This is a genomic window from Nostocoides vanveenii (assembly GCF_039531165.1).
Lineage (GTDB): Bacteria > Actinomycetota > Actinomycetes > Actinomycetales > Dermatophilaceae > Nostocoides_A > Nostocoides_A vanveenii.
On record NZ_BAAAPN010000035.1, the window covers coordinates 57,554 to 103,604 of the forward strand.

General features: G+C 69.9%; 41 protein-coding genes and 1 pseudogene (1 of these 42 only partly in view). 25 read left to right on the plus strand and 17 right to left on the minus strand.

Annotated features, from left to right (window positions below):
- Positions 1 to 807, minus strand: partial view of an MFS transporter gene (locus tag ABD209_RS07385; protein ID WP_344064216.1) — the 5' portion only. Its footprint begins 390 nt before the window's first position; only the first 807 of its 1,197 coding nucleotides appear in the window; the start codon lies at positions 805 to 807; its stop codon lies off the left edge, out of view.
- A 181-nt stretch (positions 808 to 988) separates the two neighbouring features.
- Entirely contained in the window at positions 989 to 1,678 is a 690-nt protein-coding gene (pdxH, locus tag ABD209_RS07390) for a pyridoxamine 5'-phosphate oxidase (protein WP_344064219.1), read from the minus strand.
- A 110-nt stretch (positions 1,679 to 1,788) separates the two neighbouring features.
- Here pdxH and ABD209_RS07395 point away from each other — a divergent pair, with 110 nt between their 5' ends.
- Together ABD209_RS07395 and serC are read left to right on the plus strand one after the other, a co-directional pair.
- Positions 1,789 to 2,892, plus strand: coding sequence for a citrate synthase 2 (locus ABD209_RS07395; RefSeq protein ID WP_344064222.1), 1,104 nt, complete (start codon positions 1,789 to 1,791; stop codon positions 2,890 to 2,892).
- A 524-nt stretch (positions 2,893 to 3,416) separates the two neighbouring features.
- Positions 3,417 to 4,535, plus strand: coding sequence for a phosphoserine transaminase (serC, locus tag ABD209_RS07400; RefSeq protein ID WP_344064314.1), 1,119 nt, complete (start codon positions 3,417 to 3,419; stop codon positions 4,533 to 4,535).
- A gap of 123 nt (positions 4,536 to 4,658) precedes the next feature.
- Here the strand turns inward: serC and ABD209_RS07405 are convergent, their stop codons facing one another.
- The 3 genes from ABD209_RS07405 to ABD209_RS07415 all read right to left on the minus strand — a co-directional run bounded on the left by ABD209_RS07405 (position 4,659) and on the right by ABD209_RS07415 (position 8,159).
- On the minus strand, positions 4,659 to 5,996 hold the full coding sequence (locus tag ABD209_RS07405; protein WP_425564610.1) for an MFS transporter: 1,338 nt from the start codon (positions 5,994 to 5,996) through the stop codon (positions 4,659 to 4,661).
- Entirely contained in the window at positions 5,993 to 6,418 is a 426-nt protein-coding gene (locus tag ABD209_RS07410) for a MarR family winged helix-turn-helix transcriptional regulator (RefSeq protein WP_344064225.1), read from the minus strand. The genes ABD209_RS07405 and ABD209_RS07410 overlap by 4 nt, the downstream gene beginning before the upstream one ends.
- A 241-nt stretch (positions 6,419 to 6,659) precedes the next feature.
- On the minus strand, positions 6,660 to 8,159 hold the full coding sequence (locus ABD209_RS07415; RefSeq protein ID WP_344064228.1) for an NCS2 family permease: 1,500 nt from the start codon (positions 8,157 to 8,159) through the stop codon (positions 6,660 to 6,662).
- 51 nt (positions 8,160 to 8,210) lie between these two features.
- Here ABD209_RS07415 and ABD209_RS07420 point away from each other — a divergent pair, with 51 nt between their 5' ends.
- Together ABD209_RS07420 and ABD209_RS07425 are read left to right on the plus strand one after the other, a co-directional pair.
- Entirely contained in the window at positions 8,211 to 8,495 is a 285-nt protein-coding gene (locus ABD209_RS07420) for a DUF2530 domain-containing protein (protein WP_344064230.1), read from the plus strand.
- A gap of 29 nt (positions 8,496 to 8,524) precedes the next feature.
- Entirely contained in the window at positions 8,525 to 9,025 is a 501-nt protein-coding gene (locus ABD209_RS07425; protein ID WP_344064232.1) for a GNAT family N-acetyltransferase, read from the plus strand.
- Between the two features lie 8 nt (positions 9,026 to 9,033).
- Here ABD209_RS07425 and ABD209_RS07430 read toward each other — a convergent pair whose 3' ends face one another.
- The 4 genes from ABD209_RS07430 to ABD209_RS07445 all read right to left on the minus strand — a co-directional run bounded on the left by ABD209_RS07430 (position 9,034) and on the right by ABD209_RS07445 (position 13,284).
- Complete coding sequence (locus tag ABD209_RS07430; RefSeq protein ID WP_344064235.1) at positions 9,034 to 10,809, minus strand: acyltransferase family protein; 1,776 nt, start codon at positions 10,807 to 10,809, stop codon at positions 9,034 to 9,036.
- Between the two features lie 319 nt (positions 10,810 to 11,128).
- Positions 11,129 to 11,869 carry a DUF3027 domain-containing protein gene (locus tag ABD209_RS07435; RefSeq protein ID WP_344064238.1) on the minus strand — a complete coding sequence of 247 codons (741 nt, stop codon included), beginning with the start codon at positions 11,867 to 11,869 and terminating at the stop codon, positions 11,129 to 11,131.
- Positions 11,869 to 12,264, minus strand: a complete 396-nt coding sequence (locus tag ABD209_RS07440; protein ID WP_324385890.1) for a cold-shock protein — start codon at positions 12,262 to 12,264, stop codon at positions 11,869 to 11,871. Before ABD209_RS07440 ends, ABD209_RS07435 begins: the two co-directional genes overlap by 1 nt.
- 90 nt (positions 12,265 to 12,354) lie before the next feature.
- Entirely contained in the window at positions 12,355 to 13,284 is a 930-nt protein-coding gene (locus ABD209_RS07445; RefSeq protein WP_344064242.1) for an aldose 1-epimerase family protein, read from the minus strand.
- 53 nt (positions 13,285 to 13,337) lie between these two features.
- On the opposite strand from ABD209_RS07445, the gene ABD209_RS07450 reads away from it, so the two are divergent.
- The 5 genes from ABD209_RS07450 to ABD209_RS07470 all read left to right on the plus strand — a co-directional run bounded on the left by ABD209_RS07450 (position 13,338) and on the right by ABD209_RS07470 (position 18,698).
- Entirely contained in the window at positions 13,338 to 13,859 is a 522-nt protein-coding gene (locus ABD209_RS07450) for a hypothetical protein (protein WP_324385892.1), read from the plus strand.
- 111 nt (positions 13,860 to 13,970) lie between these two features.
- Entirely contained in the window at positions 13,971 to 14,894 is a 924-nt protein-coding gene (locus ABD209_RS07455) for a TolB family protein (protein ID WP_324385893.1), read from the plus strand.
- Between the two features lie 169 nt (positions 14,895 to 15,063).
- Positions 15,064 to 15,768 carry a response regulator transcription factor gene (locus tag ABD209_RS07460; protein ID WP_324385894.1) on the plus strand — a complete coding sequence of 235 codons (705 nt, stop codon included), beginning with the start codon at positions 15,064 to 15,066 and terminating at the stop codon, positions 15,766 to 15,768.
- A complete protein-coding gene (locus ABD209_RS07465) occupies positions 15,765 to 17,276 on the plus strand; it encodes a sensor histidine kinase (RefSeq protein ID WP_344064246.1) in 1,512 nt (503 codons plus the stop codon). The genes ABD209_RS07460 and ABD209_RS07465 overlap by 4 nt, the downstream gene beginning before the upstream one ends.
- A gap of 66 nt (positions 17,277 to 17,342) precedes the next feature.
- The gene (locus ABD209_RS07470; RefSeq protein ID WP_344064249.1) at positions 17,343 to 18,698 is read left to right on the plus strand and encodes a S1C family serine protease; all 1,356 of its coding nucleotides are present in this window, start codon (positions 17,343 to 17,345) and stop codon (positions 18,696 to 18,698) included.
- A 244-nt stretch (positions 18,699 to 18,942) separates the two neighbouring features.
- Here the strand turns inward: ABD209_RS07470 and ABD209_RS07475 are convergent, their stop codons facing one another.
- A complete protein-coding gene (locus ABD209_RS07475; protein WP_344064252.1) occupies positions 18,943 to 19,077 on the minus strand; it encodes a hypothetical protein in 135 nt (44 codons plus the stop codon).
- Between the two features lie 310 nt (positions 19,078 to 19,387).
- Here ABD209_RS07475 and ABD209_RS07480 point away from each other — a divergent pair, with 310 nt between their 5' ends.
- The 7 genes from ABD209_RS07480 to ABD209_RS07510 all read left to right on the plus strand — a co-directional run bounded on the left by ABD209_RS07480 (position 19,388) and on the right by ABD209_RS07510 (position 29,532).
- Complete coding sequence (locus ABD209_RS07480) at positions 19,388 to 21,394, plus strand: HelD family protein (protein WP_344064255.1); 2,007 nt, start codon at positions 19,388 to 19,390, stop codon at positions 21,392 to 21,394.
- A 48-nt stretch (positions 21,395 to 21,442) separates the two neighbouring features.
- Positions 21,443 to 22,480, plus strand: coding sequence for a zinc-binding dehydrogenase (locus ABD209_RS07485; protein WP_344064258.1), 1,038 nt, complete (start codon positions 21,443 to 21,445; stop codon positions 22,478 to 22,480).
- Positions 22,481 to 22,544: 64 nt separating this feature from the next.
- Complete coding sequence (locus ABD209_RS07490; RefSeq protein WP_344064261.1) at positions 22,545 to 24,875, plus strand: DUF2339 domain-containing protein; 2,331 nt, start codon at positions 22,545 to 22,547, stop codon at positions 24,873 to 24,875.
- A gap of 134 nt (positions 24,876 to 25,009) precedes the next feature.
- Complete coding sequence (locus ABD209_RS07495; RefSeq protein WP_344064263.1) at positions 25,010 to 26,014, plus strand: NADP-dependent oxidoreductase; 1,005 nt, start codon at positions 25,010 to 25,012, stop codon at positions 26,012 to 26,014.
- Between the two features lie 50 nt (positions 26,015 to 26,064).
- Positions 26,065 to 26,550: a SigE family RNA polymerase sigma factor gene (locus ABD209_RS07500; protein ID WP_324388473.1), complete on the plus strand. Its 486-nt coding sequence runs from the start codon at positions 26,065 to 26,067 to the stop codon at positions 26,548 to 26,550.
- A gap of 236 nt (positions 26,551 to 26,786) precedes the next feature.
- Positions 26,787 to 27,812, plus strand: a complete 1,026-nt coding sequence (locus ABD209_RS07505) for a hypothetical protein (protein WP_344064266.1) — start codon at positions 26,787 to 26,789, stop codon at positions 27,810 to 27,812.
- Between the two features lie 46 nt (positions 27,813 to 27,858).
- On the plus strand, positions 27,859 to 29,532 hold the full coding sequence (locus ABD209_RS07510) for a fatty acid--CoA ligase (RefSeq protein WP_344064269.1): 1,674 nt from the start codon (positions 27,859 to 27,861) through the stop codon (positions 29,530 to 29,532).
- Positions 29,533 to 29,628: 96 nt separating this feature from the next.
- Here the strand turns inward: ABD209_RS07510 and ABD209_RS07515 are convergent, their stop codons facing one another.
- Both ABD209_RS07515 and ABD209_RS07520 read right to left on the minus strand, forming a co-directional pair.
- The gene (locus tag ABD209_RS07515) at positions 29,629 to 32,121 is read right to left on the minus strand and encodes an ABC transporter permease (protein ID WP_344064272.1); all 2,493 of its coding nucleotides are present in this window, start codon (positions 32,119 to 32,121) and stop codon (positions 29,629 to 29,631) included.
- A gap of 55 nt (positions 32,122 to 32,176) precedes the next feature.
- The gene (locus ABD209_RS07520; RefSeq protein WP_344064275.1) at positions 32,177 to 32,968 is read right to left on the minus strand and encodes an ABC transporter ATP-binding protein; all 792 of its coding nucleotides are present in this window, start codon (positions 32,966 to 32,968) and stop codon (positions 32,177 to 32,179) included.
- Positions 32,969 to 33,181: 213 nt separating this feature from the next.
- Between ABD209_RS07520 and ABD209_RS07525 the strand changes: the two genes are divergently transcribed.
- Positions 33,182 to 33,886 carry an HD domain-containing protein gene (locus tag ABD209_RS07525; RefSeq protein WP_344064278.1) on the plus strand — a complete coding sequence of 235 codons (705 nt, stop codon included), beginning with the start codon at positions 33,182 to 33,184 and terminating at the stop codon, positions 33,884 to 33,886.
- Here the strand turns inward: ABD209_RS07525 and ABD209_RS07530 are convergent.
- Positions 33,830 to 34,597 (minus strand): DUF4031 domain-containing protein, encoded by a 768-nt coding sequence (locus ABD209_RS07530; RefSeq protein WP_344064281.1) that lies wholly within the window; start codon positions 34,595 to 34,597, stop codon positions 33,830 to 33,832. The two genes, ABD209_RS07525 and ABD209_RS07530, sit on opposite strands and share 57 nt — an antisense overlap.
- Before the next feature lie 304 nt (positions 34,598 to 34,901).
- On the opposite strand from ABD209_RS07530, the gene ABD209_RS07535 reads away from it, so the two are divergent.
- The gene (locus ABD209_RS07535; RefSeq protein ID WP_344064283.1) at positions 34,902 to 35,630 is read left to right on the plus strand and encodes a hypothetical protein; all 729 of its coding nucleotides are present in this window, start codon (positions 34,902 to 34,904) and stop codon (positions 35,628 to 35,630) included.
- A gap of 87 nt (positions 35,631 to 35,717) precedes the next feature.
- Complete coding sequence (locus ABD209_RS07540) at positions 35,718 to 36,413, plus strand: hypothetical protein (RefSeq protein ID WP_344064286.1); 696 nt, start codon at positions 35,718 to 35,720, stop codon at positions 36,411 to 36,413.
- A gap of 228 nt (positions 36,414 to 36,641) precedes the next feature.
- On the opposite strand, the gene ABD209_RS07545 is transcribed toward ABD209_RS07540, so the two are convergent.
- The 3 genes and pseudogenes from ABD209_RS07545 to groL form a co-directional block, all read right to left on the minus strand.
- Positions 36,642 to 37,043 carry a hypothetical protein gene (locus tag ABD209_RS07545; protein ID WP_344064289.1) on the minus strand — a complete coding sequence of 134 codons (402 nt, stop codon included), beginning with the start codon at positions 37,041 to 37,043 and terminating at the stop codon, positions 36,642 to 36,644.
- A gap of 115 nt (positions 37,044 to 37,158) precedes the next feature.
- Positions 37,159 to 38,016 (minus strand): annotated as a pseudogene (locus tag ABD209_RS07550) (IS256 family transposase); the annotation flags it as partial.
- A gap of 181 nt (positions 38,017 to 38,197) precedes the next feature.
- Positions 38,198 to 39,826: a chaperonin GroEL gene (gene groL / locus ABD209_RS07555; RefSeq protein WP_344064292.1), complete on the minus strand. Its 1,629-nt coding sequence runs from the start codon at positions 39,824 to 39,826 to the stop codon at positions 38,198 to 38,200.
- Positions 39,827 to 40,098: 272 nt separating this feature from the next.
- On the opposite strand from groL, the gene ABD209_RS07560 reads away from it, so the two are divergent.
- From ABD209_RS07560 to ABD209_RS07570, 3 genes are read left to right on the plus strand one after another with little or no spacing between them, the layout of a single operon-like run.
- Entirely contained in the window at positions 40,099 to 41,319 is a 1,221-nt protein-coding gene (locus tag ABD209_RS07560; protein ID WP_344064294.1) for an inorganic phosphate transporter, read from the plus strand.
- An 11-nt stretch (positions 41,320 to 41,330) separates the two neighbouring features.
- Positions 41,331 to 41,627, plus strand: coding sequence for a hypothetical protein (locus ABD209_RS07565; RefSeq protein ID WP_344064298.1), 297 nt, complete (start codon positions 41,331 to 41,333; stop codon positions 41,625 to 41,627).
- Positions 41,624 to 42,367, plus strand: a complete 744-nt coding sequence (locus ABD209_RS07570; RefSeq protein ID WP_344064301.1) for a DUF3349 domain-containing protein — start codon at positions 41,624 to 41,626, stop codon at positions 42,365 to 42,367. Before ABD209_RS07565 ends, ABD209_RS07570 begins: the two co-directional genes overlap by 4 nt.
- 40 nt (positions 42,368 to 42,407) lie before the next feature.
- On the opposite strand, the gene ABD209_RS07575 is transcribed toward ABD209_RS07570, so the two are convergent.
- The gene (locus tag ABD209_RS07575) at positions 42,408 to 43,568 is read right to left on the minus strand and encodes a P1 family peptidase (protein ID WP_344064305.1); all 1,161 of its coding nucleotides are present in this window, start codon (positions 43,566 to 43,568) and stop codon (positions 42,408 to 42,410) included.
- Positions 43,569 to 43,686: 118 nt separating this feature from the next.
- On the opposite strand from ABD209_RS07575, the gene ABD209_RS07580 reads away from it, so the two are divergent.
- From ABD209_RS07580 to ABD209_RS07590, 3 genes are read left to right on the plus strand one after another with little or no spacing between them, the layout of a single operon-like run.
- A complete protein-coding gene (locus ABD209_RS07580; RefSeq protein WP_324386329.1) occupies positions 43,687 to 44,919 on the plus strand; it encodes an inorganic phosphate transporter in 1,233 nt (410 codons plus the stop codon).
- A 19-nt stretch (positions 44,920 to 44,938) separates the two neighbouring features.
- Positions 44,939 to 45,250 carry a hypothetical protein gene (locus ABD209_RS07585; protein WP_324386328.1) on the plus strand — a complete coding sequence of 104 codons (312 nt, stop codon included), beginning with the start codon at positions 44,939 to 44,941 and terminating at the stop codon, positions 45,248 to 45,250.
- A 4-nt stretch (positions 45,251 to 45,254) separates the two neighbouring features.
- Positions 45,255 to 45,869 (plus strand): DUF3349 domain-containing protein, encoded by a 615-nt coding sequence (locus tag ABD209_RS07590; RefSeq protein WP_344064309.1) that lies wholly within the window; start codon positions 45,255 to 45,257, stop codon positions 45,867 to 45,869.
- Positions 45,870 to 46,051 lie beyond the last annotated feature (182 nt).

Below are 46,051 nucleotides of genomic sequence, written 5' to 3' on the forward strand. Positions count from 1 at the left end.
CGGATAGAAGATGGCCACCTCGACCAGAGCCCCGATCGCGAAGACCATCGAGACCTGCGACGCGCTCAGGCCGATGTGCTCTCCCCAGAGCGGCAGCACGCTCAGTCGCACCGCCCGCAGCCCGTTGATCGTCATCGCCGAGGTCCCGAGGGTGGCCAGGACGCGCGTATGCCGGCGCAGCAGCGTCCACGTCGATGCCGGATCCGCGCGCCCCAGTTCGCGGGCCTCGTGACCGAGGTCGTCGACCCGGAGCACGAGCAGGAGCGCCGCCAGGGAGGCCAAGACGCTGGCCACGAAGGCGGCCCGAATCCCCCACTGGTGAATGACCGCCGTCCCGACCAGCGGGCCGATCACCATGCCGATCCGGTGGCTGCCGCCCAGCGTTGAGAGCGCCCGAGCGCGTAGGTGCTCCGGCACCGCGTCGATCATGAAACCCTGACGCGCCAGGAGGAAGACACTCCACGTCATCCCCGTGACGAAGGCCGCGGCCCCAAGGACGAGAACCGAGAGCGCCGACGCCGCGATGGCGGCCGTCAGCGCGCCACCGACCGAGGCGATGACCATCGCCCGCCGCTCGCCGATCCGCGCGATCATCGCCCCCGCGGGAAGGGAGGCGCACAGCTGGCCAACGCCGAGGAGCCCGGCAACCAGCGCGGCCTGCCCGACAGTGGCTCCGAGCTGGCGCGCCAAGAGCGGGACGATCGGGATGGCCGCGCCGTAGCCAATCCCCTCGAGGATCGTCGGCCCGTATGCCGCGACCGCCACCGAGCGCAGCCGGAAGTCCTCCCGGGGCGGGCTGGTGGTCATTCCAGCGAGCCTAGACATCCGCACCGACAACCCGCCGGTTCGCGCTCGGGTCGGCCCCCGCGTGGACAGTCAGGCGATGCGCACCGGCTCAACCGATGCGAACCGGTTCAAGCGCCGCGAACCGGGTGCACCGATGCACCCCTGGGCTCGGCGCTACACACCTGGTGCCTACGCCGCGGGCTCAGGGTTGTCGGCGCGAGATCGCCCAAGCGGCGGCGTCGGCCAGGCTGCCCTCGGCCACACGGGCATACACGATCCGGTCGTGCAGGCGATCGGGGCGCCCGGCCCAGAACTCGACCTCCTCAGGCACGATCCGGTAGCCGCCCCAGCGCGTCGGCACGGGCACATCGTCGGGCGAGCCGGTGTCCGGCCAGCGGGCCGCCAACTCGGCCGAGCGCGCCTCCAACGCGCTGCGCGAGGCGATGGGCGCGGACTGCTCCGACGCCCAGGCCGAGATCCGCGATCCCCAGGGCCGGGTGACGAAATAGTCGCGCACGAGCTCGTCCGGCAACTCCACCGCACGTCCGCGGAAGCGGATCGCCCGGAACATCGCCGGCCAGGTCAAGGTTGCAGCCACACCAGGATTGGCCGCGAGCTGGCGACCCTTGGCCGAATCCAGGTTGGTCACAAAACCCGGACCCTCCGGGGTAAGGAAGCGCATCAACACCGTCCGGACGTCCGGCAGCCCCACAGCGTCCACGGTGGCCACGGCCATCGCGGTCGGTTCGGGCACATCGCCGCGCTCAGCCGCCCGCGCGACGGCAGCGTCGATCCAGGCGGAGGCGACGGCATACGGATTGTCCGCGAGACCGCCGATGTCGACGGCGTCACCGGTGTAGGAGATGCGAGGAGCCAGCGGATCCGGTGCCATGGACCGAGCGTATGCCTGCGCCCCTTGCGGACGTGATGCCGCGAGTGTCGGCGGTGGCGTGCAGAATAGGCACGCCAACAGGCAACGGAACAGTCTGGGATGGGGTAGCCATGAGCGACAGCGACGTCAAGCACGGCCTCGAAGGGGTCATTGCGTTCGAATCCGAGATCGCGGAGCCCGATAAAGAAGGTGGCGCGCTGCGCTATCGCGGAGTCGACCTGAAGGACCTGGTCGGTCGCGTCAGTTTCGGCCAGGTGTGGGGTCTGCTGGTCGACAATGCGATGGATCCGGGGTTGCCGCCGGCCGAGCCCTTCCCGCTGCCCGTCCACACCGGCGACATCCGCGTCGATGTGCAATCGGCCCTGTGCCAGCTCGCGCCGCTGTGGGGCTTCCGCCCGCTTCTCGACATCACCCCCGAGCAGGCACGGGAAGACCTCGCGCGCGCCTCGGTGATGGCGATGTCCTTCATCGCGCAGTCCGCGCACGGCCTCGGCACACCCATGGTGCCGCAGAGCAGGGTCGATGAGGGCAAGACCATCGTCGAGCGGTTCATGATCCGGTGGCGCGGTGAGCCGGACCCCGCCCACGTCGAGGCGATCGACGCCTACTTCATCTCGGCCGCCGAGCACGGTATGAACGCGTCCACCTTCACCGCGCGGGTCATCGCCTCCACCGGTGCCGACGTCGCGGCGTGCCTGTCCGGTGCCGTCGGTGCCCTCTCCGGCCCGCTGCACGGGGGGGCGCCGTCGCGCGCGAAGCACATGATCGAAGGTGTGGAGCGCTCGGGCAACGCCGAGGAATACGTCAAGGGCGTCTTCGACCGCGGTGAGCGGTTGATGGGCTTCGGGCACCGCGTCTATCGCGCCTATGACCCGCGGGCCGCGGTCCTGCGTGACACCTGCAAGCGGCTCGGCGCCCCGCGCTACGAGGTGGCGGTCGAGTTGGAGAAGGCCGCCATCGCGGCCCTCGCCGAGCGCTATCCCGAGCGCAAGATGGAGACCAATGTCGACTACTGGGCGGCCGTGCTGCTCGACTTCGCCGACGTGCCGGGCGAGATGATGACGCCGCTCTTCGTCTCGGCGCGCACCGCGGGCTGGGCGGCGCACATCTTGGAGCAGAAGAGGACCGGCCGCCTGATCCGGCCGTCCTCGAAGTATGTCGGCCCGGGTCCCCGTCCGTTGGAGGACGTCCAAGGCTTCCGCGCGCACAGCTGACTCGAAGGCGATCGCACCGGCCAGGCGATGTGAATATCCCTGCGCCACAATGCCAACCGGCGCCTGCCCCGTTGGGGGCAGGCGCCGATTCGATTCGTTGCGGGGTGCTTCGCCTCGGTCCCCGCGACGTCTCGACGCGTTCGACCCCGCGCTCCGTGCGCGTCGGTCGCAGCTCGTCGAGTCGAGCCTCAGCGGCCGCGGTAGCCGGGCACCGGCGGGTTGAAGACGTCCAGCGTCCAGGCGTCGAACTTCTTCAGCCAGGTTTTGATGTGGGTCATGGCGAACCTCTTTCGGGAGTGATTGGTGTGCGTGTCCTTCGGGCACTTCCTTGTGACTCCTCCTCAATGGTGCGACTTTTGCTTCCATAACTCAAATGTGAAAAACGCAATTGATACATGCGCATGACGCATGCTTTAAGCCTCAGCGCGTTTATGGCATACGGCTGGGTCCGGCCGTCCCGGGTGGCGGGACGTGGCACCGGTCGTGGGGGCGGCTTTGTCAGACTTGAGCACGTGACTGCAGACCTGAGTGACCTCCGCCTTCCCGACGACCTGCGGCCGGCCGACGGCCGTTTCGGGTGCGGCCCGTCGAAGATCCGGCCCGAGCAGATGGCCGCGCTCGCCGAGATCGGGACCACCGTGCTGGGCACCTCCCACCGTCAGGCGCCCGTGAAGAACCTCGTCAAGGCCGTCCGCGAGGGCCTGGCCGAGCTCTTCCAACTCCCCGAGGGCTACGAGGTCGTCCTCGGCAATGGCGGCTCGACCGCGTTCTGGGATATCGCCGCTTTCGGCCTGATCCGCGAACGCAGCCAGCACCTGGCCTTCGGCGAGTTCTCGGCGAAGTTCGGCTCGGTCACCAAGGCCGCGCCCTTCCTCGGTGAGCCGACGATCCTCAAGGCGGACCCGGGGACGCTCGCCACGGCAACCGCCGAGGCGGGTGTGGACGCCTACGCCTGGCCCCACAACGAGACCTCGACGGGCGTCATGGCGCCGGTTCACCGGGTGCCCGGCGCCGACGACGACGCGCTCATCCTCATCGACGCCACCTCCGGCGCCGGCGGCCTGCCCGTCGAGATCGCCGAGACCGACGTCTATTACTTCGCGCCGCAGAAGTGTTTTGCCTCCGACGGTGGCCTGTGGCTCGCGCTCTTCTCCCCCGCCGCCCTGGCCCGGGTCGACGAGATCACCGCGAGCGGCCGCTGGGTGCCCGACTTCTTCAGCCTGCCCACGGCGATCGACAACTCGCGCAAGGAGCAGACCTACAACACGCCGGCCGTCGCGACTCTCGCGCTCATGGCCGAGCAGCTGCGCTGGATGAACGAGAACGGTGGCCTGGCCTTCACCACCGGCCGCACGGCCGACTCCTCCTCGCGCCTGTATGCCTGGGCGGAGGCGTCCGAGGTCGCCACCCCCTTCGTCGCCGAGCCGGCCGCTCGCTCGCAGGTCGTCGGGACCATCGACTTCGTCGACTCGGTGGACGCGGCAGCGATCGCCAAGGTGTTGCGCGCCAACGGAATCGTCGACACCGAGCCCTACCGCAAGCTCGGTCGCAACCAGTTGCGCATCGCGATGTTCCCGGCCGTCGACCCCGACGACATCACCCGGCTGACCGGCGCCATCGACTACATCCTCGAGCGCCTGTGACCCGAGCCGGGGCGAGCCTTCCCCGTCTCGGCTCAGGTCACAAGCCCGAGAGGGCGGAGGCGAGGACCAGGGCGACCATGCCGATCAGCACCACGAGCGTCACGATCCGGCGAAACCGCGGCGTCATCGTGCCGGCTCCGGGACCGGGCGGGTGACGGCCCGGGTCGAGATCTGCAGGTGCGGGCGGGCGGACGCGGTGAAAGTCACCCGGACATTCTCGCGCCGCCACAGGGAGATCGCGACCAGGAAGAGGGTGATCGCCAGCGCCAACGGCCCGATCCCGATCGTCCAACGAGCCCCGAAGGCGTCCCCGATCCACCCGATCAGGGGTGCGCCGAAGGGCGTACCGCCCATGAAGATCGCCATATAGAGCGCCATCACCCGGCCGCGCATCTCCGGCGCGGTCCGCAACTGCACCATCGCGTTCGCCGTCGTCAATGCGGTCAAGGCGGCGAGACCGACGGGGATCAGCGTGAGGGCGAACACGGCATACGTCGGGGCGAGCGAAGCGGCCGCGGCCGAGACGGTGAACAACGCCATGGACACCACGAGGTGCCGCAGTCGGGGGTTCGCGCGCCGCGCCGAAAGCAGGGCGGCGGCGAGCGAACCGATCGCCATGATCGAGCCGAGCAGCCCGAACTCGGTCGGCCCCTTGCCGAAGATCTTGGTCGCCATCAGTGCCATGGTGATCTGGAAGTTCATCCCGAAGGTGCCGAGGACGAACACCAGCCCCATGACCAGCTTCAGATCCGGCCGTCCCCGCACATAGGCCAGCCCCTCCCGGATCGATCCCTTCCCCCGGGTGACGGGTGCGGGGGTCAGGGCCGCCGGGTCGAGGCGTGTCAGAGCAAGGAGGACCGCACCAAAGGTCGCGCTATTGATCAGCAAGCCGACACCGGTGCCCCAGGCCGCGATGACCAGGCCGGCGGCTGCCGGGCCGATCAGGCGGCCGGCGTTGAACGAGGCACTGTTGAGGGCAACGGCATTGGCCAAGCGCGCGGTAGGCACCATCTCCGAGACGAAGGCCTGCCGCGCCGGATTGTCGAAGGCCGTCGCGATGCCCTGCAGCAGCGCAAGCACATAGACCTGCCACAGTTGCGCCCAGCCGAACACCACGAGCAGCCCGGTGACCAGTGAAACCAGCCCGAGCGCGGTCTGGGTGACCATCAGCAGGGCTCGCTTGGGGAAACGGTCGACGACCGCGCCCGCCCACGGCGCGAGCAACAGGAAGGGCAAGAACTGCAGGCCGGTGACGATCCCGAGCGCGCTCGCCGAGTGCCGCGTCAGGTCGACCAGCACCAGCCAGTCCTGCGCGACGCGCGCCATCCAGGTGCCGATATTGGAGACGAGTGCGCCGAAAAAGTAGATCCGGTAGTTGCGGATGGCCAGAGAGTGGAAGGTCGGACTCATCCGGCCCCGCCCGTATGCCGTGCCCGCCGCCCGTTTGGGGCCCGCGCTCACGCCTGGGCCACCTTGTGCAGGATGGCGCTCGCCTGCCGCAGGACCTCGCGCTCCTCGGGCGTCAGATTGCCCACGCGCGAGGACATCCAGCCGTCGCGGGCGGCGCGGATCGTGGCGACCTGGGCAGCGCCCTCGGGGGTGAGCGAGAGGATCACGCAGCGCCCGTCGTCGGGGTCGGCGGCCCGGGCGACCAGGCCGCGCTCGACCAGGCCGTTGGTGGTCCGGGTCATGCTCGGCGCGGAGACCTTCTCGATGTCGGCGAGTTCGCGCGGCGTGCGGGGGTGCTCGCCGAGCCGCACGAGGACCGAGAACTGATGCGGCGCAAGCGAACTGCCGCTCTCGAACCGGACTCGGCGGGAGATACGCATGCACGCCAGGCGGATCTCGGTGGCGAGTTCGGCGATGGCCGCGTCGGTCGGCATGAACCTTAGCTTAGCTCATTACCTTTGCTAACTAAATGCCGCGTTGAGTCAGCCGCCGCGCCCGCTTGCTCGGGTCGCGCGTGCTTGCGCGGGTCGCGCGTGCTTGCGCGGGTCGCGCGTGCTTGCGCGGGTCGCGCGTGCTTGCGCGGGTCGCGCCTGGGCGTAGGGGTCGGCGGTTCGAACCGCCGACCCCTACGCAGAGCGCCGGACCGTGCACGACCCGGCGGCTCAGGGCCCTGGATCAGCCGACCCCGAGCAGCGACTTGACGGGGTCGATCGCGAAGTAGAGAACGAACAACGCAGCCGTGACCCACATCAGCGGGTGGATCTCGGCGATCTTGCCCTTGGCCAGCTTGATCAGCACATAGACCACGAAGCCCGCACCGATACCGACGGTGATCGAGTAGGTGAAGGGCATCAGCACGATCGTCAAGAACGCGGGGATCGCGATCTCCAGGTCGTCCCAGTCGATCTCGCGCACCTGCTGCATCATCAAGAACCCAACGACGACCAGGGCGGGGGTGGCCGCCTCATACGGCACGACCGCAACGAGCGGCGCGAGGAAGGTAGCGAGCAGGAAGAGCACGCCGGTGACCACCGAGGCCAGCCCGGTCCGCGCTCCCTCGCCGACGCCCGACGCCGATTCGATATAGGACGTATTCGACGACACCGCCGCCGCGCCGCCGGCCATGGCCGCCACCGAGTCGACGATCAGGATGCGCTCAGAGTTGGGCGGCACGCCTTCGGCGTCGTTCAGGCCCGCTTCGGCGCCGATGGCGACCATCGTGCCCATGGTGTCGAAGAAGTCCGCGAGCAGGAGCGTGAAGATCAGCAGGACCGCCGAGATCACGCCGATGGCCTTGAAGGATCCCAGCAGGTTGAAGTCGCCCAGCAGTCCGAAGTCCGGGGTGCTCGCGACCGAGCTCGGAAGTTTCGGGACGTTCAAGCCCCAGCCGGTCGGGTTGACCAGTTCGCCCTTGTCGTTCTTCTGCGCGCCGATCTTGCCGATCGACTCCACGATGATCGCCAGCACGGTGGCGGACAGGATGCCGTAGAGGATCGCGCCGCGCACCTTGCGCACCAGCAGGACGACGGTGATGAACAGGCCAAGCACAAAGACGAGCAGCGGCCAGCCGACGAGGAAGCCACCGACGCCGAGCTCACCCAGCGGACCGCCAAAAGACTTGCGCACGAAGCCTGCGTCGACGAAGCCGATGACGGCGATGAACAGGCCGATGCCGACCGAGATCGCCGTCTTCAACTGCGGCGGCACGGCGTGGAAAACCGCCTGCCGGAAGCCGGTCAACACCAGGATCGTGATGATCAGGCCTTCGATGACCACCAGGCCCATGGCGTCCGCCCACGTCATCTCGGGCAGCTTGGCGATGCCGAAGGTGACGAAGGCATTGAGGCCGAGGCCCGTGGCGAGCGCGAGCGGGAAGTTCGCGACCACGCCCATCAAGATGGTCATCACGCCCGCGACCAGGGCCGTCGTCGCCGCCACCATGGCCAAATTGGGGGCCGCGCCGCCGCCGAGGAATTTGCCGGTCGAGTCGGTCTGCGTGCCGATGATCAGCGGGTTGAGGACGACGATGTACGCCATCGTGAAGAAGGTAGCCAGGCCACCACGGAGTTCGCGCGCGACGGTCGACCCGCGCGCAGTGATCTGGAAGAAGCCGTCGAGGCCGCCGGCTGCGGGGGGCGGCGGGGTGCGCCGGTCCCGGACTTGGGGGTTCGCCATGGCGCGCATGGTATTCAACGGTGCAGGTGAGCCGGTCGGTAGGCTCAGGCTGTGAGCACGCTACGCCACGACAACGGCCTCGCCCCGACCGCGCCGGAGCCGATCGCCTTCCGGATGGACCGGATCGTCCTGATCGGGATCGGCGTCTGGGTGCTCGCCCTCGTCGCGACCCTGACCATCCCCGCGCTGCGCGACGGCGACCGCGCGTGGTGGAAGTGGGCGTCCCTCACCGGCATCGCACTGGGCGCGCTCGGCTATATCTACGTGCGCCGCGGCCGCGGGAATGCCGCCGACGCCCATGGCTCCGCCCCCGCCAACCCGCAGGACTACTACTGACCGTCGGCTCGGACCGTAGGCTCGCGTTCGTGGCCGCCCTGACCCTTCTGCCGTATGCCGAGTCCGACCTGCCGGACTTCGCTCCCGTCTTCCGGGCGATCGTCGATGCCGGTGAGACCTACGCCTACCCGACGGGGCTGTCCGACACCGCGATCCAGGCTCTGTGGTGGGAGGCACCGCCCGGGCATACGGTCATCGCCCGCGACGCCGGCGGGCGCTTCCTCGGCAGCGCCAAGATGGGGGCGAACCGCCCGTCCCGGGGTGCGCATATCGGCACCGCGAGCTTCATGGTCGCCGACGCCGCCCGCGGCCTCGGGGTCGGCCGGGCGTTGCTGGACTATGTGATCGACTGGCATCGCCGCGCAGGTTTCGCCGGGATCCAGTTCAACGCCGTTGTCGAGACCAACACCGCGGCGGTGCGCCTGTGGCAGTCGGCCGGCTTCGCGATCATCGGCACGGTGCCGGGTGCCTTCGACTCGCGCGCCCACGGCCGGGTCGGCCTGCACGTGATGTTCCTGAAGCTGACCTGAGCCGCGCGTTAGGGGGTCAGGACCGCCTGCTGGACCAGCGCGGCATACGTCTTGATGCCGGCGGTCGTCATGTGGACGCCGTCGGTGTTGACGTACTCAGGGTGCCCGTCCGAGACGGCCGCCCAATCCGCGAGGTGCACGCGCGGGCGGGCGGCGGCGACGGCCCGCACGGTCGCGACATTGGGAGCCATCCAGGGGCGTGGCACGCGGGGGGTCACCAGCACCACAGTCGCGGCCGCGGGGATCGCGTCGATAGCGGCGATCAGTTGCGACTTGTCGATGATCCCGTTGTTGCCGGTGTGGATGAGCACGACATCCTCTGGCAGCGTGGGCGCCTCGCGCAGCAACTCGGGCAGCAGCGTCCACGACTGCTCACCGATCTGGGCGCGCAGGACCACATCGGCGAAGATCTTGCGCAGCCGGGGCGTGGCCCCCAACGCGACCGAGTCGCCGTAGACCGCCATCGTCAGCGTGCCGGTTGCGCCCGGACGAATCTTCAGCGGCGGCGTGGTCGCGGACCCGGTGGCCGTAGGCGTGGAGGGCGTCACGGAGGGGAGAACGAGATGGGCCGGCGCGGCACTCGTCGTCGGGGTGAATGCGGCGGCGGCCACCGTGAGCACGGTCAGTGAGGCGAGCCCGCCGGTGACCAAGCCGGTCGCGGGCAGGCGCCAGACCTGCCAATCCCGCAGCCGTCGCCAGGCCCCCCGGATGCCGTAGCGCCGGGTCGGCGTCTCGACGAAGCGATAGCACAGCTCGGAGACGACGCCGAGTAGGGCGAGTCGCAGCACCAGATTCGCCGCGCCGGTGAGCGGCACATCGAGAGTCGGCCGGGTGAAGACAAAGACCGGCCAGTGCCACAGATAGAGCCCGTATGACCGCTTCCCCACCGCCGCGAGCGGCGGTGCGTCGAGCAGCCGGCCCAGCGGGCCGGGGCGGCTCGCCGCGGCGACCAGCAGCGCAACCACGGCGGCGAAGGCGACGAATCCGAAGCGGTAGAGCGGCACCGACCAGGAGTCGAGCGCAGCATACGCCCAGATGACGGCGGCGAGCGCGGCGACGCCGGCGAACGTCATACCGGCACGGGCGGGTGAGAGCGGTGGGCGGGCGCGGGTGAAGCCGCGTCCGCCACGCCACACCGCGAGCGCGGAGCCGATCAGGACGGCGCTCGCGTGCGAGTCGGTGCCGAAGTAGTAGCGCGACGGGTCCGCGGTCATCGGTGCGCCGGAGGCGTGGGTGCCCAGGCCCATGACCAGTCCCGACGCGGCGGCCAGCAGCAGGGCGACGGCGAGCAGGCGCGTGCGCCGGGCGGCCACCGTCGCGGCGCTGGCGAGGACCACAGCGACGATGAGCGGCCAGAGCAGATAGAACTGCTCCTCCACGGCCAGGGACCACAGGTGCTGCAGGGCCGGCGGGCGCCCGGAGGCCTCGAAATAGGAGCGCTGGTGCAGGACGTACCACCAGTTGGAGGTATAGGTGGCGGCCGCCGCGAGATCGCCGAGGTAGCTGCGCAGATGGTCCCGGTCGAGGATGAGCTCGGCGATCGTCGTGGCGGCGAGCGTGGCCGCGAGTGCTGGCAGCAAGCGGCGCGCCCGGGCCTGCCAGAAGTGCCGCAGATCGACGCGGCCGTGGAAGGAGCGGGCCCACACCTGCGAGGTGATCAGATAGCCACTGATGACGAAGAAGACGTCGACCCCGAGGAAACCGCCCGGCAGCCAGGGCAGGTCGAGGTGGAAGAGGATGACGGCGATGACCGCGACGGCGCGCAACCCGTCGAGCCCGGCCACCTTGGGCAGCCTGGTCCGCGTGGCTCCAGCGAGGGCCCGTACAGGCGCTAGCGCGCCGACCTGGGTGCGGGCAGCGTCGATGGCGTGATCCCCTCTCGCGCGTGGAACTCGACCACTATGGGGCCGCGGCCGGGCGAAGAGTGGGAAGCCACACCGCTGGCGCAGGGTGAAATATGCACGTCTGACCAGGTCAGGCCCACAGCCAGGCCTTAGGGGAGCCGGCAGCCACGCCGGACGATGATCCCTGCGCCGAGGTCGTCAGAAACTCGGTGGCGCGAGGCGGGACTGTCCGACGAGGTCAGGGATCGCCGGGCGGCGATCAGAGCTCGTCGACAGTGAACTCGTCGACGATCGGCTCGGGGATGCGATCGGGCTCCGGCCGGTCCATGTCGGTCTCCGAGTGCGCCCCGCACCCGTGGTCGCGGCTGACGACGGTGCCGTCGGAGGGCGACCATGCGTTGGCGCAGATCCCGAACACCGCACGGAGCGTGCCGGCCAGGGGCACGTAGTAGCCGCACGACGCGCAGTGCGCGGGCGCCTTGACGGCGACCGGGGCGGCCGGGCCGTGCGCCCCTTCGTACCAGCGCTGAGCGGCCCGGTCGCGCCCCTCGGGCGAGAGCACGCGGGGTCGGCCCAGGCCGAGCTCCCACAGCGCCACCGCGTCGACGTCCTCCTCGCCGGTCGCCTCGAAACCCTGCTCCAGACAGGGATCGTCGGCGACGAAGGGGGTGATATCGCCGGGTCCGATGTCCCCGGGAGCCAGCCGATCGGCATACGGCAACCAGGCGGGGGCCAGCAGGGCACCGTCGGTGGGCAGCAGCGAGGACTCGCAGACGGTCGCGACCTTCGCGCGCGGGGCGCGCGCGACCGAGACCGCCCACTGCCAGCCCGGATAGGCCGCAGCGAGGCAATCGAAGTAGTGCACCGCGAGGCGATCGGCCAGCATCGCGACGCCGCGGTGCTCTCCGATCGTGCCCGGCTCAGCGGCTTCGGTCAGCGCCGCCAGCGCGACGTCGGCAGCACCGACGAGCACGGCATCCGGCTTGACCGCGGCAACCATCAAGGCTCGAGATCCGCCGCGACGGCGCGCAGGACCTGCGCCACCTTGGTCGCGATGCCCTTGTCGGGGTAGTGGCCCTTGCGCAGGCTGGTGGAGACCTTGTCGAGCAACTGCATGACGTCCTCGACGATGACGACCATGTCCTCGGTGGGCTTGCGGTCGCGTTCGCGACGGTTGGCCTGCACGCTGGGAGCGGGCTCCAGGACGTGGACGGCCATCGCCTGGGCACCCTTGCGGCCGGTGGCGACGCCGAACTCGATGCGTGTGCCCGCCTTGATCGTGGTCAGCCCCGCGGGCAGCGCATTGGCGTGAAGGAAGACGTCCTCGCCCTCGTCCGCGTCGATGAAGCCGAAACCCTTGTCGGCGTCATACCACTTGACCTTGCCAGTAGGCACCGTGCACCTCGTGAAGTCGTACTGAACGGGCGCGCCGATGCGCGCCCGCTGTGCTAAGGCTAACGCGCCCCGCGCCCGGCGCGCACCGCGTTATGCCCGCAGGTGGGCGGTGATGCCCCACTCCGCGGCCCAGCTCGAGCCGGGCGCGATCCAGGCCAGGTCGGTTCCGGAGTTGAAGGCGTCGGCCGGGCAGGACATCGGCTCGATGGCGATCCCGGGCGGATAGGGGCCATCGAGCGGCAGCGTGACCTTTTCGTCGAACACCTGCGCCCACGGGAGTTCTTGGCTGCCCCAGACCTCGACCCGGCCGGCGGGGACGCCGTCGACGGTGATCCGCCACCGCTCGCCGTCGCGCGCGAAATCGGTGTATGCCGTGTCCAACCCCACCGCGCCCAGCGCACCGCCCGTCCGGAAGTCGTAGGCCGTTCCCTCCACGGGGACGGAAGCCACCGGAAGCAAGCGTTCGGGATCGACCGTCAGATACGACTCGGCCGGCAGGGTGAGCGTGACGTCGCCGGGCGCGGCGCCGCCGGTCGCGACATACGGGTGGGCGGCGAAGCCGAAGGGCACCGGCTCCTCGCCCGGGTTATGGGCGTGGACGCGGACGGTCAGCCCCTCCGGGCCGAGGCGATAGACCAGGCCGAGGTCGAGATACCAGGGCCAGCCGGGCTGGGGGTGGAGGCGATAGCGGACCTCGACGCTGTCCGCGGTCTGGGCCACGAGTTCCCAATTGACCCAGCGGACGAGGCCGTGGCTGGCATTGTGGCGGGCCACCTCGCTGATCGGCAGTTGCTGGTCGGCCCCGCCGAGGTGATAGCGACCGTCGCGGATGCGGTTGGGCCAGGGCAGGAGCACCTGACCCCGGCCGTGGGCGCACATCTGCTCAGTGACATAGCCGGCGACCACGGGGATCTCGCCGACGTCATAGGTGCGCAGGCCCCCGCCCACCTCGACGACGATTGCGCGCTGGTCGCCGTGGGAGATCAGCCACTGGGCGCCCGATGGGCTCGGTGCGGTCATGCCCTGATCGTGCCAGGTCACTTATCCTGGCGTCACCCACCCAGGAGCCCGCCATGACCGACCCGACCCGCCCGCTGCCCGATCTCGGCGCGCCCCGGTCGCGTGTCCAGGACGCCCCGCCCGGGCGGTATGTCCCGCCGCCGGGCACCCCTGATCCCGCGGCCACGCCCTATCCGTCGAGCCCCTATGGCCCCGCGGGCGGCGCGAACCCGTATGCCGTCGGCTCAGCGAGCGGGCAACCCACCGCCGCGCCGAATCCCTATGCCGTGCATCAGGATCCGTCCGCCCTAGGTGCGTATGCCGCCGGGCACTCGAACGGCTCCGCGATCACCTTGGTTGTGCTCTCGGCACTGTGCATCTTCCCGCTCGCCCTCATCACCCAGATCCCCGCGCTCGTCCTGGGGATCATGTCGCTGGCCGCCGGGCGGGCCGAACCGGCGCGCGCGGCGCGCCTGGCACGGGCCGGCTGGTGGGCCTTCGCCGGTGGCCTCGTGCTGATCGTCGTGCTCGCGCTGGTCATGCTCGCGGCTCTGATCGGCCTGATCACCGCCTTCCTCGGCCTCCTCGCCGGCTGACGCTGGTATTCACCGCTGCCCTCGAGCACATTTCTCCTGGCATTCGGTATCAGGTGGAGGTCGAAGTACTCCCTAGTCGGTGACGCACCCCACGATCGACAGGAGCACACCATGCGCGCGACCTCACTCGCCGTGGCCAGCCTGGCCGCTGGTTGCCTCGCCACCCTGACCGCCCCGGCCCAGGCCGCCTATCCCGGCACCAACGGCCGAATCGCGGTCGAGACCAACTCAGCCATGTTCACCATCGCCGCCAAGGGCGGCAGCATGGTCTCGCTCGGCCCAGGCACCGGCCCGCGCTGGTCGCCGGACGGCGCCAAGCTCGCCTTCGCCTACCGCGGCGCGATCTGGACGATGAACGCCAACGGCACCGGCCGGATCAAGATCACCTCAGGCACCGGCCATGACGTCAACCCGACGTGGTCCCCCGACGGCAAACGCATCGCCTTTTCGCGCTCGGTCACCGGTTCGAAGACCGGGCGGTCACTGGCCGTCGTCACCGTTGCCACCAAGGCCGTTGCCGCCCTCACCGCGAAGAACGACGGGTGCGCCTTCGACCCGACCTGGGCCAAGACCGGACGCTATGTCGTCTACATTGACCAGTGCCCGACCGGTTCGGATTCCACGGACACGATCCGCAAGGTCGACACAACAACCGGTGCCGTCAGCACCATCGTGCCGGTCACGGGGGTGGCGGCCTTCGGCGGCAAGTGGGCGCACTACAGCGGTCGCGCCGACGTCCTGGCCAGCGGGACGAAGATCCTCTGGTACGGGTACGACACCGACACCTACGAGACCTCTCTCGTGACCAGTGACCTAGCCGGCGGCAGCGTGACGTATGTGTCCGGGACGGACGCCGAGTTCGCCTCGGGCGACCCCGCCGCGTCGCCGGACGGGAAGTTGGCCGTCAGTGGCTACGGGTATGACGTTTCCTCAGTCGAGTCTTTCTGTCTGTCCTCGGGCTGCACCGGGACATTCGACTGGGACATCCCCAGCGGCGCCTGGGCGACCTCGGTGGATTGGCAGCCCCTGCACTGAACCGGGCCCCAGCACCGGGCCGGCGGATGACTGCTACCGGCGGTGGTCGCCGGGCCCGGCGCATGGCGCATCGGCATCGCGCCGCGATCGCGCCACGGGGCTGCCGGGTAGGACGGCTCTTGAGCCGGCATACAGCCAACTCCCAGGTTGAGTTGTCAATCTCGAAAGCATGAGCACAGGGGAACCCGAGGCACGGCTGCTCGTCGTCGAGGACGAGCCCAACATCCGCGAGTTGCTGGCGACCTCGCTGCAGTTCGCCGGGTTCGAGGTGGTCACCGCGGGCGACGGCCGGGCTGGCGTCCGCGCGGCCGCGGAGCACGATCCCGACCTCGTCGTTCTCGACGTGATGCTCCCTGACATGGACGGCTTCGAGGTCACCCGCAAGCTGCGCGAGAGCGGCCGGCGGGCACCGATCGTCTTCGTCACCGCCCGCGACAGCGTCGATGACAAGATCAAGGGCCTGACCGTCGGCGGCGACGACTATGTCACCAAGCCCTTCAGCCTCGAGGAGGTCGTCGCCCGCATCCGCGCGGTGCTGCGGCGCACCCGCGGCGAGGTCGACGAGGGCGCCGTGTTGCGCTTCGAGGATCTCGAGATCGACGAGGACACCCACGACGTGCGGCGTGCGGGCCGGCCCATCGACACCTCGCCGACCGAGTACAAGCTGCTGCGCTATCTGATGCTCAATCCCAACCGGGTGCTGTCGAAGGCGCAGATCCTCGACCACGTCTGGGACTACGACTTCCGGGGCGAGTCCGGCATCGTGGAGTCCTATATCTCCTACTTGCGCAAGAAGATCGACACCGACGGCCTGCCGCCCCTGATCCACACCAAGCGTGGGGTCGGTTACGTCCTGCGCAAGCCGCCGGCGTGAGCCAGGACCTCGCGAGCACCGAGCCCGCGCCGGGCGCCCCCTCCGTCCCCGACCGCGCCCAGGCGTGGCTGCGAAGGGTGCCCACGCTCCTGCACCGCACCTCGCTGCGCGCCCGGCTCATCGCGGTCACCCTCTGCCTGCTGGTGGTGGCGCTCGCCTTGTCGAGCTCGGTGATGGGCTATCTCATGCGGCGCGAGCTGATCGCCCGCGTCGATGACAACCTGCGCCGCAGCTCGACCTCGGTGGCCAACCAGGCCCTGAACCAGCTACTCGCCAATCGCGAGACGATCCGGCTGCCCAGCGTGTATGCCGTGGTGATCTTTCCGCAGTCCGGCACCGGGGCGATCAAGATCCCCGCCACCGATGTCGACGCCGTGCCCGCGCTGTCCGCCATGACCCTGGCCGACCCCAGAGTCGACAACGGCGAGGCCTTCACTTTGGGCACGGCAGGGTCAGACCTGTTGTGGCGCGGCGTCGCCCGCGCGCTGGACGACGGCACCGCGGTAGTCGTCGTCGCGCAACCGCTCAAGGACGTCTCGACCACGCTGAAGCGCTTCGCCTTGCTCGCTGCCTTGATCTCGCTGGCGACGCTGGCGGCCTTCGCGCTCGTCGGCTGGCTGGCGGTGCGCCGGGCCTTCCGGCCGCTGACCGAGATCGAGAACACCGCGAGGGCGATCTCCGCCGGCGATCTGAGCCGCCGGATACCGACGACCGATGCTCCAGAAGAGGTGGCGTCCTTGTCCACCTCTCTCAACGCGATGCTGACCCATGTCGAGGAGTCCTTCGCCGTGCGCGAGGCATCGGAAGAACGGATGCGCCAGTTCGTCGCGGACGCCTCCCACGAGTTGCGCACACCCTTGGCGACCGTGCGGGGGTATGCCGAGTTGTATCGCCAGGGTGCTGTGCCCGAGCAGGCGCTCCCCTCGACAATCGGACGGATCGAGGGCGAGGCCTCCCGGATGGCTCACTTGGTCGACGACCTGCTGCTGCTTGCTCGCCTCGATGAGGAGCGGCCATTGGAGAAGACGCCCTTCGATGTGACTGTGGTCGCGGCCGAGGCGGTCCAGGCGGCCCGCGTACGCGACCCGGCCCGGCACATCACGCTCACCGGACTCAGCGGTGCGCTGACACCGCTGGAGTTGCAGGGTGAGGAAGCCGGGATGCACCAAGTGCTCGGCAACCTGCTGACCAATGCGATCAGGCATACGCCCGCGGGGACGCCCATTGACGTGGCGGTGGGACGCAGCGCGTCCGGTGTTGTCATCGAGGTCCGCGATCACGGTCACGGGATCGACGAGGCCGCGAGGTCACGGATCTTCGAGCGCTTCTATCGCGTCGACTCCGCCCGCACCCGCGCGAGCGGTGGCACGGGCCTCGGACTGGCCATCGTCGCGGCGATCGTGGCCCGCCACGGCGGGCGCGTCGGAATCGCGACGACCCCCGGCGGCGGGGCGACCTTCATCGTGGAACTGCCCGCGCCCACATACTCAGGCAACTCCCAGGCGTAGCCCAGCATCGTCCGAAGTTGACCTACTTAACTGGTCATCACCACCAAGGACGACAGGAGCGCCACGATGACGCAACCGGGCACGCCGACGGGATCGACCACCCCTCCGACCACGTCGCCTGCGCCAGCCGAGACCGACCACCCCATCTCCGAACCCACGGCTCCGCTGTGGTTCGGCGACCGGTCCGGCCAGCGCTACCCGGGCGCGACGGCGCCCACTCCCCCGTCCTGGGCCGGTTCCGGCCCGGCGGCGCCCCCGACGACCCCTCCCTCCTCCCAATCGTCGGGGGCCCGCCGCGTCTGGCCGGCCGTGTTGACGGCATCGCTCCTGTCCGCCGCCTTGGCGAGCGGCGGGACGTATGCCACAGTGCGCGCGGCGGACGGCAATGCGACCTCCCCTTCCACAGCGTCGTCCGCCGCCAGCCCCGCCGGCTCGTCCGCGGGCGCCCAGCAGATCCGCCAGGTCAACCCCAATGCGCCTGACTGGACCGCAACCGCAGCCACCGTGACCCCGAGCGTGGTCGCGATCAGCCTGCAGGTGCAGGGCGGTTCGGCGCAGGGTTCGGGCGTCGTCATCGACTCCTCGGGCCACATCCTGACCAACAACCACGTCGTCGACGGCGCGGTCGAAGGCACCATCGAGGTCACGCTGGCCGATGGCCGCAAGTACCCCGCGACAGTCGCTGGCACCGACCCGTCGACGGATCTGGCAGTCATCACCGTCAAGAACCCGCCGAGCGACATGAAAGCGATCGCCATGGGCGACTCCGACGCCCTTAAGGTCGGCGACCCAGTGATGGCTGTCGGCAACCCGCTGGGCCTGGCCTCCACCGTCACGACGGGCATCGTCAGCGCCCTCAACCGGCCGGTGACGACGGGTGACTCGCAGGCGCAGTACGGGCAGCAGCAGACCGAGCCGGTCTATACCAACGCCATTCAGACTTCGGCCGCAATCAACCCCGGCAACTCCGGTGGGGCGCTCGTCGACGCCAACGGCAAGCTCATCGGCATCAATTCATCCATCGCCAGCACCGGCTCGAACTCGGGCAATATCGGTATCGGCTTCGCCATCCCGGTGGTGGAGGCGCAGGCGATCGCCACGCAGCTGATCGCGAGCGGCAAGGCCCAGCACGCCTACCTCGGCGTCACGCTGCGCGATGGCGAGGCGACCGACGGCTCCTCGACGCGGGCCGGCGCCCAGGTCGGCGAGGTCTCGCCCAACACTCCGGCGCAGGCGGCCGGACTCCGGGCCGGCGATGTGGTCATCGCGGTCGACGGCACCCCGGTGGAGTCGCGCGACTCGCTGATCGCCAAGATTCGCGCCGAGCAAGTCGGCAGCACGGTCAAGCTGACGGTCATCCGCGGCGGCGCTCGCCAGGACGTGTCGGTCACCCTGGCCGTTCGCCCCGCGACGGCCGGCTGACCCCCGAAGCGTTTTTTCCCTCCCACGGCGGGGGCACCTCGAAGGCGGTCGAGGTGCCCCCGCCCCTTCATGGTTGGCGCTGGGCGGCTTTCCCGCCCGATGCCGCAATCCCCTTGTTCGCACGGGGAAGGGCTTCCGTTGCGGACAAGGGGTTTGTCGTGCGCATGGGTGGCCAGGTCGGTCAGGACGCCGGTATGCCGCCTGGCACCGTCCCAGTCGGCCCGGTCCCGGTCGTCGGGTCGCGTCACCGCTCGTCAATGAAGTCCTCGAGCTTGTCGATCGAATGCGCCTGATCCGGGTTGGCGCGTGCGTAGTCCTTCGCCTGGGTCACCGCGTCCCCCACATTCGGGGCGCCGAATTGGTTCGGACTCTCGGACATTGCTGCCTCCTCACATCAGCCGGGGCTGTCCCCGGCCGGAACCCCCGCCGTTTCGTCCACCCTGGCACGCCGGCGACGCCGACTCGGGCGAAGAGGCTCGGTGACCTTTGCGGCCGGTCGCTCACCCCGGCCTTTTATCGCGGACGCCCGGCGGGACCACCGGGGTCCAGGGTTGGGACCAGATCCGACGCCACCGACCCGGCCCCCGCCCTGGCGAGATCACGGTCCGAGCCCGGCCGGAACTCCCGGCGACCTGTCCGACGCGCAAACCACTTGCCCCGGGCGGCTGCAGACGGCAGGCTAGATCCTCGTGCCTGAAATCGACCTTCTCCATGAACAGGCGCACCTCGCGGCAGCACGAACCGCGCTGGCCCGCATGCGCGAACGCACCGAAGCGATCGAGGTCAACGCGGCCGACCCGATCGCCGCCGCCTACTTGGCCCGCACCCTCTATTACCGCGCTGCCGCACTCGCCGACGACCCCGGGACGGCGCTCTTCTTCGGGCGACTCGACACCGCCGACGCCGACCGGTGGTACATCGGCCGACGCCACGTCAGCGACGAGGCCGGCGACCCCATGGTCATCGACTGGCGCGCCGCCGTCTCGACTGCCTTCTACCGGGCTACTCGCGCGGAACCGATGGGCATCACCCTGCGCCGACGCTTCGGCATCGCGGGGGGCGAGATCACGGCATACGAGGATGAACACCTCACCGATGCCGCCGAGCCCGAGTCGCGCAGCGCGATCCTCGCGGCCGAGATCGAGCGGCCCCGCGTCGGCCCGATGCGCGACATCGTCAGCACTATCCAGCCCGAGCAGGACGAGATCGTGCGCGCCGACGCCGACACGACCGTCTGCGTGCAGGGTGCCCCGGGGACCGGCAAGACCGCGGTGGGCCTGCATCGGGCGGCGTGGCTGCTCTACGCCCACCGCGATCGCCTTGCGCGCCAAGGAGTTTTGGTCATCGGCCCTAACCGCGCCTTCCTCGATCACATCGGGGCGGTCCTCCCCGCGCTCGGCGAGGTGCGGGTCGGGCATACGACCATCGCGGACCTCGTCGCGAGCCGGCCCGCGCGCGCGACCGAGGCGCCGCGGGTAGCCGCGCTCAAAGGCGACGCCCGGCTCGCGGAGGTGCTCCGGCGCGCCGTCTGGGCGGCCGTGGCGACACCGAGTCAGGCCCTGGTCGTCCCACGCGGCGCCCGCAGATGGCGGGTGCCGGCCTACGACGTCGCCGATGTCATGGACGAATTGCGCTCTCGCGGAGCGAGATTCCACGCGGCTCGGGCGATGTTCCCGCAACGGCTGGCGCATCACGTCCTGCTCGCGATGGAGCGGGCCGGCGAGAGCCCCGACGACCGCGTCCACGACTCCGTCGCCCGCAACCCTGCGGTCAAGTCCTATGTCGCGGCGCACTGGCCGACCCTCGACCCGGCCAAGGTCCTGCATCGACTTCTCAGCGATCCCGGGGCCCTGTCAGCTGCGGCAGACGGGGTTCTCTCGGTCGACGAGCAGCGAATGCTGTTGTGGGACAAGCCACCTCGTACCGCCGGCTCCGCCAAGTGGACCACCGCAGATTTGGTGCTCGTTGACGAGCTCACCGACCTGCTGGATCGCACGCCCAGCCTCGGGCACGTGATCCTCGACGAGGCGCAGGACCTCTCCCCCATGCAGTTGCGCGCTGTCGGCCGCCGCGCCTCGACCGGGTCGCTGACCGTGCTCGGCGATATTGCCCAGGGCACGACGCCCTGGGCGACGGCGTCCTGGGCCGATGCCCTCACCCACCTCGGCAAGCCCGACAGCCATGTGGAGGTCCTAGCCCGCGGCTTCCGCGTGCCCGCCAGCGTGATCACGTATGCCGCGCGCCTCCTCCCGCTGATCGCCCCCGGTCTCGCGGCCCCCGAGTCGGTGCGTGACAACCCGGGCCGGTTAAGCGAGCACGCGGCGACTGCGGCTGAGATCTCAGATCGCCTTGTCGCCCTTGTCCATGCGGCGGTCCAGGCCCCTGGGTCGGTCGGCGTGATCGCGCCGGATGCCGATATCGACCGGCTCTCAACGGCCCTGAGCGGGGCCGGCATCGAGCACGGTGTGCTCGGGAGCGATCACGGCGATGTCGAGCATCAGGTCGATATCGTGCCGGCGACTATCGCCAAGGGCCTGGAGTTCGACCGGGTCATCGTTGTCGAACCCGCGGCCATCGCCGCCGCCGAGCCCGATGAGCGCACCGGCCTGCGCCGCCTCTATGTCGTCCTGACCCGAGCCGTCTCCGAGCTCGACATCCTGCACTCCGGCCCTCTCCCCAGCGCCCTTGGCGGCTGAACGGGCACGCTGTAACTGAGGCGCGCCGGCCGGGGTACGTTCGGGGGCATGCGGGCGCTGCGTTACGAGAGTTTCGGTGGGGCGGTCACCATCGTGGACGCCCCCGACCCGATGCCGGGCCCAGGGGCCGCGATTGTCGAAGTGGCCCGGACCGGTTTGTGCCGCAGCGACTGGCACGGTTGGCGCGGCCACGACAGCGACACGGTGCTGCCCTGCATCCCCGGGCACGAGTTCACCGGCACGGTGATCGAGGCACCCGGAGCGCCCGAGTGGGTCGGCAAGCGCGTGGCCGTGCCCTTCGTGATGGCCTGCGGCACCTGCCCCGAGTGCACGCGCGGCCGCGGCCAGGTGTGCCGGGCGCAGCGGCAGCCGGGCTTCACCGACCAAGGCTCGTTCGCGGCATACGTGCCGGTGGTCGCGGCACGCGTCAATCTGGTGGCACTCCCGGACGCCATCGGCGACGATGCGGCGGCCGCGCTCGGCTGCCGCTATGCGACCGCGTGGCGGGCGTTGACCGCGGTCGCACAGCTGCAGGAGGGCGAACGCCTGGCCGTGTTCGGCGCCGGCGGTGTCGGCCTCGCCGCGATCCAGATCGCGGTCCATCTCGGCGCCGAGGTGCTCGCCCTGGACATCTCGTCAGCCTCGCTAGGGCACGCGATGTCGTTGGGCGCCAGTGCTGAACGGATCGACGCCACGGATTCGCCACAACAGATCGCTGATCACGTGCGCACGCTCTGGCCGGACGGGAGCAGCGTCAGCATGGATGCTCTGGGCTCACCGGTCCTGGCGAGCGCCGGCGTCCTCGGCCTGGCCCGGGGCGGGCGGCATGTCCAGGTCGGCCTGCTCGCCGAGCCCCTGAGCGTGCTCCCCCTGGGCCGTGTCATCGCGCACGAACTGCGCATCCTCGGCTCCCACGGGATGGCTGCGTCCGACTATCCGGCCCTGTTGGATGCCGTCGAGAGCGGCCTCGATCCCGCCGCTCTCGTCACGGCTACCTTGCCCCTGGCCGATGCTGGTCCCGCGCTGATGACGATGGACGCTCCCGACGCCCCGCGCGGGGTTCGATTGATCGATCCCCGCCGGTGATCCGCCAACCGTTTGAGTAGTCCGACTCAGGCGTCCCGCCTGGGGCTGCGACCACCATGGATGCATGGCCGCAACGCACGTGGATTCCGTCCGCCACCTCGAAGCCGAGTTCGCCGAGGCAATGACCCGCATGTATGCCGTGGGCAATGGTCTCGCCGCGCTCCGTCAGCGGCTGCTTATCGAGCAGGGGGCCGTTGCCGCCCCGACTCCGGTCGCCGCCCCGCGGGGGGAGGCGGCGACCGGAGTCCCGGACATCCCGGTCTTCACCCGCGGAACCGTTTCGGCCTCTGCGGGATTGGGCGGCGGCGCCGCGTTCTCGACGGACGAGCGCTCCGCCGCTGCGGCGAGCGACGCGATCCTCGTGCCTGGTCCGGCAGTCGGCACCTCGGGCACCGGTGTGCGTTCGGGCGGGCTCGCCCCCTCCGCCGTGGCCGGACCCTCGGCTCCGACGATCGCCGGAACGCGCAGCCCGCGCCCGGCGCAGGCCACCGTGGGACAGTCCGCCACCGCGACGCCCGGCGCTGCCCCGGCAACCGCCGAACCCGCCACCCCCTGGTGGCAGCGTGAGGGCGTCATCGTCCGGCTGCTCGGCGCCGCCGGCGCGGGTGTGCTGCTCATCGGTGTCGTCCTGCTGCTCGCCTTCGCCATTCAGCACGGCTACCTCGGCCCCGCCGCTCGCGTTGCGGGCGTGGGGCTGCTCGCGGCCGGCCTGATCGGTGGCGCCGTCCGCGTCCATCGCGACCCGTCGCGCGCCGCCGGCGCCGTGGCGATCGCCGCGGCGGGGTACGCCACGGCCTACCTCGATGTGATGGCCGCAACCGTGATCTACGACTGGTTGCCGGCACCCGTCGGTCTCACACTGGCCGGCGTGGTCGCTGCCAGTGGCGTGGTGCTGGCCCGCGCGTGGGATCGTCAGTTCCTTGCCCTGATCACGGTCGGCGGCGTGGCCGCGCTCGGCCCGGTGCTCGGCGACGGTGCGACCCTCCTGACCGCGGCCTTCCTGGTCGTGCTCGCGATCGCCGCCTACCCCGCGCAACTCGGCAAGAGTTGGCTGCTGCTCCACCTGGTGCGCGTCGCCCCGGCCGCCGGTTTCATCATCGCCACTGCGGGCACGTATGCCAGCACCGACGCCAGTGCTTCCTCCCTCGGGCTCGGCGATCGAAGCGCGTATCTCGGCCTCGCCGTCCTGCTCGCCGCCGTCGAACTCGCCACCTGCGCCACGACCCCCACCCCGTCGAGAGGCCAATCCAGCCCCATCGAGAGGACAAATCTGGCGCATCGAGGCAGCGGTCGAGGCGTCTCCCCGTCGCCGGCCTCCGCTCGGGCCGGTGCTCACCCCGGCCTGGCCCACCCCGGCGACCTGGCCCACCCCGGCGACCTGGCCCACCCCGGCGACCTGGCCCACCCCGGCGACCTCGAACACCGCGACCCCGCGACGCCGGCCGTGCTGCCCGAGTCCGCACCGGGCGCCGCGGCCGACGCGACGCCGTCCCGTTCCACTGTCCGTCCGGCCCTGCTCCACGCGCTCCTGCCCGTCTCCGCCGCGGCCCTCGCCGCCACCTCCGGCGCGAGCGCCCTCCCCGGCTGGCTCGTCCTCGCCCTCGCGGCGCTGGCCTACCTCGGCCTGGCCTCGACCGTCCGGGACCGCGCTGGCCTCGAGCCGGCATTGCGCTTCTCCCCCTGGGCTGGAGCGGTCGGCACGGCCTTCGCGATCGGCGCCGTCGTCGACGGTTTGGGCGACAACGCGACCCCACTCGGTCTCGCTGCGCTCGCCGTGGCGTATGCCGTTGCCTCCCGTTCCCTCGACCGGCTCTGGACCCGCTTGGCCGCCTCAGCCACCCTCGCGCTCGCCCTCCTTGGCGTGCTGCCGACCTTCGGGGCGCTGGTCAATCGGTCGGACGCGACGACGCGCATCCAGTGGATGGACGCCGTCGCTGCCGCTCTGGTCGCCACCGCCGCGCTCCTCGCGCTGCCGACCATGCGCCGGCTCGTTGCCGGCGTGACCGGCCAGCGGACTCGCTTCGCCGAAATCACCTGCCTGGCAATCGCACTCGCGGGTGCCAGCGCCGCCGTCATCTCGCTGGCCGTCGTGGTCGGCGACGCGACGGACCGGCCCGCCGGCGGCTTCGTGGTCGGCCACGGGCTGGCGACGCTGCTCTGGGCGGCGGGTGCGGCATACCTGCTCATGCACGGTCTGAGGCGCGGCCGCGACGCGGCGATCGCGCTGCGCGCTGGCCTAATGCTGGCCGCTGCGGCGGTCGCGAAGCTGGTGCTTTTCGACCTCGCGACTCTCGACGGGATCGTGCGGATCACCGCCTTCATCGGCGCGGGCCTGGCCCTGCTCGCGATGGGAACGGGATACGCCAAAGCCCTGGAGCGTGCCCGCGCCCACTGACCGCACCCGGACCGCGCGGACTCCGCGGGCGGAACTCTGCCCCGTGGACACCATTCACCATCGCGAGAGTCAACCCGGTGGCGTCCGGTGCACAGGTGGCGGCGGCGCACCACGGGTGCGCGAGGATGGGTCCCATGTCACTGCCGACCAGTACCCGCCAGATCGTCCTTGCCCAGCGCCCCGACGGCTGGCCCATCGACGCCGACTTCCGCCTCGAGACGGCCGACCTGCCCGATCTCGGGCCCGGCGAGGTGCTCGTCCGCAACACCGTGATGTCGGTCGACCCCTATATGCGCGGCCGGATGAACGACGTGAAGTCCTATATCCCGCCCTTCCAGATCGACGCCCCGCTCGACGGGGGCGCGGTCGGTGAGGTCATCGCGTCGACCAGTGCCGAGCACCCGTTGGGCTCCCACGTCCTGCACGGCCTCGGCTGGCGCGAGCACGCCGTCGTTCCCGCGCGCGGCGCGACGGTCATCGACACCACCCTCGCTCCCGAGTCGGCCTATCTCGGCGTGCTCGGAATGCCCGGGCTGACCGCGTATGCCGGCTTGGTCGCCGCCGCCGAGTTCCAGCCCGGCGACGCGGTCTTTGTCTCCGGGGCAGCCGGGGCGGTCGGCTCCCTCGTCGGCCAGATCGCGCGGCTCAAAGGTGCCTCGCGGGTCGTCGGCAGCGCCGGTAGCCCTGCCAAGGTCCACCATCTGCGGGATCTCGGCTTCGATGCGGCCTTCGACTATCACGACGGGGTCGCCGCGGAATTGAAGGCCGCAGCCCCCGACGGCATCGATGTCTACTTCGACAATGTCGGCGGCGACCATCTCGAAGCGGCGCTCTCCCGCCTGAATCTCAACGGCCGCGTGGCGATGTGTGGCGCCATCGCCCAGTACAACGAGACCGAGCCCTCCGCCGCACCCCGCAACCTTGCCCTCGTCATCGGCAAGAATCTGACGTTACGCGGTTTCATCGTCGCCAAATACGCGAGCCTGCGGCCGCAGTTCCTGGCCGAAGTCGGGCCGTGGCTGGCCGCCGGCGAGATCCGCTATGACGAGACCTTCCGCGACGGCCTAGACAGCGCCCCACAGGCCTTCATCGACCTGCTCGGCGGTGCCAACACCGGCAAGATGCTCGTCCGCCTCTGACCAAGCAGCGTTCCGCGGCCGTCGTGCGTCAGTAGGTCATGGTGGTCGCCGTGCACGCCGACTTCGAGGCCTGGGTGGCCGCCCACGAAGCTGCCCTGTTGCGCTTCGGCTACCTCCTGACCGGCAATGCCCAGGCCGCCGAGGAGGCCGTGCAGGCGGCGCTGACCACGGCATACGTCAATTGGGAACGTATCAGCGAGGCCGATCACCCCGATCGCTATGTGCGGCGGATGATCGCCAACGCACACATTTCCCGGTGGCGACGCTGGGATCAGCGGGTCACGCCCGTCGCCGAGGTCCGCCGGGCCGAGGCGCCCGATCTGGCGGGCACCGTCGCGGAGCGCGACGCGATCTGGCACGTATGCCGTGCCCTCCCGCCGCGGCAGCGCGCCGTCGTCGTGCTCCGCTTCTACGAAGATCTCGACCACGCCGAGATCGCTGCCCTCCTCGGCATCGGGGAGTCGAGCGTTCGGTCGGCCCTGCACCGAGCGCTGGCGAGCATGCGCACCGCCCTGAGCCAGGAGGACGCCACATGACGACGCCTACCGACGACGACCTCGAAGCCCTCGTCCGATCGACACTCAAGGAGCAGGCGGGCAACGCCCCAGCCGCCCTCGCTCTGCAGATTGGCGCGCATCGGTCCATGACGATGCCGCCCTTAGCCCACCCAGTGCCGGGAGGGGCACCAGTCCGGGTTGGGCCACAAACGCCGTCTCGGCGCAGGTTGCGGTGGGTTCCCATCGGCGCCGCTATCGCCGCGGGAGCGGGGGTCGTGGCACTGGCCGTGAGCCCGACGCTGTCCGGTCCCGAGACGCGGGGGCCTGGGAGGACAGCCACTCAGGCGTCGTCATCACTCGCCGCGCCGTCGCCCTCGGACGCTCCGGACGGCCCGATCCGGGGCATCCCGCCGCTGCCCGTTACCCCGGACGGCTGGCGCGTGGAGTCCTATGGTGCAGCCTCACTCGCGGTGCCGGCCACGTGGGGTTGGGGCGGTTCGCCCGGCAGCACGGCGTTCGCCGGCGATCTCTGCACGGCCCGATTCGCGCTCGTCGTCCCCGGCTCGGGTGAAGGCGATTCGACCACGCCTTTCGTGGGCCGACCCTTCGGCCCGTCACTTGTGGATTGCCCCGGCGTGCCCTACCCGGGAGTCGACGCCGTGTGGTTCGCCTCCCCCTATGCCGCAGGGAGCGAGAAACTCCCCGACGGCCGGGTCGCGGAAACTCGCGCCTTCGCAGACCAGAACATCACCGTGTTCTCGGCCGACGACGTTCTCCGGCAACGCATTCTGGGCACGCTGCACGCCCTGCGTTTCGCCGACACGCAGGGGCGAGAGATCGCGGCCCTGTCCGATGGCAACGGCTGCCCGGTGTCTCCACCCTCGCTCGAGGCACCCGGCGAAGCCACGCCCACGGGCCTGGCCGTCTGCGTCTACGAGAAGGACCGGCTGCTCTGGTCGGGTCACCGCGACGCGGCGGCCGCCAAGCAGTATGTCGACGCGGTCCACCTCGCGAGTGCGACCTTCGATGTCACCGCATGTTCGTTTGTCGCCGCCGCCCGTCAAGTCTGGATCGGCGTCCAGCGGGCAAACACCACGGGCTGGGACCGGGTCGACTACTACTGCGGCTGGCTCATCGTCAGCTACACGGCCGAAGCCGGCGGCGGCACCGGGCTCGCCACCGCAGTCGCGCCCTTGCGGCCCGCGACCGTCGCGCCGTGGGCAGGCGAGGGCATACGGGCGTATGTCCGCGGCCCGGACCCACGGCTGTCCACGCCGGAGCACCCGTACTTCCACAAGTAGCCCGCATACCCGCTCCGCCGGAGCCGGGCTAGCTAGAGTGCGCGGCATGGAATCGACAATGCAGTCACCCCCGCTCCTGATCAGTCACCTGTTGCGCTACGGCACGACCATCCACGGTGACCAGGAGGTCGTCACCTGGACCGGTGACGGCACCACCCGGATGACGTATGCCGAGGTGGGCGCCGACGCCGCGCGGCTCGCCCACGCGCTGCGCAGCCTCGGCATCGAGGGGGACGATCGCGTCGCGACCTTCATGTGGAACAACGCCGAGCACCTGATCGCTTATCTGGCGATCCCGTCGATGGGGGCGGTCCTGCACGCGTGGAATATCCGCCTCTTCCCCGAGCAGATGGTCTATGTCGCCAACCACTCGGCCGCCAAGGTGGTCATCGTCGACAACACACTCGCACCCCCGCTGAGCAAGCTCATCCCGCACGTGAAAAACATTCGCCATGTCGTCGTCAAGGGCCCGGTCGACGACGCGGCCCGCGCGGCCTTCGAGGCCATCGACCACGTCGAGGGCGTGCACGACTGGGCCGAACTCCTTGCCGGGCAACCCGATTCCTACGATTGGCCCGAGGATCTCGATGAGAACTCGGCAGCCTCGATGTGCTACACGTCGGGCACGACGGGCAATCCCAAGGGCGTCGTCTATTCGCACCGCTCGAACTACCTGCACGCCATCGGCGCAGCGATGACGCTCGGCATCGACCAGGGTGAACGGACGCTGACGGTGGTGCCGCTCTTCCACGCCAATGCCTGGGGCTTCCCCTATCTGGCGATGGCGCGCGGCGTCAGCTTGATGATGCCCGACCGCTATTTGCAGGCCGAGCCGCTGGTCCGCTTCATCGAGGCCGAGAAGATCACCTCGGGCGCGGGCGTGCCGACTGTATGGAATGAGTTGTTGCGCGCCATGGACGCCGGCGGTCACGACACCTCCAGTTGCACGATGCTCATGGTCGGTGGCTCGGCCGCCCCACCGGCGATGATGCACGCCTTCCAGGAGCGGCACGGCATCCAGATCGTCCACGGTTGGGGGATGACCGAGACTTCGCCGGTCGCCTCGCTCGCCTTCCCGCCCGCCAACGCCGAGGAGGGCAGCGAGGAGTACTGGAAGTACCGCTACGCCCAGGGCCGCATCTTGATGGGCGTCGAGGCGCGCCTGATGGACTTCGACGGCAATGAAGTGCCTTGGGATGGGGAGAGCGTCGGCGAGGTCGAGGTCCGCGGCCCCTGGATCACCGGCGCGTACTACTCCAATGGCACTGAGTCCGAGGCCGAGCTGGCCGAGGTGGCCGCGAAGTTCGACGACGGCTGGCTGCGGACCGGCGATGTCGGCTCGTTGACGCCCAATGGCTTCCTCTACCTCTCCGACCGCGCGAAAGATGTCATCAAGTCCGGCGGCGAATGGATCAGCTCAGTGGACCTGGAGAACGCGATCATGGCGCACCCCGATGTGCTCGAGGCCTCGGTCATCGGTGTCCCCGACCCGCGATGGGACGAGCGGCCGCTGGCGAGCGTCGTGCTCCGCGAAGGGTCCGATGCGAGCGCCGAGTCCCTGCGCGCCTTCCTCGACGGCCGGGTCGCGAAGTGGCAGATCCCCGAGCGCTGGGCCTTCATCGACGAGGTGCCCAAGACCTCGGTCGGCAAGTTCGACAAGAAGGTGCTGCGGCAGCGGTATGCCGACGGCGGCCTTGATGTGCAGACGCTCGGCTCCTGACGGCATACGTCCTCGGAGACGGAAACCCCGGCAACCTAAACTCTGCTAACACACGTTAGGTGTGTTAGCAGAGTTTAGGGACGGGGCCCACCGCGCTCACTCGGCGGCGATGGCGTCCAGGATCTGCATCTTGGCCGCGCGGCGGCCGGGCCAGACGGCCGCGAGCACGCCGACCAGGCCGGCGAGCACGAGGAAGGCCAGCAACTGGCCCCACGGGACCGACAGCGCTGTGAAGCCCTGGTCCGAGAGGGCCCGCTGGACGGCGATCCCGAAGATCACACCCAGCACGATCCCGAGGACCGCGCCGAGGATGGCGATCACGATCGACTCCAGGCGCAGCACGCTACGCAACTGCCGGCGGCTCAGCCCGACCGCCCGCAACAGCCCGATCTCGCGTGTCCGCTCGATCACCGACAACGCAAGGGTATTGATGATGCCGAGGAACGCGATGACGACGGCCAGGCCCAGCAGCGCATAGATGATCGCCAACATCTGATCGATCGGCTTGGACTGCTCGGCCGCATAGCCGGCGATGTCCTTGACGCTGACCGTCGGCAGGCCCGCCGTGATCTTGTCCAGGGCCGCCCCGACGGCCGCCTTGTCGGCGCCGGCTGCGGTCGTGACATACACCTGGCTGTCGCTGGGAGTGCCACCATGGGCAGCCCAGGTCGCCAACGAGACGACCGTGTCCGACGGCGACGTGCTGGCCGCGTCGAATGTTGCCGCCACCTTCGCATCGAAGGTCTTGCCCTGCAAGGAGATCGGCAAGGTCGAGCCGACCGCGACGCCGTATTCCTTGGCCTTGTCGGCCGAGAGGATCACGGTGTTGTCGGTCAGCTTGGCGAGCAGCGCCTGGTCGTCGGTCTTGGACAGCGTCGAGACCGTCCCATAACTGGCCGGGTCGACGGCCGCAACCCACGCCCGGTCATCGTCCTTGACCTTCGCCTGGCCCCAGCGCACCGTCGAGATGCTCGCAACTCCGGGCACCTTGGCGACCTCGGTGGCGATGCTCGGTGAGAAGTCGTTGCCGATGGAGTTGGAGATCAGGTAGTCGGCCTTGAAGTTCTTCTCGATCTCGCCCTTGAGGCTCTGCTTGGCCGAGGACCCGAAGACCGACATCATCGACACCAGCGTCACGCCGATCATCAATGCCGACGCGGTGGCTGCCGTGCGACGCGGGTTGCGCAGCGCGTTCTCCTCGGCCATCACCCCGACAGCGCCGAAGAGGCGGCGATAGATCGAGCCGATTCCGAGGATCAGCGGCTTGCCCACCATCGGACTTGTCCCGGCGACCCCGAGCAGCACGCCCAGAATCCCGACGCCGACCCAGATGATCGGCTTGGGCACGCCCGCGAAAAGCCCTAAAGCGAGCGCGACGGCCCCGGCGATCGTCAGCGTCGTGCCGACCAGGACACGCCGGTGCATGCTCGACTCGGCCAGCGTGACGTCATCGCGCATGGCCGCGACCGGCGGCACCGTGCCCGCCTTGCGCGCCGGCAGATAGGCCGCGAGCAGGGTCACCAGGATGCCGACCAGATAGGAGGCGAGGATCGTCCGTGGCGCCACCACGAGCGAGGCACCCGAGAGGTCCAGCCCGATTGCCGCGAAGAGTGCCTTGATGGCGATGGCGAGCACGAGACCGACGGCCAGTCCGACGGTCGCCCCGATCAGGCCGACCACAAAGGCCTCGACAAGCACCGAGCGCGACACCTGCTTGGCCGAGGCTCCGATGGCCCGGTAGAGCGCGAGCTCCTTCATCCGCTGGGCGACGAGGATGGAGAAGGTGTTGACGATGATGAAGGTCCCGACGACCAGCGCGATCGCCGCGAAGATCAGCAGGAAGTAGGTGATGAACTTCATGCTGTCCTGGATCTGGGTCTGCGCCTGGGCGGCCGCCGCATCTCCGGTCACGGCCTCGGTGTCGGCGGGGAGCAGGGGTGCGACAGCAGCCTTCAACTGATCTTGGGAGGTGCCTTTGTCGCGGGTCACCCAGATGTCGTTGAAGACATTCTTGCCGCCGAGATAGAGCTGCTGCGCCTGGTGCGTGGTCCACACCGTGACGCTCGCGCCGACCAGCGAGCCGCTCATCTCCATGGTGCCGACGAGCTTCGGGCTGACCTGGGCCTGAGAGCCGGCGGTGACGATCTTGACGGTGTCGCCGACGGCATACCCACCGGTCTTCGCGGTTCGCGCGTCGAGGGTGATCTCGCCGTCCTTCGCCGGCCAGCTACCGCTGGTCAGCCGGAACATCGAGGTGTCATTGGCGGCCGGGCCGGCGGTGTAGTTGACGCCCATCCCGGGTGCGCCCTGGCCGCCGATGAGCTTGCCCTGCTTGGTGACGACGAAGGTCGTGTAGTCGGTGACATTGCCATCGGCGCGCGCCGCGCCCTCGGCAGTGGCGAGCTTGGCAACCAGGTCCCCGGGAAGGGTGGCCCGGCTGCCATAGGTGTCGCCCGACCCGGCCGGCCGGACGACGACATCGCCGACCGAGGAGGACATGATCCCGTCGAAGGACTTGGCCAGCGTGTCGGTGAAGATGAAGGACCCGGCGACGAAGGCGACACCGAGGATGACGGCGATCGCACTCATCAATAGGCGCAATTTGCGCCCGAGAAGGGATTTGAGACTGGCGCTCAACACGGCGCTAGACCCCCTTGGCCGAGTCGAGCCCGGTGATCCGCTCCAGGACGCGCTCGGCCGTCGGCGAGCGCATCTCGTCCACGACCTGCCCGTCGGCCAGGAAGAGCACCCGGTCGGTGTAGGACGCGGCCACCGGATCGTGGGTGACCATGACGATCGTCTGGCCGAACTCGGTGACCGAGCGCCGCAGGAAGCCGAGGATCTCGCGGCTGGCGCGGGAGTCGAGATTGCCGGTGGGCTCGTCGGCGAAGATGATCTCGGGCCGGCTGGCCAGCGCCCGCGCGCAGGCGACGCGCTGCATCTGGCCGCCGGAGAGTTCGTTGGGCCGGTGCCCCAGGCGCTCGCGCAACCCCACGGTGTCGATGATGGTGTCGAACCACTCCATCTCCGGCTTGCGGCCGGCGATCGAGAGCGGCAGCAGGATGTTCTCCTGCGCGGTCAGGGTCGGGATCAGGTTGAAGGCCTGGAAGATGAAGCCGATCTTGTCGCGGCGCAGCGCGGTCAGTTCCTTCTCCTTCAATGACGTCAGCTCGGTGCCGCCGATGAACACCTGGCCGCTCGTGGCCGCGTCCAGGCCGGCAGCGCAGTGCATCAGCGTCGACTTCCCGGAGCCGGACGGGCCCATGACGGCGGTGAATTCGTGGGCGTAGATGTCGACCGACACCCCGCCGAGCGCGACGACTTGGGCGTCACCCTTGCCGTAGACCTTCGTCAGCCCGTCGGTGCGGGCGGCGATGGTGGCCGCGGGCGTGGACACGCCCGCGGCAGATGTGAGTACCCCTGCGTTGTGTTCCATGGCCCCGAAACTAACCGAGCGTCCCTGGGCCTCGCGAGGCAAAATCGCCCGGGTCGGACCCTGAGATTCGACCTGCCGGGCAAGGGTTTTCGCGCTACCGCAGGTAGGCATGCCGTGTCCTTCGACCCCGGGATCGCCCTCACCCACGCCACCGCCGCCGCAGTAGCGCCGGGGGATGCACCTTCCGCAACGGATCCCCGGCACACTTGACAGGTGAGCGACCGTGACCTGATCACCGGCTTCGTTGCGGATGTCGCTGTGATTCACAGCAAATCGCCGACCGGGCCAGCCATCTCTCGGGATGCCGCGTCGGTCGCCGAGTCCCTGCTCCGGCTCTGGCGGGAACCCCAGCGGGCCTACCACGACGTCACCCACCTGACCGAGATGCTCACCGCAATTGCGACCCTGAGCGCCCGGACCGGTTGCTGCGCATCGTTGCCGAATCTTGTCGCCTGGTATCACGATGCGGTCTACGACCCGGCCCGCACCGATAACGAGGCGGCTTCCGCGGCGCTCGCCAGTCGCGAGCTGGCGGGGCTGGGCATCGCGACGGCGATGGCCGAGGAGGTGGCCGCGCTGATCGAGCAGACCGCCGACCACGTGCTTCCGTCCCCGGGCACGGCGGCCGCAGTCGTCCACGACGCCGACCTGTGGATCCTCGCCTCAGGGGCGGATCGCTTCGATGAGTACTGCGCCCAGGTGCGCCGGGAGTATGCCGCGGTGCCGGACACGGCATACGCCCACGGGCGCAGCGCAATCCTGCGCACCCTGCTCGAGCGTCCCCGCCTGTATGCCGATCCCCCCGCCGGCGCGGGCTGGGAGGAGCGCGCACGCGTCAACCTGCGGCGCGAGCTCGAGCGCTTAACCGCCGCCGGCGAGGACGGCCTCGGCGCCGGGGAGCCACCACGAGCCGGCTGACAGCTCGAGGAATTCGGCGACGCTGAGCCAGCGGGCCGGCTCGCCGTCCGCGACCACCACCTCCGGCACCGCACCCGTCACGCGCGCGGTGAAGATCGCCAAGAAGCGTCCGCCCTCGACCGGCCAGGGCGACCCGGGCAGGGGATGGAAGCGTTCGTAGCCGACCGGGACGAGCGCGGCGGGGTCGAGCCGCACCCCGGTCTCCTCCGCCATCTCGCGGGCGGCGTTCTCGGCCGGCGTCTCGCCCGGCTCGCGCCACCCACCCGGGGCGCTCCACTCCGCGCGGCGGCGCGAGTAGACGCTCAGCACCCGCCCGAGATCGTCGCGGACATAGACGACGGCGGCGAAGGTCGCCGCGTCGGGCGGCACTCGCGTGGAGCGGACGAGGTCGACATCCGCGCGGCTGCCGTCGGGGAAGTCCACCCCGAGCACGCGAGCAATCCCCTTCTCCCCCTTGCGCTTTCGTAACCGAAGGCCGGACTGCTGAAGCATCGCGACGATGTGCGCGCTCGTCGTGGGCTGGGCGCCGGCGGCGACCAGGGCGGCATACCGCTCCTCGGGGACGTCATAGTGATCGCCCTCGAATCCGCGTCGCGGGATGCCGCAGCCCGCGGCGAAGTCGTGCAACTCGGCATACGAGATGTCCGAGATCAGGTGCGACCACAGCCGCCCGTGCGCCGGCCAGGCCGGCCGGTCGATCCAGATCGTCACGCGCCCATCCTCCCCTGCCGGGCCCGGCGTGCGAGGCCGAAGAAGTCCGATGCGACACAACCCACCCGCGGGATCCCGCGTGTGGGGGCGTGCACGCCGACGAACTCCATCCGCAGGCGTGCCCGCCAAGGCGGTGCCCCCGGAGCATCGTCCACCACAGGCAGCCGGCCGGCCCGGGCACCGTCTCGCCCGGGCCGGCCGGCCATTTTCGGCTTCCGGCAACCCAACCGGGGGCCGCGGCGTCTGGGGTGGCATCCGCAGGGCACACCCGGGCCATCGGGCCCTCTCACTTCCGGAGGTCATCATGACTCGCACATCCCGCAGCACCGCCGTTCTCGCCGCTGCCACCGGCCTACTGGGGCTGGTCGGCGCCGCCCAGGCCGCGCCAGCCGCCGCCCCGAGCGCCGCCGCCACGAACACCGCCGCGCAGGCCCCATTGGTCTGCTCCACCCTCGGCGCGCCGCCCAAGGCCGCCAGCGCGTATGCCGATCGCCTCCTCGCCGCGTGGGCGGCGGGCAAGCGCGATGTCGCCAAGTGCTACACGGCATACGCCACGGATGCCATCCTCTTCGGCGAGAAGCCGCGCGGCGGCGCGTGGACGTGGGTCTCGACGGTGGCCAATACACCGGAGCAGTTCGACGATGTCACCTATCGCAATGCCGCGGGCGAGCGCATCCAGGTGCGCGTCGCACGGCCCGCGGCGGGGGCGTGGGACCGGGTGACCGGCGTGCAGATGACGGGCACGACCGGGCGGATCAGCACCTATGCCGACAATCTCATCCGCGCCTGGGGCCGCGGCGACAGGGCGGCGGCGCTGAAATACGGCACCCCGAAGGCGGGCAATGCGCTCTGGGCGTTCTCCGGCGGGGCCGGAGGCGGTTGCTGGCAGCGCACCTTCTTCGGCGGGGGCTACACGACGATGGCGATCTACTCCTGCGAGTCCGCGACCGTCGAGCTGACCATCCAGCCGGGCGCCGCCGCGGCCGGCAAGCCGCAGGCGGTTGTCAAGGCCCAGGGTTTCGGCGCCGACTGATCACCTCGCTCGTCGGCCAGCGCCGCCTACTATCAGGGGGAGCGGGCGGGCGGCCCGTTGAACACAGGGACGGGACGAGAGCGAACGATGACCAAGACCTTCCGCGGCGTGGCCGCGCTGACGGCAGCAGGCACGCTCGTGCTGGGGTTCGGCGCGGGCGGCGCCGGCGCTGCCTTCGCTGGGCCGGTGGCCGACTGTGCACAAGCGGCATACCCGTCGTCGGCCAAGGCCTACGCCGCGCGCTTCACCGCGGCGTGGTCGCAGGGAAATCGCGCGTTGGCCGCCTGCTATGCGGTCGGGCCGGCCACCCAGTTCGCCTTTGCGGAGTTCGCACGCGGCGGGAGTTGGAGCCACGTCCGGGAGGCGCCAGGCGACGGCTTCACGTCCGAGTATTACCGCAACGCGGCCGGAGGCCAGCTCTCCCTGCTCATCCGATCGCCGTCAGCCGGGCGACAGCGGGCCATCACCAGCGTCGAACTCATCGGCGGACGCACCGGGCGGGTCACCGGCTACGCGGACAAACTGATCGACGCCTGGCGGGCGGGACGCCGGCACGACGCGCTGCAGTATGCGACCCCGTCTGTTGTCGCAACGCTCTGGAACTTCACCGGGGGCGCCGGCGGTGCCTGCTGGAAGCGCGCCTACGCCAATGGCGACACGTCGGACACGCAGGTGGGCTACACGTGCGGCGCACGGATGGTCGACCTGACCATCAAGCCCGGCGCCGCCGCGGGCGGCCAGCCGCAAGCCGTCACGGCCGCATTCCCGGGCTCGGAGGGTTGAGCGGCTGGGCCGACGATGAACGGGGCCGGCCGACGATGAACGGGGCCGGCCGACGATGACCAACCGGTACTGACAACGGCCGCACCGAGGCCATCAACGGGCGGCTCGAGCGCCTACGCGGCTTCGCGTCCGGGTTCCTCAACCTCACCAACTACCTCGCCCGAAGCCTGACCGCAACGGGCGCTTCAGACCACGGCTAGCCCCCTGGGTGGTTCCCGGGTCACTCCGCTACGAGTGGGGATCGACGCGATGGCGCGTCCCATCGGCGAGGGTAATCGTGTAGGTGCAGGCACCACCCACCTTTGAGGCATCCCTCCGGGCATCGGTCGTGGGCCACCAGGCTGCGAAGCGGTCGCCCTGCATGGACGCCGCCACCTCGGGGCCAACGGGTGGGTTTACCGTGATAGCGATGACGTTGCTTCCTACATAACCGCTCACAAAATTGAACCACCCCTGGACTGTCCGCAGCGGCATTCGGCCGGGCACCGAGACCGCACCTTCAGCGCTTTCCGTCTCGATGAGCCCGTCACCTTCTGGCCTGGGGTGGTGGCCAGGATCGGTGTCATAGGACCCGAAGAAGTCGCTCCTTCGCGCATCGGTTGCCGCTGCGCCAACGAGGCCTTCGGGCATCAGGCACATTCCTTCGCCAGCAGGGCCATCGATAACAACGTACGTCCACCCGCCGGTGGCGTCCAGATTCCGGTGTAAACGCGCGGGCCCTGGTTCAGGTTTCGTGGGGTTGATGTTACGCGGTGGCGGTGACAGCGTCGGTTTGGTGGGCGTGGTCGACGGCGTGTCGGGGTCGTAGTTCGCGGGGTGGGTCGAGTAGGGATCGGCGGAGGTCGTGTAGCAGGCGTGAGCCGGCGGGGGTCATGGCCAGGCCGCGCCAGCCGGCGGAGGCGCGGTCCAGGACGGCCCAGACCAGGCTGATGCAGGAGGTCTCGCCGGGGAAGCGGCCGATGACTTTGGCGCGGCGGCGGGTTTCGCCGAAGGTGCGTTCGATGAAGTTGGACTGCCGGATCCGTTGGTGGTGCTCGGCCGGGAAGCGCAGGTAGGCGCTCAGTCCGGCGGCGTCGGTGAGCAGGATCTTCATCGCCGCCGGGTAGATGGCGGCGTACTTCGCCGCGAACGCGCGGACGCGGGTGTCGATCAGGTCGACCAGCGCGGGGACGGGTTCGATATCGAGGTCGGTGGTGTCGAAGATGGCCCAGTAGCCGTCGCGGATCTCGTCCTGCATCCCGGTCGGGGCCTTCGCCAGAACGTTCCGCAGCCGGTGGATGAGGCACCTCTGCCGCAACGCTTTCGGGTTGATCTGCTCGATCGCGGCGATCAATCCTTGAGCGCCGTCGGAGATGACCAGCAGCGGACTGCCCAGGCCCCGATCGCGCAGGTCGGCCAGGAAGTCGACCCACGCGTCGGTGGATTCCCCGGCCCCGGGCGCCAACCCGATGAAGACGGGTTTGCCGTCGGAGCTGATCCCCCAGGCGGCCAGCACCGGCTCGGCCGGGCTGCCTTGGTGCGTCCGGAAGAACGAGGCGTCCAGGAACAGGTAATCCACGCTCACCCCCTCCAGGCGGCGGGCAGCCCACTGCCCGTACTCGGCGGGCTTGGCCTACCGCAGCAAGAGCGGGCATCCAGCCCGGCGGCGGGGCGGCCGCCGGTAGGGTCCGGGCCCTCACCAGAGGGCCCGGCTTCGAGTCCGACGCATCCCGCGCGGTTCGGACGCCGAAGGGCGGCCACCCCACCGGGGTGACCGCCCTTCGCTTGACCTTGGCGGGCCGGGATCAGAAACCCATGCCGCCCATGTCGTCGCCGCCGCCGGCCGGCATGGCCGGAGCCTTCTCCGGCTTGTCGGCGATGACGGCCTCGGTGGTGAGGAAGAGCGCGGCGATGGAGGCCGCGTTCTGCAGGGCGGAGCGGGTGACCTTGGCCGGGTCGATGATGCCAGCCGCGATCATGTCGACGTACTCGCCGCTGGCCGCGTTGAGGCCCTCGCCCGCGGGCAGGTGACGGACCTTTTCGGCCACGACGCCCCCCTCGAGACCGGCGTTGACGGCGATCTGCTTCAGCGGCGCCTCGGACGCGACGCGCACGATGTTGGCGCCCGTCGCCTCGTCACCCTCGAGGGTGAGCTTCTCGAAGGCCGCCTTGGTGGCCTGGAGCAGCGCGACGCCGCCACCGGCGACGATGCCCTCCTCGACGGCCGCCTTCGCGTTGCGCACAGCGTCCTCGATGCGGTGCTTGCGCTCCTTGAGCTCGACCTCGGTGGCCGCGCCCGCCTTGATGACGGCGACGCCACCGGCGAGCTTGGCCAGGCGCTCCTGGAGCTTCTCGCGGTCGTAGTCGCTGTCGGACTTCTCGATCTCGGCGCGGATCTGGGCGACCCGGCCGGCGATCTGGTCCTGGTCACCGGCGCCCTCGACGATGGTGGTCTCGTCCTTGGTGACGACGACCTTGCGGGCCTTGCCCATCAGGTCGAGGTCGGCGGTGTCGAGCTTGAGCCCGACCTCCTCGGAGATGACCTGGCCACCGGTGAGGATGGCGATGTCGGCCAGCATGGCCTTGCGGCGGTCGCCGAAGCCCGGGGCCTTGACCGCGACGGACTTGAAGGTGCCACGGATCTTGTTGACCACCAGGGTCGAGAGGGCTTCGCCGTCGACGTCCTCGGCGATGATCAGCAGCGGCTTGCCCGACTGCATGACCTTCTCCAGCAGCGGGAGCAGGTCCTTGATCGAGGAGATCTTGGAGTTGGCGATCAGGATGTAGGGGTCCTCCAGGACCGCTTCCATCCGCTCCGGGTCGGTGACGAAGTAGCCGGAGATGTAGCCCTTGTCGAAGCGCATGCCCTCGGTGAGCTCGAGCTCGAGGCCGAAGGTGTTGGACTCCTCGACGGTGATGACGCCTTCCTTGCCGACCTTGTCCATGGCCTCGGCGATCATCTCGCCGATTTGGGGGTCAGCAGCGGAGATGGACGCGGTCGCAGCGATCTGCTCCTTGGTCTCGATCTCCTTGGCCATCGCGAGCAATTCATCGGCCACGGCCGTGGTGGCCTGCTCGATGCCGCGCTTGAGGGCCATCGGGTTGGCACCGGCCGCGACATTGCGCAGGCCCTCGCGGACCATGGCCTGGGCCAGGACGGTGGCCGTCGTCGTGCCGTCACCGGCGACGTCGTCGGTCTTCTTGGCGACCTCCTTGACCAGCTCGGCGCCGATCTTCTCGTAGGGGTCGTCGAGCTCGATCTCCTTGGCGATGGACACACCGTCGTTGGTGATCGTGGGGGCGCCCCACTTCTTCTCCAGCACGACGTTGCGGCCCTTCGGGCCCAGGGTGACCCTGACGGCGTCGGCGAGGACATTCATGCCCCGCTCGAGACCGCGACGTGCCTCTTCATCGAAAGCGATGATCTTGGCCATTCGGGTGGTTCCTCCACACGATGTATGTACGTATGACCGCGTCGGTGCCCGCGACGGACGGCCCGGCCACCGCGGCTCACGTCACCACGGCATACCGAACCTCACCCACGAGGTCGGGGATTATCACTCTCACGGGGAGAGTGCTAACGCCATTATTGGCACTCGCACCCCGAGAGTGCAAACAGCAGGGCGGTTTCGCGCCCGCACGAACACTCGGTGAACACCTGGCGACAACCGCCTGTAACCGCTTACATCGGCGGGACCATAGTGGGGTGGACACTTCCCTGGTGGCCTTGATCCTCGTGATCTTGACGGCCCTCGCGTTTGACTTCACCAATGGCTTCCATGACACCGGCAATGCGATGGCGACGTCCATCGCCACCGGCGCGCTGCGCCCGAAGGTCGCTGTCATGCTTTCCGCCGTCCTCAACCTGGTCGGCGCCTTCCTCTCGGTCGAGGTGGCGCTGACGGTGACCAACGCGGTCATCAAGATCCAGGACAAGACCGGCGCTCCGAAGGCCGAATATCTCGCCAATGGCGGGCAGGCACTCCTTCTCATCGTGCTCGCGGGATTGTGCGGCGGGGTGGTCTGGAATCTGCTGACCTGGTTGCTCGGCCTGCCCTCCAGTTCCAGCCACGCGCTCTTCGGCGGAATGATCGGGGCGGCCATCGCCGGCCTCGGGGTATCCGGCGTCAACTGGGCCGGTGACGGCACCAAGCTCGACGGCGTGGTCGGGAAGGTCATTCTCCCGGCGCTGATGTCACCGGTGATCGCCGGGTGCGTGGCCGCGCTGGGGACCTGGTTGATCTACCGCATCACCGAAGGCGTGGCCGAGCGCTATAAAGAATCCGGCTTCCGCTGGGGTCAGATCGGCAGCGCCTCGCTGGTCTCGCTCGCCCACGGCACCAATGACGCCCAGAAGACGATGGGCGTGATCACCTTGGCCCTGCTGGCGAGCGGGCACTGGACCGACACGACGAATATCCCCCTCTGGGTGAAGTTCGCTTGCGCCCTGGCCATCGCCCTGGGGACCTATCTCGGTGGCTGGCGGATCATCCGGACCCTCGGCAAGGGCCTGGTCGAGATCTCCTCACCCCAAGGTATGGCGGCGGAGTCGTCCTCGGCCGTCACCATCCTCGCCTCCAGCCACCTCGGTTTCGCCCTGTCCACCACCCACGTCGCCACCGGTTCGATCCTGGGCACCGGGATCGGCAAGCGGGGCGCCGAGGTGCGTTGGGGCGTCGCCGGCCGGATGGCCGTGGCGTGGTTGACGACCCTGCCCGCAGCGGGCCTGGTGGGCGCGGTCATGTGGTGGATCGGGCATACGCTCGGCGGCACCCTGGGCATGATCGCGGTCTTTGCCATCCTCGCGGCGCTCGCGGGCTATATGTACCTCCACTCGCGGCGCGCCCCCATCGACCACAACAACGTCAACGACGAGTGGGAGGGCACGCCGACTGAAGCGCCCGTCCCCGCCGGCGTCAACCACTGAGGCAGGATCGGATGAACAACTTCGAGTTCGCCCTTGAGGGCGCATGGAAGGTCCTCGCCGCGGGGCTCCTCCTCGGCGCGGGGCTGCCGGCGATCTTCGCCTTCGGCATCCGGGCCCTGGCCTACGGGCAGGGTGGAGACGCTGAGATCAATCACGAGGCCGGCCACCCCGTCGGCAAGGTGTTGGCGATCCTGTGCTTCGCGATCGTCCTCGCCGCCGTCGCTCTCGGAATCACGACGATCGTGGCATCCGGCTTCGGGCAGAAAGTCAGCTTCGAGCACATCTACCCGATGCTGGTGGACAAGTGAGCGACACCCAGAAATCGACTCCCGGCCCGGTCCAGCGCATCCTGGAGTGGCTCCGGGCGGGGTACCCCTCGGGTATCCCCAAGGAGGACTACTTCGCCGTGCTCGGTGTGCTCAAGCGCACCTTGCCCGAGCACGAAGTCGAGGACGTCGTCGCCACCTTGACAGCTCAGGCGCAGGCGCCCATCACCGAGGCCGACGTCCGGTCGGAGCTGGCGGGGCGCGATGTCCAGTCGCCCACGTCCGAGGATGTCGCCCGCGTGGCGGGCCGACTCGCCGAGGCGGGCTGGCCGCTCGCCGATCCCGCCGACGTCTATCCGCCCAGCGCCGAGGTCGCGGCTGCCGCGGCAGCCGCAGCCGTGGCCATCACTGGCGCACCACCGGCCAACGGCTCCTCGCCGACCGATGGCCCGGAGCCGGCCAGCGGCGCGGAGCCGGCGGGCGGGGAGGGCGGGCGCCTGCCGCGGATCGTCAGCTGGGTGCGCGAGGGCTACCCGAGTGGCGTGCCGGCGACGGACTTCGTGCCGTTGTTGGCTTTGCTGCGGCGCCGGCTGACCGACGATGAGGTCAAGGGCGTCTCCCGCTCACTGCGCTCGGCCGGCGTGGCGCCCGTCGACGTCATCGACATCGGCCAAGAGATCGCCAAGGTCACCAACGAGCTGCCGTCCGTCGAGGACATCCGGCGCGTCCACGATCACCTGGCCCGCAAGGGCTGGCCGGTGGAGTTCCCCGACCCGGGCTGACGTTTCCCGGTGCGCCCGCCCGTGCCGTAGGCCACGCCTCCTACGGCACGGGTGTCGGTGCGGTGGGGCGGGCCGACGGGAAGGCGTCCAGGTAGGACCGCACGACGCGCTCGGCCGGGGTGCCCGGCCACAGCGTCGCCGTGCGCGCGGCGAGCATCGCGTGGCCGATCGCGCGCGTCACGCACCGTGCGGCGGCGGAATGCAGCGCCAGTAGATCGGCCAGCCCCGGCGCCGCGCGTTCGCCCGTGGCCAGCGCGAACAAGGTGTCACCGTCCAGCAGCGTGTGCGCCGGGTCGATACCGCGCGCGATCCCGTCGTGACCTACGGCGGCAAGCTTCGCGCACTCCGCCTTGGTCAGGCTCGCGTCGGTCGCGACGACACCGATGGTCGTGGCACCACCTGGCAGCAGGCCCGCCGCGGTCATTTCCGTATGCCGTTCCTCGCGATACGCCGCCACCTCACCACTCGCCGGGCGCTCCAGCGGCGGGAACTCCCCCGGCAGGCCGTGACGAGCGGCCCAGAGTTCGCCGGTCGCCGGGTCGACCGGCGAGCCGACCGCATTGACGACGACGAGCGCGGCCACCGTGCTCCCGTCGGGGAGGACGGCGCTCGCGGACCCGATGCCGCCGGCGAGCCCGGCTGCCTTCGCGCCCGTCCCGGCCCCGATAGGGCCGAGCGCCCGTGCACCAGCACGGGATTCAAGCGCTCTCGTCGCGTCGTCGGTCCCCATCTGGGCGGAGTCGCCGGCAGGCGAACGGGTGGCCGCGGCATACGCCCGCGCTCCGTCGTCGGCTCCGGGGAAGGCGCCGAAGTCGCCCCCTCGGCCGAGGTCGAAGATCACCGCCGCCGGGACGATCGGGACCACCTCGCCGGTTGCGCCCATCGGCCAACCCACGCCGGCGGCATACAACGCGCGAGCGACGCCGTCCGCGGCGGCGAGCCCGAAGGCGCTCCCGCCCGAGAGCACGACCGCGTGCACCCGATCGACCAGGCACCGCGGATCGAGCAGGTCGGTCTCGCGAGTGCCCGGAGCGGCTCCGCGGACGTCGACGCCCGCGACGCACCCGCCCCGTGGTGCCACAACCACGGTCACGCCGGTCCGCCGGCCCGCGCCGATCGAGGTCGAGTGACCGACCCGGAGCCCGGCAACGTCGAGCAGGCTGTTCGTCGCTCCGGTGCGCATATTGTCAAACGAGGACATGGGCGGATTGTCCCCCGGAACCGGCCACACCACCCGTTGGATCGGTCAAGGTGAACGCGAGGTGAACAGTTCTGGTCCGGGGTATGTACGGGTGGTTGCGACTAGCACAATGGAACGCGTGGACACCTCCGCGCTGATGCTGATCCTCGTGATCGTCACCGCCCTGGCTTTCGATTTCACCAACGGCTTCCACGACACCGCCAACGCCATGGCCGCCTCAATCTCCACAGGCGCCCTAAAGCCCAAGGCCGCTGTCGCCCTTGCCGCCGTGCTGAACCTGGTCGGAGCCTTCCTTTCGGTCGAGGTCGCCTTGACCGTTTCCAATGCCGTGGTCAAACTCCAAGACAAGTCGGGGGCGCCGATCCCGGCCACGCTGGTCGACGGCGGCAACAAGCTCTTGCTCGTCGTGCTCTGCGGCCTGATCGGCGGGATCGTCTGGAACTTGTTCACCTGGCTGCTCGGCCTGCCGTCGTCGTCCTCCCACGCCTTGCTGGGCGGGTTGACCGGCTCCGCGGCCGCGGCTTTCGGCCTCGATGGCGTCAAGTGGACCGGTGACGGCACCAAGCTCGACGGCGTCGTCGGCAAGGTGCTCATCCCCAGCTTCATCTCCCCCGTCATCGCCATGGCCATCGCCTTCGTCGGCTGCTGGGCGGTCTACAAGCTGACCAACTCGATCATGCACAAACTCAGCGAGCGCTATTTCCGCTGGGGCCAGATCGGCAGCGCCTCGCTCGTCTCGCTCGCCCACGGCACCAATGACGCGCAGAAGACGATGGGCGTGATGACCCTCGCCCTGCTCGCCAGCGGCCATTGGAGCGACACGCACGCCGTGCCGTGGTGGGTGAAGGTGAGCGCCGCGATGGCGATCGCCCTGGGCACCTATCTCGGCGGGTGGCGCATCATCCGCACGCTTGGCAAGGGCTTGGTCGACATCACGCCGCGCCAGGGCATGTCGTCCGACGGTTCGTCCGCCGCGGTCATCCTCGCGGCCAGCCACCTCGGCTTCGCCCTGTCGACGACGCACGTCGCCACCGGCTCCGTCCTCGGCGGCGGGCTCGGTCGCGGGACGCACGTACGCTGGCATACGGCCGGCCGGATGGTGATCGCCTGGGCGACGACCTTCCCGCTCGCGGCGCTGGTCGGCGCGATCATGTGGTGGGTCGGCTCCACACTGGGCTACGGCCCCGGCGCCGTCGTCGTCTTCGTGATCTTGTGCGCGCTGTCGTTCTTCATGTTCGCCAAGTCCAAGCAGAGCCATGTCGGCGCGCACAACGTCAACGAGGAATGGGACCGGCCGGACGACGTGCTCGACCCCGGCCCCGCCGCCAACCAGACCACCCGCACCCACTGACCCGGAGGAGGAAAGACCAATGCGCAGCATCGAACTCGCCGTTCAAGGCGGCTGGAAGGTCCTCTACACGGGCCTGACCTTCGGCGCCGGTATGCCGATCGTCTATGCGTTGGCGATGCGCCTGCTGACGATCGGCTCCACCGAGGTCGTGGGGGCCGACGGCAAGAGCCAAACGGAGTACACCGTCGCGGGCAAGGCGCTCGCCGGCGTCCTGCTGCTCGTCATCGTGGGCTTTATCGCTCTGGGGATCACGCTTATCGCGGCGTCCGGCTTCGGCAAGGCCGTCAGCTTCGAGCACATCATTCCCACCATCGTCGAGAAGAAGAAGTGACGCGATGAGCGACCACACCCCCGAGATCGTCGGTTGGGTCGAGGAGGCTTTCCCCGGCGGAGTCGGCCACGACGACGCCGCCCCGCTGCTCGCCGTGCTGCGTCAGCGGGTGGGGGCCACCCGCACCCTGCAGGTATGCCTGCGACTCGTCGCCGACGGGATCCTCGACGCCTCCGCAGCGGCCCAGGCGAGCACGCCGAAGGTGCCCCTGCCGCAGAGCGAGTTGCGTCGCGTCGCGGCCCAACTGGTGCTCGCCGGCTGGCCGCTGGCCGACGCCGCGGACGACGACGACAGCGACGTCACCGAAGAGGGCTCGTATCTGGGCCGCATCGTGGCGTGGTTGCGCGACGGCTACCCGCAAGGAGTGCCGGAGCACGACTACGTTCCGCTCTTCGCGCTGCTCAACCGGCGGCTGACCCGCGGTGAGGTCAAACAGGTGGCGAAGGCCTTGCGCCGCGCCTCCATCGCGCCCGCCGGGCCTGGCGATATCGCCGAGGCGATCAGCGGCCTGACCAACACCGAAGCCACCGACCGCGACATCGAGCGGGTCCGGGCCAAGCTGGCCGCGAAGGGCTGGCCGGTGGACTTCCCCGACCCCGACGCCCAGGTCAGCGCCTGACCCGGTGCTACCCCGGAACACAGCGACGCCCGTCCGGTGAACTCACGGACGGGCGTCGCTGTGTTTTTTGGGGGGGGGTCCCTATGTTCGGTGTCAAGCGGCAGCGGCGGTGCGGGGCTGGTAGGGCTGGCGGTTGCGGAGCATGGCGTGTATGACGTCGCAGCGACGTCTGGCGAGACAGA

What these genes read in the sequence shown, in the direction of transcription:
- ABD209_RS07590 (WP_344064309.1), top strand. Translation starts at nt 45,255, where the DNA reads ATGAGCGACCACACCCCCGAGATCGTCGGTTGGGTCGAGGAGGCTTTC.
- ABD209_RS07475 (WP_344064252.1), bottom strand. Translation starts at nt 19,077, where the DNA reads ATGTCCGAGAGTCCGAACCAATTCGGCGCCCCGAATGTGGGGGACGCG.
- ABD209_RS07450 (WP_324385892.1), top strand. Translation starts at nt 13,338, where the DNA reads ATGACCGACCCGACCCGCCCGCTGCCCGATCTCGGCGCGCCCCGGTCG.
- ABD209_RS07460 (WP_324385894.1), top strand. Translation starts at nt 15,064, where the DNA reads ATGAGCACAGGGGAACCCGAGGCACGGCTGCTCGTCGTCGAGGACGAG.
- ABD209_RS07565 (WP_344064298.1), top strand. Translation starts at nt 41,331, where the DNA reads ATGAACAACTTCGAGTTCGCCCTTGAGGGCGCATGGAAGGTCCTCGCC.
- ABD209_RS07485 (WP_344064258.1), top strand. Translation starts at nt 21,443, where the DNA reads ATGCGGGCGCTGCGTTACGAGAGTTTCGGTGGGGCGGTCACCATCGTG.
- ABD209_RS07495 (WP_344064263.1), top strand. Translation starts at nt 25,010, where the DNA reads ATGTCACTGCCGACCAGTACCCGCCAGATCGTCCTTGCCCAGCGCCCC.
- ABD209_RS07515 (WP_344064272.1), bottom strand. Translation starts at nt 32,121, where the DNA reads ATGAGTGCGATCGCCGTCATCCTCGGTGTCGCCTTCGTCGCCGGGTCC.
- ABD209_RS07575 (WP_344064305.1), bottom strand. Translation starts at nt 43,568, where the DNA reads ATGTCCTCGTTTGACAATATGCGCACCGGAGCGACGAACAGCCTGCTC.
- groL (WP_344064292.1), bottom strand. Translation starts at nt 39,826, where the DNA reads ATGGCCAAGATCATCGCTTTCGATGAAGAGGCACGTCGCGGTCTCGAG.
- ABD209_RS07455 (WP_324385893.1), top strand. Translation starts at nt 13,971, where the DNA reads ATGCGCGCGACCTCACTCGCCGTGGCCAGCCTGGCCGCTGGTTGCCTC.
- ABD209_RS07435 (WP_344064238.1), bottom strand. Translation starts at nt 11,869, where the DNA reads ATGGTTGCCGCGGTCAAGCCGGATGCCGTGCTCGTCGGTGCTGCCGAC.
- ABD209_RS07510 (WP_344064269.1), top strand. Translation starts at nt 27,859, where the DNA reads ATGGAATCGACAATGCAGTCACCCCCGCTCCTGATCAGTCACCTGTTG.
- ABD209_RS07445 (WP_344064242.1), bottom strand. Translation starts at nt 13,284, where the DNA reads ATGACCGCACCGAGCCCATCGGGCGCCCAGTGGCTGATCTCCCACGGC.
- ABD209_RS07410 (WP_344064225.1), bottom strand. Translation starts at nt 6,418, where the DNA reads ATGCCGACCGACGCGGCCATCGCCGAACTCGCCACCGAGATCCGCCTG.
- ABD209_RS07545 (WP_344064289.1), bottom strand. Translation starts at nt 37,043, where the DNA reads ATGCCCGAAGGCCTCGTTGGCGCAGCGGCAACCGATGCGCGAAGGAGC.
- ABD209_RS07540 (WP_344064286.1), top strand. Translation starts at nt 35,718, where the DNA reads ATGACCAAGACCTTCCGCGGCGTGGCCGCGCTGACGGCAGCAGGCACG.
- ABD209_RS07490 (WP_344064261.1), top strand. Translation starts at nt 22,545, where the DNA reads ATGGCCGCAACGCACGTGGATTCCGTCCGCCACCTCGAAGCCGAGTTC.
- pdxH (WP_344064219.1), bottom strand. Translation starts at nt 1,678, where the DNA reads ATGGCACCGGATCCGCTGGCTCCTCGCATCTCCTACACCGGTGACGCC.
- ABD209_RS07585 (WP_324386328.1), top strand. Translation starts at nt 44,939, where the DNA reads ATGCGCAGCATCGAACTCGCCGTTCAAGGCGGCTGGAAGGTCCTCTAC.
- ABD209_RS07395 (WP_344064222.1), top strand. Translation starts at nt 1,789, where the DNA reads ATGAGCGACAGCGACGTCAAGCACGGCCTCGAAGGGGTCATTGCGTTC.
- ABD209_RS07415 (WP_344064228.1), bottom strand. Translation starts at nt 8,159, where the DNA reads ATGGCGAACCCCCAAGTCCGGGACCGGCGCACCCCGCCGCCCCCCGCA.
- ABD209_RS07470 (WP_344064249.1), top strand. Translation starts at nt 17,343, where the DNA reads ATGACGCAACCGGGCACGCCGACGGGATCGACCACCCCTCCGACCACG.
- ABD209_RS07535 (WP_344064283.1), top strand. Translation starts at nt 34,902, where the DNA reads ATGACTCGCACATCCCGCAGCACCGCCGTTCTCGCCGCTGCCACCGGC.
- ABD209_RS07520 (WP_344064275.1), bottom strand. Translation starts at nt 32,968, where the DNA reads ATGGAACACAACGCAGGGGTACTCACATCTGCCGCGGGCGTGTCCACG.